The organism is Psychrobacter sp. M9-54-1 (assembly GCF_016613355.1).
GTDB classification, from domain to species: Bacteria; Pseudomonadota; Gammaproteobacteria; order Pseudomonadales; family Moraxellaceae; genus Psychrobacter; species Psychrobacter faecalis.
Window position 1 is genome coordinate 1 of the sequence record NZ_JADGFW010000025.1, and the last position, 45,539, is coordinate 45,539.

Genomic DNA, 45,539 nt, shown 5'->3' on the forward strand with positions numbered 1-45,539 from the left:
TTTTCAATCACTTTCGAAGTTGAGAGTGGGGTTTGATAACTATGGTTCTAGTATCTTCTCTGACTTTATATTAAACATAAAAAAGCGCCTAATGAATAGGCGCTTTTCTTGTTAATTATTTGCTCAATTGTGAAGCAATCTTAGTCTAGGAAAGCAAAGTTATCGATTGCCATTGCCGTCATGCTCTCGCTTGGAGCAACCATACTTTCAGCATGGCCTGAGGTACGCGGTAAGATTTTATCAAAGTAAAATTCAGCAGTTTGAATCTTAGCTTTGTAGAATTCTGGTGACTCAGTGCCGCCTTTTTCAAGCTTGTCATAAGCGACCGCCGCCATGCGCGCCCAGTGATAACCCATCATCACATAGCCTGAGTACATCAAAAAGTCATCTGATGCCGCAGAGATGATTTCACGGTCTTTACGCGCCATCAGCATCAAGCGTACGGTCAAGGTGTTCCACTCAGCACATAGTTTGGTCAGTGCCCAAACGAATTTACGCATGTCTTTATCAAGCGCATACTCGCCGCACCATTTCATAATGCTTGAGGTATAATCACGGATAATTTTACCTTTAGACTGCAAGATGACTTTACGACCGAGTAAGTCAAGCGCCTGTACGCCAGTGGTACCTTCGTACATCGTCGCAATACGGGCATCACGAGCGATAAGCTCCATGCCCCATTCTTTGATATAGCCGTGACCACCGTAGATTTGCTGACCGTGTTTGGCCGCTTCAATACCAAGCTCCGTTAAAAAGCCTTTTAGGATAGGCGTATAAAAGCCCAATTTGTCATCCCATTTTTCAAACTCAGCGTCATCACCATTGGCAACGCCTTGAGACATTTTGTCGGCATAGCGCGCTGAGTGATAAATCATTGAGCGACCGCCTTCAGCAAAGGCTTTTTGGGTCAATAGCATACGGCGTACGTCGGCATGATGAATAATCGCATCAGCCACTTTTTCAGGGTCTTTCGTGCCTGATAGCGTACGCATAGAGCGACGGTCTTTAGCGTATGGCAGGGCGTTTTGGAAAGACAATTCAGTGTGCGCCAAACCTTGAATACCAGTACCGATACGAGCAGTGTTCATAAAGGTGAACATCGCTTTCAAGCCTTTATTTGGCTCACCAATTAAGTAACCAACTGCGTCATCGAAGTTTAAAACACAAGTTGACGATGAGCTGATACCCATTTTGTGCTCGATAGAGCCACAAACCACGCCATTACGCTCGCCAGATTCACCTTCAGCATTTGGCAAGAATTTTGGTACGATGAACAATGAGATACCGCGTGTGCCTTCTGGCGCATTTGGTAGACGAGCTAAAACGATATGGACGATATTGTCGGTTAAGTCATGCTCGCCACTTGAGATAAAAATCTTGGTACCGCTGATTTTATAAGTACCGTCATCTTGCGGGATGGCTTTTGATTTAACCTGACCTAAGTCAGTACCACACTGCGGCTCAGTCAAACACATGGTGCCCGACCACGTACCTTCAACCAATTTAGGTAAATAAATCGCTTTTTGCTCGTCGGTACCGTACTGTAGTAAGGTGTTGATACAACCAGTTGATAGGCCAGGATACATCGCCCAAGGCCAGTTAGCCGTACCCATCATTTCAGACTTAATAAGGTTGATTGACATCGGTAAGTTCATACCGCCGTACTCTTCAGGGTACGAAATACCTTGCCAGCCGCCTTCGACGAACTGGTCATAAGCTTCTTTAAAACCTTTAGGCGTAGTGACCACACCATTTTCAAAATGACAGCCTTCTTCATCCGCTGGCTGGTACAAAGGCGCTAAGACATTTTCAGCAAAGTCAGCAAAGCCTTGCAAAATCATATCGACGGTTTCAGGATCGGCGTTTTCGCCATTGTCTAGGCTTTTATAATGCGTTTGATAGTCAAAAACATCATTTATCAAAAACTTGATATCACGCAAAGGTGCTTTGTAAGTTAACATAGTCGCTCTCTTTGATTATTTCATTAGCATAGTTCGTTAGCATAGACTGTCGGCTCATTAATTGAGCTATGGTTCATGTAAACGGGAGTTTAATTATCTGGGATAAAGGCAGACAGTATCACAGGTCGTCATCTAAGTTTATTAAGAACAGCTTGTCCATTTTGATAACCGTTAAGGCATCCTTGATAAAAAACAGCTGTCGTAGCATTGAGGTCAGTATAAATCTTCTATAGCCACAAATATACAATAGATAACTAATATTCATAATATATTAAAAAACATAAAAATTTAAGTTATAAATATAAATGGTTATTTATTTATAAATAGGCATCAATAAGTCCAACTTTATAAAGAACCATAGTTTTAATATAGGTTGTAGCATAAGTTTCAGTATAGACAGCGGGATAGACGCAAAACAACCGTTAAGTGTATGAGTTGCGTGCCCAAACAGAATAAAGGAACACAATTTATGAGCGCACCAAAGCGCAATTTAGCATACCAAACAGAGCAGAAAAAGACGCCAGTATTTTGGCTAATGGCAGTAGTTGGGCGGTTAAAAAAACTCATCGATGGTGAGCTTAACCATTTATTAACCGTCAACCGTAGCAAACGACCGTGGCACATGCCGATTATCGCTGCAATTACCATTAGTTTTCCGGTATTTGTCGGGGCGTACTTTGATGCTCTGCCGTCTGGTATTAAAGCGTCACTAGGGGCGATGGTTATTTTAAATACCCCGTTAGCAGGTAAGCTGCCGTTTCGTTTGGTGACGGTGATGGCATGGGGGTTTGCGATGTCGCTGTGTTTTGCGCTGGGCCTGATAGCGCAGCAAATTCCGCCATTAAAATTGCCGATATTTACCTTGATGGCGTTTGGTATTGTAATTTTTGGGCGCTACTATCGTCAACCGCCGCCCGCAGGTTTGTTTGTGATGATGGCGGGGGCGATTGCGCTATTTATCCCCCTGCCTTTAGAAGATGTCATGCCGGCCACAGGCTTGGTGATACTCGGTAGTGGTTTTGCTTTGGTGATGGCGCTGCTATATTCGCTGTTTCTATTAGCGACGCGCCCAGCGACACCGACGCCGACCTATAGCTATGAGCCCGATACCATTACGGAGAGTGTGATTGTCGCCGGTTTTGTCAGTCTATCTTTAGTCATCGCGCTGAGCTTAAATTTATCAAATCCCTATTGGGCAGCAGTCAGCTGTTTTTTGATTATCCAAGGTATTCATTTGCGTACCATGTGGATTAAGCAAATCCATCGTTTGCTTGGCACCATGGTTGGCGTTGGGCTGGCGGGATGGATGCTGGCGTGGGGTTTGCCGATATGGGGTGTGGCACTGGCGATATTAAGCTTAATGCTGTGTATCGAAACCTTGGTCGACCGCCATTATGGCTTGGCAGTGATATTTATCACACCGCTGACGATATTCATCGCCGAATACGGTAGTGGGTTGCCGTTTACTGAGCAAGCTTATCAAGAGGTCATTTTAGCGCGTTTGTTTGATACCATGATTGGCTGCGTGGTGGGGCTAAGCGGCGGGGTGGTGATGCATTCGACCGATTTACGCGTGCCGCTGCGCCGGATGGAGAATTGGCTGCTAGCGCGTTTTAGCTAAATTTTTTAGCAGATAAAAAGCTGTATGATTTCTATTCATATGGCTTTTTTAGTCGCGGTTTAAGCTGTTCATTCAATGTACTTATAAACTGTCGATGACTTGCGCAACATCGACTTTATGTTCTGTCCAACGCTCAAAACTTAACGCTGCCTGCCCGATAAGCATGCCATAACCGTCTGACGTTTGTGCGCCGCGCTTGGTAAAATGCTGCAAAAACGGCAGCTCACGTCCATACATCATATCGTAAGCATAATGGCCGTCTAGCTGGTCGCTAAGCGGCAGTGTATCGCCCGATAACCCAATCGAGGTAGCATTGATAATGATATCAAACTCACCGCTTAGCGTTTCAGTGCTACAGGTTTTAATCTGCTGCCTTGCAATTGTCTCACTTGCAGCGTTTAGATCAGTAACTAAATTTGTCGCTTTATTTAATGTACGATTGGCAAGGGTAAGCTCGCTGATACCCGCTTCAATCAATGGCAATATCACCCCGCGCGCCGCGCCGCCTGCGCCGATTATTGCCACACGCGCGCCCTTTAGCGGCCAATCTAAACTTGTCATGTGATTGACCAACCCTTGGCCATCGGTATTATCGCCATATATCGCCTCGGCTATCGGTGTGCCATTTTTTAACAACGTTTTATTGATCAACAAAGTATTAACAGCGCCTGCAACCTTAGCGTGTTCAGACAAGCCGCCACGCGCCGCGCAGCACTGATAAGCTACTTGCTTAAAGGGCACAGTCACGTTAGCACCAACGCCGCCGCCCTGAAAAAATGCCTCAATCACCGCAGTAAAGCTGGCTACATCATCAGGGCAATACTGGCGCTGATAGCTAATCTCTAAGCCTGTCTGCACAGCGAACTGCGTATGGATTTCAGGGGATTTGCTGTGGGCAATCGGATTGCCTATAACGATAAAATGCTGGGTCATAAAGGGTCCGCTGCTTGTAAAGGGTGAAATATAGGCAAAATCAACAGGTGAGAAGTTATCAATAAAAAAGTGGCCGTTTAATTATCTTATGCAATGTCATTTAATAAATCCTACTTATCATAGGGGATAACGTTAACTTTCACAAACCTATACTAAACCAACTAAGCTAAGCCAATTATGCTAAGTCAATAAAAGGGCTAAAAACGGAGCTGCTCATTAGCCAAATAAATCATGCCTTTATCTCGTGAGGTCTTTAACAAATCTGTACTCTGCCGGAGCGGTAAGTGTAAGGTAAAAGCTAGTCAAGTGTTAAGCAGTTGGGTAAACTAGGGAGCATGAAGATTTCAGTCGGCCTTGTGTTACGATGATTAAAAGGCAATATTTAACAATTTGACTGCTACCAAAGCCTATAACCAATAAGTTATATAACTATAAAAGTTTAACAGACATTTTTCGTTATCAGCGGCAGCAAACCCCGCTCGTTAATACCGTTTTTGGATCCCTTTAAAAGTGTGAGTACATTGCCCATGTGGAATAAAAGCCTACAGACCTTGATGGTCAGTACGATAATGGCAGTTGGCGTGTCTTTGAGCGCCTGTAATAGCAATACAGAGAGTGATACTGCCGCCAAAGAAGCAGGCGCTGATAATAGCGAGCAGACCGCCGCTGAGACCTCCAAGGCAGAAAACCCCAATGCCAACGCTGATCTTGATGGCGCAACAGCTGCGCAAGGGACGCCAGTAAAATACGATATCGCCTCGTGGGGCACTGCCAAAGTAACCTCCTTAAGTATCGATGAGCTTAAAAAGATACAATCAGCCTTTGGTAAGGTGGTCAGCACCGACGAAAATAGCTTGGACTATGCCAGTAATCCGGCGTCCAAATATCGCTTTATGCAGGATGATGCGCCGTATTTGGACCTGATTGATTCTGAAAAATACCTCGAGCTTGGCTGGTATTTTGCCAATCCAACCGACTCTGATAAAGAAAAAGAAATCAGTCAAAACCATGCCAAAAAAGCTTATCAGCTGGCGCGTCAATTAATGGGCGATGAAGGCGGCAAGCTGGTCGCTGATATGCTCGGCGGTCAAATCGCCAAAAATAAAACCATCGGCGGTCAAAAAGTAGAGCTGGCAAAATGCGAGTTTTATAGCTGTATGCTAGTGATTAATAAATCTGCTGCTCAAACTGCTGATAAATAAGCGGGGCTGGCCTGAATGTCGCCCAATAGCTGGATATGTTTGCATCCGTCAAATGCTACACAGACCACGGTATCGTTAGACAATCGCGGGTTGGCATACGGTGATGGTTTTTTTACCACTATGGGCGTCATCGATGGGCAGATACTGTGGTTGGACTATCATCAGCAGCGCCTTGTCTCGCATGCGGTAGCCTTGCAACTTCAGCTGGACAGTTTTTCATTATTAACGGTGTTAAAAACACATGCCAAGCAATTACAGCAAGGTATGCTAAAACTTATAATCACGCGCGCCGAGCAAGAAGTCCGTGGCTATGGCTATACACCAAATACTGGTGGCGGCAGTGCGTGCGAGATTTGGCTTAAATCCTCACCAATGGCCATTACTACCGCACGATCGCTGCCACTCGCTAATAATCAATCTATCCCGCTACAACCTACCGCGAGCGCCATTTGCTTATCCTCTCAAATTGCTTGTTTGCCGCCAACGCTTGCTGGACTAAAAAGCTTAAATCGTCTGGATAATGTGCTGGCAAGTGGCGAGCTGAACGCTATCAAAGCTCAGGCATCGCAGGCATTGAAAGAGAATATAAAGCCAAGCATCGCCGAAGGTCTACTACGCGATATAAGCGGGCATTGGGTTGAGGGCACGATGAGTAATGTGTTTTATCAATTAGTAGAAGAGCCAGTCGCAAAATCGTCCAATCGTCCACACTCTCAAAACAACAGCAACAGCAACTATTTAACCCAAGGTCAATGGTATACGCCGTCGATGGCGCAATCGGGCGTTGCTGGCGTGGTGCGGCAAGTGATTATCGATACATTATCGACTAGCAATAACCCCGTTATCATCAGGTCGTTACAAGATGAGGATTTGCTCCATTTAAGCCAGCTATTCTTTTGTAATGCGCTGCGCGGTATTATGCCCATGAGTAGTCTGAGGTTATTGTCGGGTGAAGTGGTGAGTTTTGAAGCGATTTAACTGTATTTAAAGAATATTAAATTTGGTATCAATACAATCATCTGCGTACAAAATAACTTCCTCTTTTTTATACATATCTTGCGCTTTTAATAGTGCTTCTTGCTCGTTCTCTGCGCTAATCTCTATGATGTTACTTAACGTCTCGACAATCTCTATCTGAAAGATTTTCTCTACTGTCTTATCACTTTTTATTATCACTACTCTCAATACTTGCTTGTCAAAATTTCTTTAGGATTTATATCCGCTAGGTTAGCAAAAGTGACTAAAAGAAGTGATCGTCTTTTGTTAAATGTGTAAAAGCTAAAAGATAATAAAAGCGCTTAATATAATTTGTGATAATGCCCACGACCGATAAATTCAATAATGCCTTTATCGCGTAACACTTGTAATTGCTGACGGATTTTATCTTTAATGTGGTTGTTTTCAGGATGTTTGAGTTTTAATAAGTCAGAAAATGCATAAACTTGATTGAGAGAGAAGCTATCTTCTAGGCTATCGATACACTGCCAAACATCTAACGTCCAACCACGTGTCTGCTGTGATTGCTGACGCAAAAATAAGGTTTTTTGAAATTGCTCGGTGACAGTATCGCGTGGTATGACTTGCTGGTCTTTGACCAAAAACACCTTCCCTGATTCAGGTACTTTACGCAAATCAATATTGCAGCCGACCCAGCCAGCGCGTTTGGCAGTGATGGATAACGGCTTGCGTTTAATAATCATGTCCGGTTTAAAAAACTGTTTGGGGATGATTAAAAAGTTATTCACCCTATATTCTGGCGAGTAGGTCAAAAAGAAAAAGCTGGGATTATCCTCGCTATTGATACGCTCAATCATGGTGGCATAAGCACCGTCATTAATCAGGTGGCTCAGTTTTGCCTTTTTACTTTTTAGCTCATATTCCTCGCTACAATGTGCGCAATAAAAATCAGCAACAGGCTTGCCGTTCGTAAATTCAGCCAATGGTTCGGCATTACAATTAGGGCAATAACTTTGCTTAGCGACCCAATCTTCACTGAGCACACGAATTTTTTGCGATTCAGATGTATAGTTTTTGGCAAGACTTTGATTGAAATTAAGGTTCATAGCCGATTTTCTTATTAAAGGAAAAATTCAAAGTGATAAATAAGCAATATGAGTATTACGCCATATAATTTACTCTAACCACCAAGTTAATCGATAAGCTAAGCAAATACCATTGAAAATCGCCCAGTTCAGTGCTAAATTCTAGCAAACTTCTGCCTCGCGAGTTGCCATGAGCAAGCCAACACCTGAAATACCACCTGAACTTCCACATGAGTCGCCAAAAAATGACCATGACGACGCGCTGGAGCAGCCTGTCGAGACGACAGCGCCAGACAAAAAACCTATCATTGACGACGTTAGCGCAGAGGAAGTACCGGCGACAGATATCTCACTCATTAGCGGTGGCACTAAACCGCGCCACTATAAAGCTGATAATCCCTCGTTTTTTATGCAGCGTGGTTATCAGGTGTTATTGGTGCTTGGGCTGATTGCAGCGTTCTTTTTGGTGATGGTGTATCAGACGCTGTTTGGCCGTATTGAGCAGCCGCAGCAGATGGTGACGATTGAGTCGGGTCAGACGTATTATGGGCTATTACCGCAGTGGCAGCAGCAAATACCGCTGTTTTCTGCCACGATTGCCAAGCTTTATATGAAAACGCAAATCGATGGCCCATTGCACGCTGGTATTTATCAATTACCAGAAAACCCTACCTTTGCTGAAGCCTTAGAAGTATTGGGGCAAGGGGTAAAAGCGGCGATGGTCAAGGTACAGATTATCGAAGGCAAAACCTCAAAAGATTTATATCAGGCGCTACGAGATAATAAAGGCATCAAAAAAGAAGTACTGACGGCGGATAGCACGAATGCCAGCATCGCGCAGGCGTTGGACTTGGTTGGCATTTTGCCAGATTCGGTGGTCAATAGTAATGACCCTATCGTCAATCACAATCTTGAAGGCTGGTTTGCGCCTGATACGTATTATTATGGCGAAGGCAGCACCGATAAGCAGGTATTGACCGATTTGTATAAGCGTCAGCAGCAAGCATTGACCAAAGCGTGGGAAAATCGCGACCCTGATCTGCCTTATGACAGTCCGTATGAAGCGCTGGTAATGGCATCGATTATCGAAAAAGAAACCAGCGTGGCAGAAGAGCGTCCTTTGGTCTCGGCGGTATTTAGCAATCGTTTGAATAAAAATATGCGTTTGCAAACCGATCCCACCATTATTTATGGGATGGGTAGCCGTTATCAAGGCAATATTCGCCGTCAAGACATCGATGAAAAGACCGCTTATAACACCTACCAAATCGATGGTTTGCCACCAACGCCAATCGCGCTGCCATCTGCGGCCTCGATTGAAGCGACTTTGCATCCTGCCGATAGCGAAGCGTTATATTTTGTGGCGACCGGTAACGGCGGGCACAAATTTACCAATAGCTTAAATGAGCATAACCAAGCGGTCAAGGAATATCTCAGCGTCATGCGTCAGAAAAAAGCACAAACATCGCCGCCGTAATTTAATCCTTTATCTTTTCTAAAAACCTATCGTGTACTGAGCGTTATGGCGTCATATAGCTATCTATATAACGCCATAACGCTCATCAATGACATAAGGTCATATCATGTCAGCATCCCTACCAGATAAATCAGCGCAAGAAAAATCAGCGCAAATAAACTCGCCTAAACATTATATAAATACAGCGTCCAATCAAGGGCGCTTTATCAGCTTTGAAGGGACCGAAGGCGTTGGCAAGACCACCGCTATCGAGCAGCTTTGCAATCAGCTACAAGCAAAAGGCATCGATTATCTGCGTACCCGGGAGCCGGGTGGCAGTCCGTTTGCCGAGCAGTTGCGTGCTATTTTATTAGACCCTGATACCGAAATTAACGATGATACCGAGCTGCTACTGATGTTTGCGGCGCGCTGTGACCATTTGCAGCAAGTGATTTTACCTGCTCTACAACGTGGAACGTGGGTGATATGTGACCGCTTTACTGATTCGACCGTTGCCTACCAAGGTTTTGGGCGAGCGCATGGCGATAGTACGGTACGCGCTAAAATTGCTATGCTGATTGAGCAATTTGTTGAACAGTTACCAGAGCTGACCTTGTGGCTAGATTTGCCAGTATTAGAAGGCATGGCGCGCGCTAATAAACGCAGCGCTGCTGACCGTTTTGAGCAGCAAGCGACGGAGTTTTTTACTCGAGTTCATCAAGGTTTTAGCGTCCTTGCCAGCGAGCAGCCTGAGCGTATCCAGCGTATTGATGCTCAAGGTAGCGCTGAAGAAGTTAGCGAGCGTATTTGGCAAGCGGTGCAGGAAAAATTTGCGCTAAGCTAAGGTTTTTTAACGTTGTCATTTCTACTTTATATTATCCAAAAAAAGCCCTAACTCAGCAGTTGGGGCTTTTACCGTTTATGGAAAATATTAAAAGATAACTCTAGTCTTTATCTATATCCATGCTGTCAACGTTATCAAGGCTACCACCGCTAGAATCTGGTAAACGATTGGGGTCAAGCGTGCCTTTTTTGGTTTTCGGTGCGCTGCCATTACCGTTGGTATTACTAGAGGTTTTGGTTTTCGAAGTTGCGGTCGAATTATCCGACATGACACCTTTATTTATAGCATTGGTAGAACCATTAGGAGCAGTAGCATCAGACTCTGTTGTTTGCACGTTATCTTTCTTAACCGTCGTGCTTGATACCTGAATTTTATTAGGCGTAACAGTAACGCTATCGGCCTGTTTGTCTTGTACCTTTTCTGACTCGGAGACTTCTGCTACATTGACTTCTTTAGCAGTGGTTAATGCAGTCTCTGACGTAGTGGTATCATTACTATCATCGGTAAGCTCTATTTCTTTACGCTTTTCAGGCGCTTTCGAGCTGGATTCAAAGCTGGCATCTGCCGCCGCGCGTGCCTGCTCTTGTTTTGCCGTTACATCGACCGCTTTTGGTTGCACTTCATCATCGACGACCAATGAAATCAGCTTACGATCACGTGGTACGGTGCCATCGAAATTATCGGTCATCACGTGCAGCTTACCTTCTTTATCGACGGTATAAAGCGGCACAAATTGCTTATTATCGGCTTTGTATTGCTCAAAGCTATAGCTGTCGGTGATGTTAGTGATTTTGATACGCGCTTTTTTCGACAGCATACTGGCAAGCTTGGCATAAGTCACATCTTTACCAAACAACCACTGCGAATGGAAGTTGCCTTGCTTATCATCGCGCTCGCTTTTGACTTTTTCATCACTGAATTTAAGGCGATAGATTTTACGCTCGCCAAACTCATGACGGTAATGAATTTCAGACAAGGTATTCATTTCTCTATCGGTACTCATGGCAAACAGACGCCCAATACCGATAAGGTCTAAGTGATGGTCGGCATGGTCAGAGATAGGATTACCAAAGTAAGTACGCAGACCACTCATACGAGCTTTAGCGATATTGGTATAGTTATTGTGCGCGACGATGACATCAAAACCTTGGTCTTTTAAAGACGTCGCTACCAATAAAGCGATAGGGTTGGAGCCAACGACTAAGATACCGTTGGTTTCAGGCTCACGGACGCCCAAGAAATTACCAACCATTTTGGCGCCCAAACCTTGAATCATTACTGTGCCGATAATGACGAGGAAAACCAAAGGTACGAGCAGCTCAACGCCTTGAATATCATACTCTTGCAAGCGAATGGCAAAAAGCGATGAGATTGCAGCGGCAACGATACCGCGCGGCCCAATCCAGCTAATCATTAGCTTTTCATTGGTTTTTAGATTGGAGCCGATAGACGATGCCCAAACAGACAAAGGACGCGCGACAAACATCACAATCGCGAGCAACACCAAGCCTGCAAAACCAACGCTAAGCAAGCTTGCAAGCTCAACGCGAGCCGCAAGAATGATAAATAATACCGATACCAATAAAATGGTCAGCGATTCATTAAACTCTAAAATCGTCTCCCGCGGGAATTTTGGCCAGTTAGCCAGCGCCACGCCAAGGACGGTGACCGTTAATAAGCCGGACTCGTGCTCTAAATGGTTGGAGATAGAAAACAGGAGCAGTACAAAAGCTAAGGTAAAGACATTACGTAAAAACTCAGGAATCATATGGCGGCGCATTAAAAACGCCAATAACCACGCGCCCGCTAAGCCCATGGCCACTGCCAATACTACAATTTTGGCAAACAGTAAGATACTACTGGCTTCGCCGCCTGAAATGATATATTCATAGACCAAAACCACTGCAATCGCGCCGATAGGGTCAATGATGATACCTTCCCATTTCAAAATATTAGAAATAGTTTTATTCGGACGTACGCTACGCAGTAACGGCATAATGACGGTAGGACCAGTCACACAAACCAGCGCGCCAAATAGCAAAGCAATCAAAGGGTCGACATCAAACAACAGGTAAGTCGATAGCGCCACAATGACAATGGTAATAAGGACACCGACCGACACCAGCATCTGTACCACAGAGCCGTGCTGCTTAATCTCATCAAACTCTAAAGTCAGCGAGCCTTCAAATAAAATAATCGCCACGCCCAATGAGATAAAGGGGAACATCAGCTCGCCGAGCACCAAGTCTGGGTCAAAAGCGCCCAATATCGGGCCAACAATAATACCAATTAGTAATAAAAACAAAATGGATGGTTGCTTTAAATACCAAGCCAACCATTGGGCGGCAATACCAAGCCCAACCACGCCGGATAACAATAAGGCGGTATCCATAAATTAATCCTTTTATAATCTTGTCATATTTTATATCTATTCAGGCGCACTACCAGCGCTGCTAGCGTAAGCCGCAGCAAACGTCGTCTAAATATAGTGTTGCAATATCTGACACCGCTGAGCGCTAAATCTAGCGCTTGTTAATAAAAGCATCAACCACACTATAATCAAAGCACAAGTAATCAAAGCACAAGTAATCAAAGCACAAGTGAGGTTGGCTATCAGTACGATATCGCTGTAAAGACAAAAGCTTTTTAGATCCCTAAGCAGAATCTAAAAAGCAAAAGATGAAAAAATAAGCTGATGATCGCCAATTTGCTAAAATAACGACCTACAAAAATTAACTTTTGTTTGCCATATAGATTATTTGGCTTGTTATCATAACATGGTTTTATTTGACGTATTCTAGAGCAATCTTTGCGCCATTTGATTCTTGGTTGAAAAAGCTTATTAAAGGTAGTATGTCTAGCATGTTAGCAATAAGGCTATCTTTATGATAGAAAAGATAAAGTTTTATACCATAAGTCGAAAATGGACGGTAAACTAACAAGCATTATTCTTTGCAAGTTTGCATTTCCCAAAGTTTAAGATAAACGCAGATAACAAAAGCAAGCGGTAAAATCTCTCAGCCAGCAATGCAAAGACCAATATAAAAATCAATTTTTAAATGTTAGCTTTAGAGGTTAGCGAATGAGTAAACTGAGCTATTATCAGCATAATATATAAATAAAACGCCTAAATTATTATTCATAACGGTCCTATTCAAACCGTTTATAACAATTATAAAGACCCATTATATGGAGGGTAACATGCCTAACAATATGTCTAAAACGTCGAATACAGCCAATTTGAGCCGTTGGTTACAGCAGAGCGCGTTGGCCATAGCGGTAGCCACTACTATGGCGGCAGGTATCAACATCGCGACCGTGCCAACTGCACAAGCGGCCGTTACCACCGCAGATTTTTCGGGCTTGGTACAGCAAGTCACGCCAGCGGTCGCGCGAGTAAACGTCACCAAAACTGTCAGCGAGGCAGAGCTTGCTAAAGCCCAAACGGCTGAGCTATTGCGGAAGTTCTTTGGTGATCGCTTACATATTCCTGACCAAGCAGCGACGCCTGCGATTGAACATGCATATGGCACTGCATTTTTTGTCACCCGTGATGGTTATATGCTGACCAATCATCATGTGGTGGCAGGCGCGGACAAAATTACTGTGACGCTCAATGACAGAAGCGAGCTTGATGCCAAATTGGTTGGCAGTGATGAGCGCTCAGACGTGGCGGTGCTCAAGGTCACGGGGCGCCAATTCCCTGCCTTGCCAATCGGTGATTCTAATGCGCTAAAAGTAGGGGAGCCGGTATTAGCAATTGGCTCGCCCTTTGGTTTCGATTATTCAGCATCGGCAGGTATTGTAAGTGCCAAATCGCGCAATTTTTCCCGTGAAACCAGCGTACCCTTTATCCAAACTGATGTGGCATTAAACCCGGGTAACTCTGGCGGCCCATTATTTAATCAGCGCGGTGAAGTAATTGGTATTAACTCGCGTATTTTTAGTGGCACGGGCGGCTATATGGGTCTGTCATTCTCTATCCCGATTGATGCGGCGATGGATATTTATGAGCAGTTAAAAGATAACGGTGAAGTTGCGCGCGCCTATCTGGGTATTTTTCCGCAAGATATCGACCGGAATTTAGCCGAAGCTTATAATTTAGCGCGTCCGCAAGGGGCATTATTGACGCGCGTTTCACCAGACTCACCGGCGCAAAAAGCGGGGCTAAAGCCAGGCGATATTATTTTAAAATACAATGATGTCTTAATTATGGAAGCCTCCGATTTATTAAACCTGATCAATCGGGCGCGGCCTGACGATATCTTTCGCGTTCAGATTCAGCGTGACGGTAAACAAGCTATCATAACCGGCAAGCTTAGTAATGCTTCCAATGCTATGCAATCGCAAACCGGCGCACAGCAGGCCAACGGCATCAGCTTGGGACTGGCGCTGCGCAATTTAACGCCAGAGGAGCAAATAGAGCTGGCTGCTGATAATAAGACCGGCGTGCTGGTCACCGCTATTGAGCCGACGGGACTCGCGGCGCGCTCGGGTATACTGGCAGGCGACGTTATCACCAATTTGCACCAAAAACCGATTAAAACGGTCAATGATTTTTCTAGCGCCGTGGCATCATTGCCCGAAAAAGGCGTGGTGACGATTGAGATAGTGCGTCAGGGCATCCCAGGTATCATTGGTTTGCGCATTGAATAGCAAAGGATAGCGTGCGTGATTAGCAGCGTTATGAATCGGCTGTCTTTATTGACAGTAATACATATCGTCCGACCATTGCTATGTTGACGATTCGTTAAAATACCTAAAAAGGTTTTATCGCTGCTAACTAGTTACGCTACACTAAGCAATTGCACTACACTAACTATTTAGTTTTCAGGCTTATTTTTTAGGCTAAATAGAGTCGCGCTTAGCATTATGATAGATTGCTAATTTTTCGCTTTATAGAAGTGTTAAGCATGAATTGTTTGATAGCGATGAAGGCAAAATATGCTACACTAGCAGGCGTTTTTATGGCTCTCAGCCAATCAAGTGGCAGCAGCTAAATAGCGTTAATCACGTTAGTAAAATGAATACACAGTATGAACATCACGCAAGGTCTTGCCCTGACGTTATTTTACCAAACCAAACGTTCAGCTCCATAGGGCAGATAGGCACACTTGCAAACGACTTATCATGTGATAGCTTTAATAAAAGCTAGGATATACAGGCACGGTTATGAGCACAGCATACGACGATATTAAAACCCGACTACAAGGCTCAATGGTAGCCTTGGTAACGCCCATGCATCCTGACGGCACGGTCGATTATAAACGTCTGGCAGACCTCATAGATTGGCAGATTGAGCAAGGTACGCATTGCTTGGTCGCTGTCGGTACCACTGGCGAGTCAGCGACTTTGTCCATGCAAGAGCACAGCGATGTGATTCGCTACTTTGTTCAGCATGTCAAAGGTCGCGTACCTGTGATTGCAGGCACTGGCGCCAACAATACGATGGAAGCCATTAAGCTAACCCAAGATGCCGCCGAAGCAGGTGCTGATTGTGCGTTATTGGTCGCCCCTTATTATAATAAACCGCCACAAGAAGGCTTGTTTCAGCATTATAAGGCCATCGCTGAAGCGGTAAAAATCCCGCAAATGCTTTATAACGTACCGGGACGTACCGTTGTAGATATCGCCCAAGAGACCGTTGAACGCCTCGCTGATATTGACAATATCGTTGCTATTAAAGACGCCACAGGTTCGGCTGTTCGCGGTGAGCAACTGATCAGATCCGTTGGCGACAGAATGGTGGTGTTATCTGGTGACGATAGTACAGCTCTTGAGCTGATGCAGTTTGGCGGTAAAGGCAATATTTCGGTGACGGCTAACGTGGCACCAAAAGCTATGAGTGAGACTTTTAGCGCTGGCCTGCGTGGAGATTTTGATGCCGCTCATAAAGTTCATGACGTGGTCAAGCACTTACACCGTGACTTATTTATCGAATCAAGCCCTATTCCTGTTAAATATGCGCTGCATAAAATGGGCATGATAGATACCGGTATTCGTTTGCCGTTGGTATGGTTGGCTGAAAAGCACCATGCGACCATTGATGAAGCTCTAATCCGTGCAAATTTACTTTAGGTTTTTATAAATTTAATAAACATACCGCTTATAGTGGCTCTATAGGTTTCGACTATTAAGTAAAAAAGTTAGACATAGTAAAACTATAAACGCTTTGCCTACATACGCACCAAATAAGCAATAACTGCTAACTCAGAGAGATAATATGATGACAGTATCATCAAACCTTGCAAAAATATTCCCGATGCTAATGACCGTGGTTTTGGGTAGTACGTTAGTGTTGAGCGGCTGCCAAGCGACAAAAGGTCTGTTTGGTAAGCGCGATAATGGTAGCCTTGAGTATCAGCAAAGCAAAAAACTGGCACCATTAGAATTGCCAGCGGCGCAAGAAACAGCGCCATTTGTGCCGTTATACCCAACGCCTAATGCCGGTGCTAATACCTTGAAACTAGAAAATGAGTCAGGTAAACAATATCAGCTGCCAAGACCTCAGCGTACGGTTGCCGTGACCCAAGCAGCAGAATAAACCCCTTTTTCATCCTTATCTATACCGCTGTCTTTTATTATGGTTAAGCATTTTATACCTTAATACAAAGCGCTTGGCGGTCACTGCGCGTTTTTACCACATAAGCTTGAACGAACAGGAACTCCCTCATGCAAAAGCAACAACTGCTCTATAAAGGCAAAGCCAAGTCTGTTTATGAAACAGAAGACCATGATCTGCTGATTTTACACTTCCGCGACGATACCTCCGCACTCGATGGCAAGCGTATCGAACAGCTTGCTCGCAAAGGCGTGGTGAATAACCGCTTTAACGCCTTTATCATGCAAAAGCTGGCTGACGCTGGTATCGAAACCCATTTTGAAAAGCAGTTGTCAGACGATGAAGTGTTGGTCAAGCGTTTAGACATGATTCCGGTTGAATGCGTGGTGCGTAATTTTGCCGCGGGCAGTTTGGTACGTCGCCTAGGTTTAGAGGAAGGTCAAGCTTTGACACCACCTACTTATGAGCTGTTTTATAAAGACGATGCGCTTGGCGATCCGATGGTCAATGAGTCCATCTCTATCTCGCTTGGTTGGGCATCTGAAGCTCAATTGGCGAAAATGAAAGAGCTCAGTCACCAAGTAAACGAAGTGCTAAAAGAGCTGTTTGATGCTGGCGATTTAATACTGGTAGATTTTAAACTTGAATTTGGCGTATTCCATGATCGTATCGTTCTAGGTGATGAGTTCTCGCCTGATGGCTGCCGTATCTGGGATAAAGCGACCAAGAAAAAGCTCGATAAAGACCGTTTCCGTCAATCATTGGGTGATGTGATTGAAGGCTATGAAGAAGTAGCAAAACGTATCGGTGTGCCGTTAAACTAGAAATATAAAATATTTGGTGGTGTGTCAAAAAGTATGCTGATTAAAACTTGAACAATTTTTGAAGCCTTGAAAGCCCTATAGAATCAGAGAACTTAGCATAGATTTCTTATTGACTTCTATCGCCAGCATACTTTTTAGAACACCACCAAATATTTAAAAAATAAAAAACTGAGCCATGCGCTCAGTTTTTTTATGGGGATAAGCATTTTAAAAACAGCTATGTTAAAGACCGCTATGTTAAAAATTGTTATGTTATTTGTCTTTACGCGCTTCTTTAATTTTTTTAGCAGCCATTTCCATCGCATCGGCAGCTTTGTCCGCTAATGTGCCAACCACTTCTTTAGCTTTAGTGGTAGCGGTGTCCTTTAAAGAAGATTCTTTATCTTCGCTAGATTTAGAGTCATCATCTTTACTATCTTTATCCTTCTTATCAGAATCGTCACCATTTTTACTGTCGTTTTTAGCGTCTGATTGATCGTCTTTTTTGGCACCGCTATTGTTTTTATCAGACGATTTATCATTATCGCTATCTTTACTATCGTTCTTGTCCGACGTTTTATCATCTTTTTTGTCATTAGTATTGTCTTGATTAGATGACTTATCGTCTGTCTTAGACTGACTATCTTTTGAGGCGTTGTCCTTTGAATCGTTAGTAGCGTTGCCTTTAGAAGCATTATTACCATTATTAGTGTTGTTATCTTTCATCACTGCGTTTTTATTCGTATCTTTTTCGCTAGCATTTTTATTGCTATCGTTGTTGTGCTGCTTATCATTGTTAGTATTAGAGTTAGTCATTGTTATATCCTTTTGTTTGTATTTTTTAGTGTTGGATGTTTTTAGTTTTTTAACTTTAAAATTGATTGGCGAGTTTTAAGCTTACTATTAGAATGAGTTAACTGTCTGTATAGCAACAGTTGCAATAGGTAATAAGGTCTAACGCTTAGCCGCTTTGAGTGGTTTTTTATGCTAAATTTATATCGTCAATATAAACGCCGCTATAAAAAAGGTTATCTTTGATGTCATTGTACAAATTACCTTATATACAACCCTCCGTTTTAGAACCTAGCTGGTTTGTCCGCCCGACCTGCGTGGTAGCGGCAGATTTAATTGGCAAGATTTTATGCCGACAGCTAATCGATAGTGACGGCAAGCAAAAAACCCTACGGATGCGCATCTCAGAGACCGAAGCCTACATTGGTGAAGGTGATGCCGCTTGTCATGCGCATGCTGGCACGCGCACGCCGCGTACAGAGGTTATGTATAGCGAGGGCGGAGTATTTTATGTCTATCTGACCTATGGTATCCATCATATGCTCAATTTGGTGAGCGGAACGGCAGAGTCGCCAGAAGCGGTATTAATACGCGCAGGGTTTTTGACAGACGATAGCGCGCGCTTAATCGACGAGCAATTACTGAGCGCAGATAAACAGCTAACCGATCCCAAGCAATTTGCAGGTCCTGGCAAGCTAACCAAACAGCTGCAAATTGACCGCGAGTTATATGGTGCGCCTATCATGCCTGCGTCAGGGCTTTGGGTCGAAGACGACGGCTGTCAGCCGCCAGTATCGCTGCGCCCACGTATTGGCATTGATTATGCGGGCGCGGCAAAAGATTGGTTACTGCGCTATGTTTGGACCGACCATCCTTCACTGTCCAAAAAATAGCCAATCTAGAGTTGTTACTAATTTTTTAAAGAGCATGAAAGGGGTAAGCAATGTATAAATTGACAGTTTTTATTCCCAATGAAGCGCTAGAGCAAGTAAAGACTGCCTTATTTACGGCTGGTGCTGGAAAAATTGGTGATTATGAGCAGTGCTGTTGGCAAGTTAAAGGAACAGGGCAGTTTATGCCGTTAGCAGGCAGTCAGCCGCATATTGGCACGCAGGATACACTTGAAACGGTCGAAGAATGGTGCGTGGAGATGGTGGTAGCCGACGCGTATATTAAGCCAGTGATTGAAGCATTAAAGCAGGCGCATCCTTATGAAACGCCTGCCTATGATGTGATTGAAGTATTGGACTTTTAAGATCTTAAATTTATTATCAGAAATGTTCAGTCTTCTTTGATTTTAATCACCTTGTAGCTTGGATAATCAAGCTCAATTTTATAGTCTTTACTGCCGCGGCGAGCTTTTACTTTTATTTTACTGTCGCCTTTTTTATATCTGACGTCTTTGACCCGATAACCCATATTGCTAACCTGATTGGCCGCGCGCTGCTCGATAGCAGGCTGATAAAGCTCTTTATCAATAGACTTGATGGTTTTCTTGTGTTTCTTATAGATTTTAGTATCTTTGTAAATGTCTTCATAAAGGTCACCATAAGCATTGTAGCCGGGCGCGGTGACGCAGCCAGTCGTTATGGACAGTAACGCGGCAATCATACTGCTCGCCGCCGTGGCTTTTAATAACGTATATTTTTTCATAATATTCTCTCATGCTATGCTATTAAAGGTATTGGTAACTCGTCTATATAAGCAAGGTTCTATGCTAAAAACGACACAATAAAAAAATGGTCAACTAAACCAAGGGCTGGCTTATTTGACCAAGGGCATCAAGTCATCAACGATGCCAAAATCTTATCTGTACGTACAAGGCGTGTTCTTAATTGAATCGTACTCATCTAGAATAGCTAAATTTTGTCAAACGTCGTCAAATAACGAGAGCACAGACCCAAAAACCCAAACGCCTAGCCATTAGGCGCTATGCGCTATTTCTATAAATTGTTGAGAGGTTAAGTTACTTGTAGCGATAATGGTTATTATTATAGCGACCATTATTGTTGTAGCGGCTATTATCTTTTTTATGCTTACCGTTTTTATTTTTGTGATGACCGTTTTTATTCTTATGTTTGCCTTTTTTGCTATCGTGGTGAGCATGATTGACTTTATGGCCGCCATTATTATAACGACCATTATTGTTATACTTGCCGTTACCCTGATACGGACCGTTTGGGTAATAAACTCTTTGACCATCATGTCTTGGCGTGACGGTACAACCAAAGGTAGTGCCCAATAAAGCAAGCACAATACCAGCAGAAAAAGCGGTTTTTAAAGTTGAGAAGCTTAATATCTTCATAATAAATATTCCTATTATCTTATTAATTCCTATTACTTATCAGTAATGTGGCGATTACTGGTATTTAATTACTGATCTTAATGTTGCACTACCACAATAACGTTGCATAAGAAAAGCTAACGTATAAAAATGGACTGTTTAAAGATTAGTCTTTTTTAATCTTAATCACATTCAAGTTTGGATAGTCAAGAAAAATCTCATATTCTTGTGAGCCGCGTTTGGCTTCAATCTCGAACACACCGCGGCCGTTCTTTTCATCGAGTTCTACATCTTTAACGCTATAGCCCATTGACTTTACTTTATTGACAGCCCGCTGCTTAATCGCTGGGTAACGAGAATCTCGTTTGATACTGTTTTCGATATCATCGTCTTTATAGCGCTTATTGTTTTTATATTTGCCATGATTTTTATACTTGTCTTTTTTATAATCATCTTTGTCGTAACGGTCTTTATCGTTTCTATCATCTTGCCAAACATTAGAGGAACCTCTTTTGTTTGAGCTGATGAGTCTTAAGTCTGGATAGCTATATTTAAGCTCGTAGGTTTGATTGTTCTTTCTAGCGATGGCAGTAATAGCATGGTTGCCACGATAGTTATCAGAGCGGATGTCCATGACTTGATAGCCTTGACGGCGTAGATTATTGCTTAGAGTCTGGCTAACGCGTTTATAGTCAGCATTGCCGTAATCGCTGTTACCACCATATATTGGGTAATTTCCATAACCTGGATCAACAACGGCACAACCAGCCACCGTTCCTAACAAAGTCAGCGCTAAACCAGCAGATATTGCGGTCTTAAATGAGAAAGCGGATAGAGTTTTCACAATAAAATCTCCTTTGGAGTACTGATGATCTGAATAAGGAACGATTATTTAACAGGGATACTTTTAACAATAGGTGATTGGTAGCTTATAAGCCTGCAAAGCCAATATTTGTTTCTTAATATTGAAATATTTTCTTACATACACATAGTAAGACTTAAAAATCATCTTTCCATGTCTTTGATGTTAATAAGTTGTAAATTTTGCAAATAGTTGCGTAAGCATTCGACACTTTAGGTGACTAGGGCGTTTCTAAATTTGTTCAATATCGCTAACACTTTTAATGACTAATATAGGGAGTACGAAACAATTAAAGATATACGTAAATATTATTTCAAATTTATCAATAACTTAGATTGAGATATTGGCTATCTTAAAATCGACGTAAGCATATGCTTACATGCAATGACGCTTACGCGACTTAACACGTGATGCATAATTTGACACTATACACACACGGCATAAGGGAATGTGACTCAAGGATTGAGTTGACCGTATTAAGGATAATAGTTCAATCGCTAGCATCAGGATGATAAAGGCAATTGGAATAAGGACACATGACCCGTGCTGCAGGCATCTAATGCCAGTAGTAGTCAGAACAAATGGGCAGGATGCCCGGCTATCACAATATACTCAATATCTTGCAAGGATGCAGCGATTAGAGTGGTGATGGGTAACAAGGATGGTTAACAATAAAACCGCATAACAATAAGTTGCTATGCGGTTTTATCGTGTCTGGATGTTAAGAATCCTCCATTCAGATTTTCTCAGAACGTGTATTCCTTAGAAAACTTCTATCATGCCAGTTATCCCAAATGATAACGACCTCATATTTTTATTATTAAAATCCATAAGTCAATATGATGAGTAGTTACTTATAGACAATAAAAAAGCATAGACGATAAAAAAGGCCACATTAAATCAATGTGACCTTTCTCAACAAATAGCTTATAAAAATCTATAAGTAAGAAAATTCTTATAAGAAAAATTAATATTTATTTTCAACGCGCCATGCATCTACTTCGCGCTCAGCGTCATCTTTACTGTGACCATAACGCTCTTGGACTTTACCCACGAGCTTATCACGGCTACCTTCGATATGTAGTAAATCATCATCAGTTAGGTCAGCCCACTTCTGCTTGACCGTACCCTTCATCTGTTTCCAATCACCTTTTAACGTATGTTCGTTCATTATTATAATCCTTATTTTAGTTATCAAATCTTTACGGTAAATAGCTTAAAAATTCTAACGCTATAAACCGTAAAGTGCTTTAGGAGCAAGTTATTATTTATGATTGTTCTTGTTTATCTCGTACTGTTTTAAGTACTTTACAGCTAGCCCGTGGCCAACTTGTGATACTAATATATAAATGTTAGACCGCCATGTCTGTATGAGCAATGTTTGTAGTGTTGCTTAATTATGGTCATTGCTCTTGCTATGTTATGGAGGGCATAGTTGTGTAATAGACAGGGTACTTTGTCAGAGCGATACGTAAAGAAAACCAGCAGCCAAATCTCTACTTATATAGTGCGTTGTCCTTTTTTATGTCTTTATCAATCCTAATTCTAAAGCTATTAATGGAAAATAACGCCTTTTACGCATCTGATTGTAGACTTGTTATTTAATTAACTATAAGCTTATAGCTGAAATCATAAGCCTTAGACAATTAGGACAGAATAACAGTGAGTCCACTTAATACCGTAAACGCGACAAGATTAGATACGAAGCGTGAGCTGGCAAAAGCCAAAACCCGTCGTGCCTTATTAAAAAGTGCGCTGCAGCTTTATAGCTTGGAAGGCGCTTGCGGCATGAGTATGAACAAAATCGCTAAAGGGGCGGGAATCGCCCAGCCAAGTTTTTATAATCACTTTGACAGCGTAGAGGCGCTACAAAGTGAGTTGAGTAGGCAATTAAAAGACAATTATTTATCACCGATGCGTAAGGCGTGGGCAGATATGCTTGGAGATTATCCAACGCTGTCTAGAGCGGCGTTCAATCAGCGCTGTCAGCATTGCTTGACGCTAATTTTTACAGCCGCCTTTCAAAATATTAGGTTGTTCCAACGGTTACTCGAAGACAGTCTACGCTTTGATTTGCGAGTAGAAGATAAAGGTTTGGGAAGTTTGTTTACCGACATACGTGAAGAATGGACAAAAATATTTATCCAAGGATTGCAGTCAGCCAAGTGTTCTTTTGAGACGTTTGAAGTTTATCTCTGCGTTGATAGTGCGAGCGCGCAAGTTCATGAGTTGATATTAGGCTGTCATCAAGGACGTTACTCACAGCAGCAAGCAATTGCGATGTTGTGCAAAAACTTTGATGGGCTTTTTGGCGGATTTTTTATCAATAATGAGCAAGTAATAAATAGCTAGTGAGCAAATTAATGAATGCTGAGCTCGCAAAATTTTTAAAACTAACGAATCTATTCATATCATAAAACGGAATTTAGTTAGCGAAAGCGATAGTAACGATCACAGGGAGCGTGGCCATGAGCAGTAAACAAATCAAGACGAATGAGCAAACACATTTTAGAACCTGCAATCTGTGCGAGGCGATGTGCGGTATTGAAATAAAGCACGATGGAGCAAAGGTATTATCGATTAAAGGCGATAAAAATGACCCATTTTCTAAAGGTTATATTTGCCCAAAAGCAACTGCCTTACAAGATTTACATGAAGACCAAGATCGCTTGCGTCATCCCATCGAGAGGACGGCTAACGGTTGGAAAACAGTCAGCTGGGATGAGGCGCTTGATAAAGTAGCTGCGGGTATTCAGTCAGTACAAAAGAAACATGGCCAAAATGCTTTTGGTGTTTATTTAGGCAATCCCAACGTCCATAATATGGGCGGCATGCTGACCATTAAGCATCTATTAAGCAGTATCAAGACCCGCAGTCGTTTTTCTGCAACCTCGGTCGATCAATTACCGCACCATATCGTCAGCATGCACCTGTTTGGGCATATGCTGCGTATCCCCGTGCCTGACGTCAATCGCACCCGATATATGCTCATCATTGGTGGCAATCCGCTGGCATCTAACGGCAGTATTATGACCGCGCCAAATATGCGCCAAAAGCTAAAAGACATCAAAGCCCGCGATGGCAAAGTAGTAGTGATTGATCCAAGACGTACCGAAACTGCTGACATTGCAAGCGAGCATCATTTTATCCGTCCAGCAACCGATGTTTTATTTTTGCTTGCTATGCTCAATGAAATCTATGACCAAGGTTACGCGGACAAAGCACGGACTAATAATAGAGCGGCGGCGCTTGCGCCAGAGATTGCGCGCTTGGCAGATTTCGCTAAAGACTATAGCGCAGAGTTAGTTGCTGATATTACCGGTATTGCGGCAGATGAGATTAAACGACTGGTTAAAGAGTTTTGCGAAGCCGAAAGCGCCGTCTGCTATGGGCGCATGGGCGTATCGGTGCAGGAATTTGGCTTATTAAGCCAGTATTTGATTATGGTGATTAATATCGTCACCGGACGTTTGGATGAAGTAGGCGGCCTCATGTTCCCCAATCCTGCGCTTGATGTGGTCAATAACTCCGGCCCAGGTTATTTAGGCAAACGTCATAGCCGAGTGAGTAACTTGCCTGATTTTAATGGTGATTATCCTGTCGTAGCGATGGGTGACGAGATGCTGGTAGAAGGCGAGGGTCAATTAAAAGGCTTTATGACCGTTGCAGGCAACCCTGTCCTCAGTACGCCAAATGGTGAAAAGTTAGATAAAGCCTTTGCCAATTTGGACTTTATGGTCGCGATTGATTACTTTGTCACAGAAACCAGCCGGCATGCCAATATTATCTTGCCACCCGTCTCGCCGCTAGAGCGTGACCATTATGACGTTACCTTTAATAATTTTGCCGTACATAATGTCGCTAAATACTCTCCAGCATTGTTTGCTAAGAAAAAAAGTGCCAAACATGATTGGCAAATCTACTTAGAGCTGGCAAAACGCCTCGATAAAAAAGCGCCGCTTACGACCAAAATTGAGCGCCGATTGGTTAAGACTTTAGGACCAAAATTTTTGCTTGATCAAGGCTTGAGACGTGGACCTTATGCTGGCATGAATCTAAATAAACTCAAGAAAAAACCGCATGGACTGGATTTAGGCACGCTCAAAAGAATGCTACCGCAAGCAATAAAGCATAAAGATAAGCAAATTCATCTTAATATCGATTTTTATCAAGCCGATTTAGCGCGCGTGCAAACGATGATGCAGGATTATGATGACAAACAGATTTTACTTATCGGTCGTCGTCATGTACGCAGTAACAATTCATGGCTGCATAATAGCTATCGCTTGGTAAAAGGCAAGCCACGCTGTACGCTGATGCTGCATCCTGAAACAGCGAAAGAATATGGTATTAAGGATGGACAGGAAGTAAAAGTGACCTCGCGTGTTGGTAGTGTGACGATCGTAGCAGAAGTCACCGATGAGCTAATGCCTGGCGTAGTCAGTATTCCTCATGGTTGGGGTCATGGTCGTAAAGGCGTGCAGCAAAAGATTGCGCAAGCGCATGCCGGTGTCAGTGTTAATGACTTGACCGACGATACCTTAATCGATCAGCTAAGTGGTAATGCAGCAGTCAATGGCGTACCTGTACAATTAGAAGCAATCGAGCCAGAAGAGGTTGATTTGGAAACTGTTGATACTGAGGTTAATGCTGATATTAAATCAGGAAGCGCTGCATAAAATAGCTCTAAAATAAAAGTCTTTAATTTAAAAAGGCACTTAAAAAAGTGCCTTCTTTACGTTTTTAATTTTAAGTTCCTAAACCTATAAAATCAAAGTCTACTTGCGGTGTCTCGCCTTGTATCAATAAACTGATCGCCTTTGCCGAACCACAAGCATGCGTCCAGCCAAGCGTGCCATGACCGGTATTTAGCCATAAATTATCAAAGCTGGCGTTTGTATTGACACTACCATGACGGACTTGACCATGATGCGCGCGTCCTATTAATGGTACATTTGATGGCGTCATTGGGCGCAGTCCTGTCCAATATTGCATAGAATTGGCAATGATACCTTTGGGAAATAACTGCTGTACGCGACGGGTAATGGCTGCACAGCGCGTGCTATTTAAATCCATATTATAGCCGTTAAATTCCGCCGTACCTGCGACGCGTAATTTGTCACCAAGGCGCGAGGTGACTAATTTAAACTCATCATCAATAAGGCTGACGAAAGGTGCTAAATGTGGCGCACGCGGATTGACTTGATAAGTGGCTGAATACCCTTTGGCAGGGAAAATCGGCAGATGGATATTGAGCGGTTTCATGAGCAATACGCTATAGCTGCCAAGTGCTAGCACATAACTGTCGGCGCTAAAAGTCTGTGCGTTTTCGCCCTTGGGACGAATGGTCATACTATGCACGTGCGGGCGAGCAGAATGGGCGTCGGTGTTTAACGCCAAAATGTCGGTATCGTATAAAAATTTCACGCCAGCATCGATGCAGCGCTGCGCCAAACGCTGGGTAAATAAATGCGCATTACCCGATTCGTCACGGCTGGTGTAAGTGGCGCCTTTGAGCTTATGAGCAATAGGGTAAAGCGCAGGCTCAAGGCTAATAGCATTATTAATATCAATCACATAGCGCTCACAGCCGAGCTCTTGCATACGCTCGGTTGGCGCGATGGCAGCATCAAACTCAACTTGGTTGGTATAAAAATGCATGATACCGCGCGTTTGCTGCTCGTAATCAATACCAATATCAGCACGCAGCTGCTGCAATGCTTCGCGTGAGTACAAGCCCAAACGCACCATCTGTACCAAATTGGCATCGGCTCGTTCTGCGCGGCATTCTTGTAAAAACTGCATTGCCCATTTCAACTGCGCTTTATCAGCTCGCAAGCGGTAGAGCAGCGGTGCATCTTCACGAAACAACCATTTAAGCGCTTTCATTGGTGTGCTCGGATTTGCCCAAGGGGTTGCGTGCGAGACGGATATCTGCCCACCATTGGCAAATGAGGTTTGCATACCGGCAGCAGATTCGCGCTCAATGACGGTCACATCGTAGCCTGCTTGCCGAAGATACCAAGCGCTGGTCACGCCCACCACACCTGCTCCGAGTACCGCAATATGGGTCATAAATTGCTCTGCTGCATTTTAGTAAAAGTACTTTTTATAATACGAGTTGGACTGCGAAATAGACTATCAAACCTTTCCAGTTATTTTTGACGGGCGACATCTGCTTGTAGTGCTGGTGGTAAATCTAATATCGTAAGCTCACTATCGGCTAAATGCTCTGGGCGGGCAACAACCAATGCCTTAAAGCCATTAGCATTTATATCATCATCAGCAATGGCATTGACCACCTGAATTTTCTCTAGTTTATCACCTGCGGCTGGCACCTCGCCTGTGCCGCTGACATAATGTAAAAACGCTTTTGGCGCGGCTTTAAAGTAAATACGGGCAATGACTTCTTGACCGAGGTAGCAGCCTTTATCGTAGTCCATACCGCCGCGCTGATGTAGGCGCAGCTCTTGCGGCTGAAACTCGCCTCGTGTGTCCGCGACTATCCAATAATTACCCGCTGCAAGACTCGCCTGCATCCACGCTTGAGTGTCATCGATAGTATTATGTTCGTCTTTATGACTAAAGGTTGGCACTCCATCGAGTACGCAAGGATAAATGGGCGTTGGTGTACTGGTATCAAACTTTGAAAAGGCGCCAAACTTTTTAAGATGCGCTTGCAAAGCCTCAGCGCAATCGGCACTGATGACTACATCAAAATGCTTTTCGTCTTGTTTTTTAATCCAAAGGCCAAAATCGATACGACCTTTTAAATTGCTAAGCGCCGTTGCTTGATAGCTAAGCCCAAGCTTAGTGACATCAGAGGTCAGCTGCCCTTGTAAGAACTTTGCGGCATCTTCACCTTGAATGGTTAGTTGAACAAATTGTGGCAATGTTGATTGAGTCATTATTATTGTCCTATTTATGAGTCGCTATAGCCTCAGATATTAGGGTTAATACTGAGTGATTAAAGTCGTTATAAAACTTACTGTTAAAATAATGCGAAAAAGTCGTTATTTAAGTTTTTACCATCTTTTTAGTACCTAAAGACAAATGGTTATCAAATCAAATTTGGTTACAGCAGAGTACCACAAAAAACCACGTGATAAAAAACGTCCGCGTTAAGGGATAAGCGAATGTATCAATTAGTCACAGTTCTGTGTTTACAAGCGGAGCGATTGGTGAAAGCTGGCGAGTTACGGTACAATGTTAGCGTTAGAATACACCCAATTTATCACGGCTGACGAGGAAATTATGAGCTTACCCAATTGCCCAAAATGCGATGCTGAATATACGTACGAAGATGGTGCGTTACTGGTATGTCCGATGTGTGCTCATGAGTGGACCGCGGCTGAAACCGATGCGGCGCAGGCTGAAGCGCAAGATGCGGTCATTCGTGATGCGGTCGGTAACGAGCTGCAAGATGGCGATACCGTCACCGTGATTAAAGACTTAAAGGTCAAAGGATCATCAACCATTATCAAAGTCGGCACCAAAGCAAAAGGGATTCGTCTGTTGCCAGATGCCTCTGATGGTCATGATATCGACTGTAAACTCGATGGTTTTGGACCGATGAAGCTCAAATCGTCAGTGGTTAAAAAAGCTTAAGTTTTTGTTAATTAAGTGATTGTTAATTAAGCTATTGTTAATAAAATAACATCAAAAGAATAAGTAGAGACTAATTATGAGCACTAAAAATGAACAACTCTTTGCACAAGCCCGCAAACATATTCCTGGCGGCGTAAACTCACCGGTTCGCGCCTTTGCTGGCGTTGGTGGTACGCCTATTTTTATGCACCGTGCTAACGGCAGCAAAATTTATGACACCGAAGACAATGCTTATATCGATTATGTCGGCTCTTGGGGGCCGATGATTTTGGGTCATGCGCATCCAAAAGTCATTGATGCGGTTAAAAAAGCAGCTGATGATGGTTTGAGCTTTGGTACGCCAACGCCATTTGAAACCACCGTGGCTGATAAGATTTGCGACATTGTCCCAAGTGTCGAGATGATTCGCATGACAAGCTCAGGTACAGAAGCGACCATGAGCGCGATTCGTTTGGCGCGCGGCTTTACTGAGCGTGATAAAATCGTCAAATTTGAAGGCTGCTACCATGGTCATTCCGACAGCTTGTTGGTAAAAGCGGGCTCAGGGATGCTAGATATTGGCGAGCCGACCTCAAAAGGCGTGCCAGCGGACTTTGCCAAGCATACGATTACTATTCCTTATAATGACCCACAAGCGATTAAAGAATGCTTTGCAAAATGGGGTAGTGAGATTGCTTGCGTGATTGTCGAACCAATCGCCGGCAACATGAATATGGTCATTCCGACCCAAGAATTCCATGATACTTTGCGTGCAGAATGTACCGCCAATGGTGCGGTATTGATTTTTGATGAAGTGATGACCGGTTTTCGCGTTGGACTTGGCGGCGCGCAAGCGCATTTTGGCATTGACCCTGATTTGACCTGCTTTGGTAAAATTATCGGTGCTGGCTTACCCGTTGGTGCTTTCGGTGGTAAAAAAGAAGTGATGTCTTGTATCGCGCCACTTGGCGGCGTTTATCAAGCGGGTACGTTATCAGGTAACCCGCTGGCCATGCGCGCCGGTATCGCGATGTTTGAAGACTTAACCGTTGATGGTTTTTATGATCAATTATCTGCGAAAGTAGACCAGCTTATTGATGGTATCCAAGCGGCGGCGGACAAGCATGGTATCAATCTGCGCACCAATAAACTGGGCGGCATGTTTGGGATGTTCTTTGTTAAAGACAAGGCGACAAACGTACCGCAAAACTTCGATGACGTCACCGAGTGCGATATGGATGTGTTTAATACCTTTTTTCATGGCATGTTAGAGCGCGGTATCTACCTTGCGCCATCGGCCTATGAAGCAGGCTTTATGTCAATCAAGCATAGTGATACAGACATCGAAGCGTCTATTAACGCCGCTGATGAGATTTTTGCAGAAATGGCAAACGCTTAAATCATTTGGTTAAAATTACTTGTCTAAAATTTAAAGTTTAATGTTCTTTAGAATTTATATCTGCAACATAAAAACCAGCAGGATTATCGTGCTGGTTTTTTTGTGCCTGCGTATTAATAAAACGAATTTTTAATAAATGGTGGAAGTTTTTTAGGCTTGAAAATAATCTATAACCTAACAGTATCCTTGTTTTAGAACCTATAATACAACGACTAAGTTGTGCTATTCTGAGAGCACCAATTACGTTTTAGCAAGGATGCAATTTGATGGATAATAGCTTTGAAAATAATGCACTAAGTAGCCGTGTTCCGCCATTATGGCAGCGGGCTTACGAGCAATATGGCTTGGAAAATAATTTGGATGTGTTAAACGGTAAGGACAACCTGCTTGATTTATTACAACCAAAAATTGATCAGCACAGTAGCGCTATTGCTTTTAGCATGGGCGCTGCCACCTTAAATTTTGCTCAGTTAGATGTTGCAAGTCGCCGCTTTGCTGCTTTTTTACAAGCACAAAACATTCAAAAGGGCGACCGTGTTGCGGTGCAATTGCCAAATATATTGCAATATGCGGTGGTGCTGCTTGGTTGTCTGCGCGCAGGGGTAGTATTGGTAAATGTCAATCCGATGTATACCCAGTATGAGTTGGCCCATCAGCTGACAGACTCTCAAGCGTGTGGATTGGTGATTCTCGATGGTATGTCGGCAGCTTTCGATAAATTGGATGATGAGGTTAAAGCGCAACTGTCTTTAGTCGTACATTGTTCTATCAATCCGAGTGCTGAGCTTATCGATAATGATATTGCTATCCTTAACAGTATTCATTGTTCAACCGAAAATGACGGTGAAAATGAGCTTACAGTTGCAAAATCTCATCAAGAACGTTATGTGAGCTTTGCTCATATTATGCAAGCGTACCATGCAGATCAGTTTCAGCCACCGACCATCACGCGCGAAGACTTGGCGTTACTCCAGTATACGGGCGGCACAACGGGTAAGCCAAAAGGCGCGATGCTTACTCATTATAATTTGATGGCTAATATTTGCCAGTGTTATGCAATGTTTGGCAGCGTTGTCGAAGCAGGTCGCAGCGAGCAAATCAAGATACTTAACCCTTTACCGCTCTATCATATTTTCTCCTTCACGGTTTGTGGTTTACTGGGTATTTATGGCGGCTGGGAAGATATATTGATCACCAATCCGCGCGATATCGATGGCTTAGTAAATAGCATTGAACAGCATCAGCCGCATGTGATTCCTTCGGTCAATACGTTATTTAACGGCATGCTCCATCATCCAAAGTTTACCGAGCTTGATTTTAGTCGCTTGGCATTATCTATCGGTGGCGGCACCGCGATTATCAAAGCGGTATCTGACCGATGGCAGCGCGCTACAGGCATGATTATTAATGAAGGTTATGGCATGTCAGAAACGTCGCCGGTTATCTCTTTTAATCCACCAGGGATAGATAGCTTTAATGGTAGCGTCGGATTACCTTTAGCCATGATGGATATCAAAATCATTGATGAGCAAGGAGCCGCCTGCGCTGTTGGCGTGCCCGGCGAAGTGGGGATTAAAGGGCCACAAGTGATGCAGGGTTATTGGGGTTTGGATAATACAGAGACCTTTACCGATGATGGGTACTTTAAGTCCGGTGACATCGGCATGTTAGATGAAAATGGCTTTTTGACATTGATTGATCGTAAAAAGGATATGATTTTGGTTTCGGGTTTCAATGTATATCCAAATGAAGTGGAAGCGGCGCTGACGGAACATCCTAAAGTGCTCGAGGTGGCTGTCGTTGGCATTGAAGATGCGCACAGTGGCGAAGTGCCAAAAGCGTTTGTGGTTAAAAGAGATTCCAGCTTAACGGCTGAGGAATTGGCGGCGTTTGCCAAAGAGCGTTTGACCGGTTATAAGCGTCCGCAAGCTTACGATTTTATCGATGAGTTACCAAAAACCGCTGTAGGTAAAATACTTCGTAAGTCTTTACGCTAAATAGCTGCTAAATAATAGATTTTTGATAACAACATAAAAAACTGGGCTAGCGTCTTAAACTGGCCCAGTTTTTGTTTTTTCTGTTTATTATCAATAAATTTAACGCGCTTTATCGAACTTACGGTCTTTTAAGCTCAAATTACCGCGGAGCACGTCGGTGAACATACGAATATCACCAGCAAAACTTTGTAATGGGTATTTAAAAGTAGCAGGTTTGTTTTTCTCAAAGAAAAAATGCCCGACCCACGCGCAAGCATATCCCGCAGCGATGCCTTTAAGCAGCGGTTTGGCTGAGCGATTTTTGACAGACTTTGCTAAGCCTAATAAGCCAAAGCTACTACCCGCGAAATGCAAACGGCGGCAAGCCATATTTTGATGCTCATTTAGATAAAAGTCATAAAATTTATGTTTGGCGAGGTCTGCTACCTTGATAAGCTCGCCATTACTTTGTTTATTAATATGAGTATCGGCACTTTCAGTTTGGGCAGCTTTGTTTTGTAAGATTTGGGTAGTGGCTTGATTCATGACTTTGCTTCCTTGCAAATTATTTATTTTAAATAAAGACGAGTTATGAATGCTCAATCGCAAAATTGAGGGCTGCTTTAGGTAATGAGCTTATATAACCAATGTTTATAATATAAGTAAGTGCCTGTTATCTATTACAATATACCGGCTAATTATGAGATTCTAACGCATTTTCAATGTAGCAAACCGATGGTATTAAGACAAGCGTTAGAGACTGACTTTAAGGTTCTGATTTAATCATTGTTTAGCCAGTATTTAATTGAGTTTTCTTAGATATTTGGATGTTTTTGCAAGCTGTGTTTAGCGATGGTAGCCGCTGACTTGCCAGCGTTTGGCATAAATGCTTTAATGGCAAAACTTGCTCATATTTTTTATTTTAAAAGCTTGAAAGCTTTTAAATACCACTTTATCTAATACGGTAACAATCTCGCTTATGCCCAAAGACTACCTAAAAAATCCACCACTTGCTGAAGATGAAATGATGGCCGCTATTGATATCGGCTCCAACAGTTTTCATCTGGCGATTGCGCGTCTCGACCACGGTGAAGTGCGAAAAGTGGTGTCTATGTCTGAAAAGGTGCAGCTCGCTGCCGGACTCGATGAGAATAATATCTTGGGCGCGGCGGCTGAAAAGCGCGGTCTTGAATGCTTAAGCCGCTTTGTGGCGCGTTTGGATTCGGTGCCGCCCGAGCGTATTCGCGTGGTAGCGACCAACGCCCTACGCCAAGCAAAAAACGCCAATGACTTTATTACTCGGGCCAATAAAATTTTGCCCAAACCGATTGAGATTATCGCTGGACGTGAAGAGGCACGTTTGATTTATTTGGGCGTCTCGCATACCAATGCCAGTAGCGATAAGCGTCTGGTTATTGATATCGGCGGCGGTTCGACAGAGTTTATCATCGGTCAAGAGTTCGATCCGTTATTGACCGAAAGCTTACAAATGGGCTGCGTCGCCTTTACCCAAAAGTATTTTGCGGACGGCTTAATTACTAAAGAAGCCTTTAATAATGCCATCTCAGCGGCGCGCAAAGAAGTGCTGGCGATTAATGGCCGTTACCAAAAAACCGGCTGGAGTAGTGTGGTTGGCTCAAGTGGCACCATTAAAGCGGTACGCAACGTCCTTGTGTCAAAAGGCTGGGCAGATGAACAAGAACGCATCACCTATAAAGGTGTTAAAAAGTTAGAAAAATTATTGCTTAAAATTGGCAACGTCGATGACATTGAATTAGAAGGCGTCAAAGAACACCGTAAAGCGGTTTTCCCAGCGGGCGTTGCGGTATTGCGAGCGGTGATGAAAGTGCTCGGCATTGAGACCATGGTGTATTCAGATGGCGCGCTGCGTGAAGGCGTTATGTACGATATGCTTGGACGTTTTGCTAGCGAAGATGTGCGTGACCGCAGTGTGCTTGCACTGATTAAACGCTACTCTGGCGATAAAAAGCAAGCCAAACAAGTGGTCAAAACCAGCCGCAGTTTATTTGAGCAAGTCAAAGAAAAGCTCGGACTTAGTACAGAAGATGGCGATTTACTAAGACGAGCAGCGTCATTACATGAAATCGGTTTAGCAATTGCGCATAGCGGCTATCATAAACACAGTGCTTATTTGGTTGAATACTCTGATATTCCAGGTTTTTCGCAGGTCGATCAAAAACGCATGGCGCAGCTGATGCTCAATCATCGCCGTAAGCTCAAAGCGGATATGTTAGAGCAGGCTTGTATAATCGGTGGCGATTCGCTGGTTTATCTGTGTTTGCTGCTACGTTTAGCGGTGCTCGCGCATCATAGCCGTAGCGAGCATGAATTACCAAAACTGGGTTTAAAAGTGATTGACAATAACCGTTGGCAAATTACCGTTGGTGAAAGTAGTGAGCACTATACTTTCTTATTGTCAGACTTGCATACGGAGATTGAGCAGTTTGCTAAATGGGGCGTAAAGCTGAGTGTTGTTGATGGAAGTATGGTTGAGGCATAAGCGCTGATTGCTCATACTGTTTCTTAATGCCGACTCTTAGTACTGATTCTTAATACTGATTCTTAATGCGAAGCCGTTACTATTATAATAATGGTGCTACGGATTAACGTAACAAAGGCGGCGTTGTCAGTAATGCCATGCGATTTAAGATGTGCTACTATAGCTTCTATTTAGTTTACAACTGTACTTTCATTATTTGAGAGTCGATAACAGTATTACCTAACACAGCCATTATTAACCATCACCATATTATATAGAATTACGAAAGGGAAGCGTTTATGAGTACCGTCTGGGATAGCGTTCAGCTTGCACGGCATGCCAAACGTCCATTGTTTATGGACTATGTCAATCAGCTGTTTACCGAATTTGATGAGTTGCATGGCGACCGTGCTTATGCTGATGACAAGGCTATTCTTGGCGGTCTTGCGCGTCTAGATGGTCAGCCTGTGATGGTGGTTGGTCAGCATCGTGGTCGTAGCACGCGTGAGCGTATCGCTCATAATTTTGGCATGGCAAACCCTGAAGGCTATCGCAAAGTCATTCGTTTGGTCAAAATGGCTGAGCGTTTTAACATTCCGGTGATGACCTTTGTCGATACCCAAGGTGCCTACCCCGGCATTGGTGCTGAAGAGCGCGGGCAAGCGCAAGCCATCGCCGAAAGTATCGCTGTGTTCTCTAGCCTTAAAGTACCTGTTATCGTCACTATTATTGGTGAAGGCGGCTCAGGTGGCGCATTGGCAATTGGCGTTGGCGACAAAGTAAATATGCTGCAAAACAGTATTTACTCAGTCATTTCACCTGAAGGCTGTGCGTCTATTCTGTGGAAAACTGCGGAAAAAGCCCAAGATGCCAGTGAAGCATTAAAACTGAATGCCATTAATCTCTATCAAATGGGCCTAATTGACGCAGTTATCGATGAAGGCGAGGGTGCTCATCTTCAGCCGCAGCCAGTCATGACGGCGCTAAAAGCATTAATTGTTGAGCAATTAGATGAGCTTAAAGATATGGATGCGGATGAGCGCTGCGAGCTGCGTTATGAGAAATTGAAGTCCTTTAACTCAGAAGTGATGTTGCCTTGCTAAGCATTTATATGAAAGTATATTGCTAAGTTACTTAGACTTAGCTTTTAACGACATCGCTTTGCGCTTAATGTTAAAATAAAAACGTGTCATTTTATGGCGCGTTTTTTTTGTGCCGACTTGTTTATGTTTTAATTGATTGATACGTAAATAAAACCACCTAATAAATAAGAAAGATTATGACCAGTAGCGCCATCCTTCCACACGCCATTGAGCCAGTTGCAGAACTGCCTATCGATGCTGTTCTAGCAGAGGCATTGTTAAAAAGTCTAGCTGAATATGGCGAGCAACTACATGGTCGGCGAGTTTGGCTGGCGTGTAGCGGGGGGCGAGATTCGTTGGCATTAGCAGCGCTATGTGTGCAGCTTTATCGCCAAGGTAAACTGCCATTTTTGCCGCAATTACTGCATGTCAATCATGGTCTGCAAGCGGCTAGTGGCGCTTGGGCACAGCACGTTGCTAATTGGGCGAAGGCGCAAAATATACCTTGTCGGATTTTACAGGCGCAGCTCAATGGTCGAGATGAGCAAGCCGCACGGCAAGCGCGTTATGATGCGATGCGCGCGCAGCTTAATCAAGATGACGTTTTATTATTAGCTCATCATGCCGATGACCAAGCGGAAACGGTTTTAATGCGCCTGATTCAAGGCGCTGGGGTAAATGGTCTATCGGCTATGCAGCCGTGGCGCATTCAAAGGCAGGGCGCACATCGCATAGCATTATGGCGACCGTGGCTGACTATCAAACGCGCCACTATCAGCGCCTATGCTCAGCGTTTAAAGCTGCCATATATCGACGACCCAACCAATGATGCTGGCGATAATGTGCGTAGTGGCTTACGCCGAGACATTATGCCGATACTGGCGAGCTATAACTCCAACGTTATTGATAATATTGCTCGTAGCGCGCAGTTATTAAGTGATGCACAATTAATAATCAATGCCCAAGCAAGCGAGGATTTGCAACACACAGAGGTTGCCTCATTACAGCTGCCACCTGCCCAGCGCGTACTAGATATAGATAAATTGCAAAAACTACCGATTTATCGTCAGCGCCAATTATTGCACCATTGGCTTGGTCAAGATGAGCCATTACCGACAGCCAAACAGCTCGTTGATGATGTGTTAAGCCTAAGCCAACGTGATGATAATGACCATCAAACGGCGCTGTTTTGGCAAGGTCGCAAAGCGTCTTATACTATTCGCCGTTATCGCCAGCAGCTTTATCGTCTAAGTAGCGACTGGCTCAAGTGGTTAGAGTTGCCGCTTGCCAAGCAGACTCAAACCTTATCTAATTTTACTGAGTCTAATCTTATTAAGGCTGATGTTCAGGCAACTGGCAGACAACCTGTTGCAATTAATTTACGTAATGAGGATAAATTTGCTTGGCAATTAAAAGTTTTGCCAAATGAAGTAACGCAGCTATTAAAAAGCTATGAATATAAGGTGAAGGTAACCTTTGCACCATTAGACAGGCAACAGCGTATACAAACCGCACTGGCATCGCGCCCGCAATCTGGTAAAAAACTCTATCAAACCTTGGCTATTCCATCATGGCTGCGTGAGAGTTTGGTAGTAGTGAGCGTTACTTTTATGAATAAAGAAAGTAGTAAAAATGAGCCTTTAGAGAACGATTGCCCGATAGAACTGCCTATTTTATTATTATCACCTTTTGAAAGCTGGGCGTTGAATGCTGAGCAGGCGAATATTAGTGTAGATGTAAAACAGCTTGTCGCATTTATCAACAGCCATTTAACTCTGCATAAAACCTGTTAAATAATAAATATGGTGCGTTCTATAGTGATAATTACTTAAACAGCAACGCCATTACTGAGTCTTTCAATTTATCAAACGACGCCAGTAGCAGTATGGTAAACTGAGTGTCATTTTACCTATCATTATGTTAGTTTGAGTGCCTTTGCATTTTTTGAATAGGAGACACGTATGTCAGTATTAGATAATAAGAAAATCAGCTTTATCGGTGGCGGTAATATGGCGCAGGCTTTGATTAGTGGACTTATCAGCTGCGGCGTCAAACCGAGTCTGATTACCGTTGCTGATCCGAGCAGTGAAGCGCGCGAGCAATTGGCTGCTAAAGGATTGAATACGGTCGATCCAACGGCCGATGCAAAATCGGCGGTTATCGGTGCTGACATCGTGGTATTGGCAGTCAAGCCGCAAGTCATGAAAGTGGTGGTCAGTGGTTTTGCTGACGTTTTAGACACGCAGCTGGTGATTTCAGTGGCAGCAGGATTATCGACTGCGCTATTATCAAATATGCTCGGCGGCTATGGCAATATCGTTCGTGCGATGCCAAATACGCCAGCGATGATTCAAATGGGCGCAACCGGTCTTTACGGTACGGATGATATTTGTGCTGAGCAAAAACAATTGGCAACCGCAGTGATGGAAGCGTCAGGTCTGGTCATGTGGGTCGATAATGAAGAGCACATGCATGCGGTCACTGCCGTATCAGGCTCAGCGCCCGCTTATATTTTTTACTTTATCGAAGCAATGGTCGATGGCGGAGTCGCGTTAGGATTGGATAAAGAGCAAGCTTCAGCGCTAGCGATGCAAACCATGCTTGGCGCGGCAAAAATGGCGCTGGGTAGTGAAGATGCACCAAGCGAGCTACGCCGTAAAGTCACTTCACCAAATGGTACCACCCAAGCAGCTATCGAGTCCATGCAGGCCAATGACATCAGCCGTCAAATCGTTGAAGCCATGCAAGCTTGCGCCGATCGTAGCCAAGCGCTGAGTGAAGAGATGAGTAAATAGCCAGTCGCTACTTGTCATTAACCCTTTATAAATAGGGTGTATCATGATTTATGAGATACCCTATTTAAAATTATAAAAATTTAAAGTCATAAAAAACTTAAAGTCATAAAAATGCCTGATAATGACATTCGTCATCCTAAATCCCGTTAATAATGTCACATTGAGTAGCACTTCATGAACAACCTGTTATTGCAAATTTTTGATTTGGTCACTACCTTCGCCATGATGTTGGTGTTTATCCGTTTTATGCTGCAGTTTGCTGGAATGGATGCCAGCAATCCTATGGTTGCCCCTGCTTATAAAGCCACCCATATCGTCGATGTGTTCGGGCGTATTTTCCCAACCGTCGCCCAAGGTCGTATTAGTATTGCTGCCATTGTATTGATGTTCTTAATTCGTCTGATTGATATCTCTGGTAAGGCGGCATTGACCCATAAAGGTATCGCGCCTGTGCCGCTATTTTTTACTGGTACTATCAGCTTGATATTAGACTTTTTACGCATGTGCCGCTATCTGGTCATCGGTTCTATCATTGTCAGCTGGATTGTGGTGTTTACCCAGTCTCAGCATCCGATTATTGGTATTATTATTATGTTGGCTGAGCCAATTTTAGCGCCGTTTCGTCGTATTACGCCAAATTTGGGCATGATTGATTTATCGCCAATGATTGCTTTCTTTGCCTTTTATCTGCTGGAAATCTTTATCGGTGGCTTAGCATCAAGCTTTATGCCGATGTTGGGTTAGGCTGGCTTAATAAAATTTAAAAAACTAGCGATTCTATAAAAGATACAAAAGGCGCTCTATATTTTATAGAGCGCCTTTCTTTATTTACCATCTATAGGTTGTTCTAAAATTCTACAAAGCGATTGGGTATCAATTGAGCGTTGGCATTATTAGGGTGCGGCGCATCAGCGGCACGCAGCGTTTGGGTAATCCAACTATCTGCCGCTTTTACCGCATCGATAAGCGCGTCACCCATCGCCAAACGTCCAGCGATAAAGCTCGCTAATGAGCAACCAGAACCGTGAAATTCACCCTTTAGGCGCGGTAAAACGCTTTTATGCACCATCTCGCCTTTAATATAGAGATACTGCTTGATATCACCGCTGGTAAAGTCGTGTGAAGTTTTGACCAATACCGCATGACAGCCTTGGGCGCATAGTTTTTGCGCACCGATATGTAAATCTTGCTCGCCGCTTAAAGCCCGTAGCTCATGCGTATTTGGGGTGATTAACGTCGCATAGGGTAGTAGTTTTCTAAACGCCGTTACCAAGGTTTGCTCATCGCCCAAGCTGCCGCCGCTATTGGCAACCAATACCGGGTCGAGGACAAATGGCGTCTCAGCAGCGATAACCTGCTCGGCAAATAAACGCGTCAGCATGGCGATATTGTCAGTGGTACCAAGCATACCTGACTTAATCACGCGCACAGGCAAATCATCGAGCACGGTGGTCGCCTGCGCTGCTACCAAATCAGCAGCACAAGCCTCAAAACCAAATACCTGCTGTGAGTTTTGAATGGTGATTGCCGTACAAGTGATAGCGGCATGGGCACCTGCTTGACCGACTGCCTCGATATCCGCTTGTAATCCAGCACCACCTGACGGATCCAATCCTGAAAAACACAGTACTACCGGTCGCATAACCCTTCCTTTTATTTATTCTAAAATCAATCATAAATACTATAGCCATCCATTGACCAAAAAGCCATAGCTAGCAGATTTTAGTAAATACAATCAGTGAAAAGTAATATCAATATATCTGCTGATACCAATTTTTCTTGCTTGCTGTGCCTGCGCAGACAGAGGCCACGAAAAATTGATATCAGCAATCCCGTAGCGATTTTGGGATATTTTGACTATAAGTAATAAAACCTAAAAATTCTGAAACTCACCGCTAAATGAGATATTCCTTATGACTAGAGAATGATAAAACCATTTAAATTAACAATTATGACAAAAGCGGCATTAAATCTGTAGACAAGGCTTGCAATTCGTTTCGGCTTTGTTATAATACTCGCCCACGGCATAAGACGTATCATTAGCATCGATACTGTGTTTAGAGAAATAGTTTTTATAAAAATATTTTGATAAGCGTCTTAAATCGTCCGGTGAAGTGGGTGAGTGGCTGAAACCAGTTCCCTGCTAAGGAACCATACGTGTAAGCGTATCGAGGGTTCGAATCCCTCCTTCACCGCCATTTATTCAGTTGTTATAAAGAGTAATGACGCAAAAATAGCGTTAATGATATTTTAGATTAACATTCAAAAATAATTTGAATTTAATTCAAAAAATGAGTTGACACAAGCGAGATTATCTATATAATAACCAACCTAATTTACTGCAATTGTTTTTGAATAATTCAGTAGATAATGTGCAAAGTACGCGCTTGTAGCTCAGTTGGATAGAGCACTTGGCTACGAACTAAGGGGTCGGGAGTTCGAATCTCTCCAAGCGCACCATTTGCATACTAGCTTATTTGTTCATGTAACCATTAAGCTAAGCTAAACTAAATTAATCGCCTGTCTTATGATAATTTGGCGATTTTTTTATGTCTGTCATTTTTATAGCAGTATAATCTTACCTTGTTATTTTTTCCTAAATTCAAATCTCCTGTCTTTATAGCAAAAGTCTTGTCTTATCATAAGGTACGCTAAGCGCCTGAATTACGGTACAATGAGCGCTCTATTTTTCGCTTGTTATGGGCTGGTATCATGTCAAAATCGTCACCAAAAGCTGCTACTAAAGCAAAATCGCCACGCAACAACTCAGCGCATCAAGACTCCGTTGCCGAAGAGGCAGTGATTGCCAAGCCAGGCACGCGTATGGCGGCCATCCTTTATGATGGTATGTTGATTTTGGCACTACTGTTTTTGGTTGGTACGGTGCTGACAGTAATTGGTACGCTATTGACGATGGAGACGGGCACGCAGTCACAGCAAGCCAGATCGCTACCGACATGGTATCAAAACTTTATTATGACCCCTTCGTTTATCCTGACGCTGGTGGGCTTCTACGGGCTATTTTGGCGCCGCGGTGGGCAAACACTAGGCATGCAAACGTGGCGCTTAAAAACGGTCAATAATGATGGTCACCTGCTTACGTGGGGACAGTCGTTTAAACGTATTTTGGCGGCGAGCCTGATGCCGCTGATATTTGGACTCATCGGTAGTGTCATTGGTGGTTCACGTGCTATCTTATTGACCAGTGCTTTTTTGGGCTTTGTTTTCAACTATGCCTTTTGTCTGTTTAATCGTCGCGGTTTGGCAATACAAGACATGCTCTCGAATACCATCACTTTAAAAATGCCGAAAACAGAAAAGGAAGGGCTATGGCGGGTGATTAGAAACCGTAAGCAGGATAAATAAATAGCATAAAAAAAGCTGAATCTTAATTAGATTCAGCTTTTTTTATTGATCACTTAAACAGCAGTCATGGATAATTAAGCCACTTGTACCGGAATGATATTGGCAGTGTCTTTCACGGTATTGTCTTCGTTGCAATACACCAGTTTTGGCTGATAGGTAGCGGCTTCTACTTCATCAAAATGGGCATAAGCACAAATGATGACGATATCGCCCAGGTCTGCCATATGCGCGGCGGCACCGTTTAACGAGATAATGCCAGAGCCCGCTTCAGCGCGAATCGCATAGGTGCGAAAACGCTTGCCATTGGTGACATTGTAGATATCGATAGATTCGTTTTCACGCAGACCAGCGAGGTCTAGTAGGTCACCATCGATACCGCATGAGCCTTCGTAGTGCAGTTCAGCATGGGTAACACGGGCGCGATGTAATTTGCACTTGAGCATATTAAGTAGCATAGGTTGCTTCCTTAGGGTAACTGATATAAATGAACCAAATCAAAAGCTTAATGGGGACAGGGTAAGTAGAATAAAAGTTATTTGCCTAAAAGTCACGGCTAAATTTACGCTTTGGCGATTTAAATGACTTAAATGTTTACCATCAACGGCAGATTATTCTGGTAATTTAAAACCATTAATCTGCGAGCGCGCTTTTTCAATATCACCATCTAATAATAACGGTAAGGCGTCAAAAGCAGCACTTAACGCGCTATCGATAGCCATTTGCTCATCAGGCGCCGCTTTCGATAACACGTGACCGCTGACTTTAGACTTGTGACCCGGATGACCGATACCGATACGCAGGCGATGAAAGTCGTTGCTAATGTGCGGGGTGATATCACGCAGACCATTATGACCACCGTGTCCACCGTCGGTTTTAAGCTTGATAATGCCAGCGGGAATATCGAGCTCATCATGGGCAATCAGCAGCTCATTATTGTTAATACCATAAAAATTGACCATCGGCACCACCGATTGACCAGATTTATTCATAAAGGTCAGAGGCATAAGCAGGCGCACATCGTGACCATGAATTTGCCCACGTCCCGTCACCCCGTGGAATTTTTTGTCAGGGGCGAGGGCAATATTAAACTGCTGCGCCAAATGATGGACGAACCAAAACCCGGCATTATGACGCGTAAACATATACTGCTGACCAGGATTACCAAGACCGACAATAAGCTTTATGGCCATAAAAACACCCTGCTTAAATTTAATAAATAAGAGATAAGGTTTGAAAAGTAAGATGAACTGATCGTGCTTATCCTACTTTTTAAACCTTCTTTTCAAACCTCAGTTACAAAAACAGCAGGAGATATTCATCACCTGCTATTTTTTGACTAAACCAATCTTTTATAACCGAGCAACCATAAGGCTGCTATATAAGCGTTATAAAGATTATTATTCAGCGTCTTTGTCTTCAGGCTCAGCACCTTGCTCAGTAGCAGGTACGTCAGCTGCATCAACTTCGTCAGCGTCTTCGTCAACTTCTTCAACTGTTGGTGGCTGCATGTTCACAACGGTACGGTCGTGCGCATCTTCCATGTCAAGATCAAAGATAATTACGCCTTCAGGCAATTTGATGTCTGATAAACGGAATAGATCACCAATTTCCATGCCTGATACGTCGATTTCTAAGTACTCAGGTAATTGTGATGGTAGGCAAACGATTTCAACATCAGATACTAGCGTAGATAAGATACCGCCCGCTTTCGTACCTGGCGCTTCTTCACGACCAGCAAAATGTAGCGGTACGTGCATGTTGATTTTTTGACCTTTCACAATGCGCTGAAAATCTGCATGCATTGGGAAACCTTTAGCAGGATGGCGCTGCAAGTCTTTGATAACGACTTGTTGCTCATCACCTTTATCGGTAGTGATGGTCAAAATTTGTGAGAAAAACGCTTCATATTCAAGCGATTTTACGAGCTCGTTGATTTTGATTGAGATAGGAGTTGGTTCTTCACCGCCACCGTAAATGATAGCAGGAACTAGGTTCTGCTTACGTAGGCGGCGGCTCGCACCTTTACCTTGTTGTTCAGCAGAGCGGTCAACTGCGTTGATTGCAAAATGATCAATAGCCATGGATATAATCCTATAGAGAGTGTGTGAAGTATCTACCAGCAATAACAGACTTGCGACCAGTCTATCACCGGATAATCAATACTTTAGAAAGTATCAATCATGTCGCTAAGTATAAAATACCCAAAAATAATAGGGGTTAACGAATGATGAATACAGGCGCGCATTATACGTGATTCTTTAACAATAATAAAGACCTAGCTAAAATAGCGCACGCCAGTCTTACATAAAAAAACGCCAAGTCATTAAACTTAGCGTTTTTAGTAATATATTTTTTAGCGAAAGAAAATCTTAAGCATTAACTAGGCATCAAACATAGCGCTGATAGATTCTTCGTTATTGATACGGCGTAAGCTTTCAGCCAGCATCGGTGCGATACTTACTTGACGGATTTTGCTACAGGCTTTAGCCGCGTCAGACAATGGAATGGTATCAGTTACCACAATCTCATCCAATTCCGATTCGCTGATGTTCTTTAGCGCATTACCCGATAGGACAGGGTGAGTAATATAAGCAAGTACGCGGCGCGCGCCATTTTGCTTTAAGGCTTCAGCGGCTTTGCATAACGTACCTGCGGTATCAACCATGTCATCAACGATGACGCAATCACGGTCACGGACATCACCGATGATGTGCATCACTTGTGATTCATTGGCACGGGCACGGCGTTTATCAATAATCGCCATGTCGGTATCGCCCAATTGCTTCGCCATCGCGCGCGCACGTACCACACCGCCGACGTCAGGTGAAACCACCATGATATTGTCATAATCTTGTTTTTTAAGATCGTTCAATAAGACAGGCGTACCATAGATGTTATCAACTGGGATATCAAAGAAGCCCTGAATCTGATCTGAGTGCAAATCAACGGTCATAACGCGGTCAATACTAACGATGTTTAGCATGTCAGCGACGACTTTGGCCGAGATAGGTACACGTGCTGAACGCGGACGGCGGTCTTGACGGGCATAACCAAAGTACGGCATGACAGCGGTGATACGGCCCGCACTAGAACGACGCAAGGCATCAGCCATCATCATGATTTCCATCAAATTGTCGTTGGTCGGTGCACAAGTAGGCTGCATGATAAACACGTCTTTACCACGTACGTGCTCTTTGATTTCCACGGCAATTTCGCCATCAGAAAAACGCGTGATGTCAGCTTTACCAAGAGGTATATGGAGATGATCGGCTACGGTTTTTGCTAATTCAGGGTGGGCATTACCCGTAAAAATCGCCAAATAAGGCATGACAGAAGTCCTATTGATTAACTCAAGCAGCGACCGCTAAGCAGTATCAAACTGCTCAAATTTAGAAAAGAGTATGGAAAACTATTGATGACTACTATTACAGTAAAAAATGGCAGGGGTAGCTGGACTCGAACCAACGGATGT

Annotated in this window: 40 protein-coding genes and 3 tRNA genes (1 of these 43 running past the window's edge); 24 read left to right on the top strand and 19 right to left on the bottom strand. The window is 43.5% G+C overall.

Features of this window, described 5'->3' with window-relative positions; all coding sequences use genetic code 11:
* Window positions 1–140: 140 nt before the first annotated feature.
* A complete protein-coding gene (locus IQ457_RS10315; protein WP_191692273.1) occupies window positions 141–1,961 on the bottom strand; it encodes an acyl-CoA dehydrogenase C-terminal domain-containing protein in 1,821 nt (606 codons plus the stop codon).
* A 469-nt stretch (window positions 1,962–2,430) separates the two neighbouring features.
* Here IQ457_RS10315 and IQ457_RS10320 point away from each other — a divergent pair, with 469 nt between their 5' ends.
* Window positions 2,431–3,582, top strand: coding sequence for an FUSC family protein (locus IQ457_RS10320; RefSeq protein WP_200663098.1), 1,152 nt, complete (start codon window positions 2,431–2,433; stop codon window positions 3,580–3,582).
* A gap of 81 nt (window positions 3,583–3,663) precedes the next feature.
* On the opposite strand, the gene aroE is transcribed toward IQ457_RS10320, so the two are convergent.
* Window positions 3,664–4,515, bottom strand: a complete 852-nt coding sequence (gene aroE, locus IQ457_RS10325) for a shikimate dehydrogenase (RefSeq protein WP_200663099.1) — start codon at window positions 4,513–4,515, stop codon at window positions 3,664–3,666.
* Between the two features lie 512 nt (window positions 4,516–5,027).
* On the opposite strand from aroE, the gene IQ457_RS10330 reads away from it, so the two are divergent.
* The gene (locus tag IQ457_RS10330) at window positions 5,028–5,717 is read left to right on the top strand and encodes a hypothetical protein (RefSeq protein WP_323807200.1); all 690 of its coding nucleotides are present in this window, start codon (window positions 5,028–5,030) and stop codon (window positions 5,715–5,717) included.
* Between the two features lie 15 nt (window positions 5,718–5,732).
* Window positions 5,733–6,695 carry an aminotransferase class IV gene (locus tag IQ457_RS10335; RefSeq protein WP_200663100.1) on the top strand — a complete coding sequence of 321 codons (963 nt, stop codon included), beginning with the start codon at window positions 5,733–5,735 and terminating at the stop codon, window positions 6,693–6,695.
* A 6-nt stretch (window positions 6,696–6,701) separates the two neighbouring features.
* On the opposite strand, the gene IQ457_RS10340 is transcribed toward IQ457_RS10335, so the two are convergent.
* Both IQ457_RS10340 and IQ457_RS10345 read right to left on the bottom strand, forming a co-directional pair.
* The gene (locus IQ457_RS10340) at window positions 6,702–6,893 is read right to left on the bottom strand and encodes a DpnD/PcfM family protein (protein ID WP_342343313.1); all 192 of its coding nucleotides are present in this window, start codon (window positions 6,891–6,893) and stop codon (window positions 6,702–6,704) included.
* Between the two features lie 122 nt (window positions 6,894–7,015).
* Window positions 7,016–7,780, bottom strand: coding sequence for a DpnI domain-containing protein (locus IQ457_RS10345; protein WP_200663101.1), 765 nt, complete (start codon window positions 7,778–7,780; stop codon window positions 7,016–7,018).
* Window positions 7,781–7,949: 169 nt separating this feature from the next.
* Here IQ457_RS10345 and mltG point away from each other — a divergent pair, with 169 nt between their 5' ends.
* Together mltG and tmk are read left to right on the top strand one after the other, a co-directional pair.
* Entirely contained in the window at window positions 7,950–9,236 is a 1,287-nt protein-coding gene (gene mltG / locus IQ457_RS10350) for an endolytic transglycosylase MltG (protein WP_200663102.1), read from the top strand.
* Window positions 9,237–9,342: 106 nt separating this feature from the next.
* The gene (gene tmk / locus IQ457_RS10355) at window positions 9,343–10,059 is read left to right on the top strand and encodes a dTMP kinase (protein ID WP_200663103.1); all 717 of its coding nucleotides are present in this window, start codon (window positions 9,343–9,345) and stop codon (window positions 10,057–10,059) included.
* 100 nt (window positions 10,060–10,159) lie between these two features.
* On the opposite strand, the gene IQ457_RS10360 is transcribed toward tmk, so the two are convergent.
* Window positions 10,160–12,451, bottom strand: coding sequence for a cation:proton antiporter domain-containing protein (locus IQ457_RS10360; protein ID WP_068405845.1), 2,292 nt, complete (start codon window positions 12,449–12,451; stop codon window positions 10,160–10,162).
* A gap of 809 nt (window positions 12,452–13,260) precedes the next feature.
* On the opposite strand from IQ457_RS10360, the gene IQ457_RS10365 reads away from it, so the two are divergent.
* The 4 genes from IQ457_RS10365 (at window position 13,261) to purC (ending at window position 17,445) form a co-directional block, all read left to right on the top strand.
* The gene (locus IQ457_RS10365; protein WP_068405843.1) at window positions 13,261–14,715 is read left to right on the top strand and encodes a Do family serine endopeptidase; all 1,455 of its coding nucleotides are present in this window, start codon (window positions 13,261–13,263) and stop codon (window positions 14,713–14,715) included.
* A 516-nt stretch (window positions 14,716–15,231) separates the two neighbouring features.
* Window positions 15,232–16,137: a 4-hydroxy-tetrahydrodipicolinate synthase gene (dapA, locus tag IQ457_RS10370; RefSeq protein WP_068405840.1), complete on the top strand. Its 906-nt coding sequence runs from the start codon at window positions 15,232–15,234 to the stop codon at window positions 16,135–16,137.
* 145 nt (window positions 16,138–16,282) lie between these two features.
* The gene (locus IQ457_RS10375) at window positions 16,283–16,603 is read left to right on the top strand and encodes a hypothetical protein (RefSeq protein ID WP_242465414.1); all 321 of its coding nucleotides are present in this window, start codon (window positions 16,283–16,285) and stop codon (window positions 16,601–16,603) included.
* Between the two features lie 128 nt (window positions 16,604–16,731).
* The gene (gene purC, locus IQ457_RS10380) at window positions 16,732–17,445 is read left to right on the top strand and encodes a phosphoribosylaminoimidazolesuccinocarboxamide synthase (RefSeq protein ID WP_200663104.1); all 714 of its coding nucleotides are present in this window, start codon (window positions 16,732–16,734) and stop codon (window positions 17,443–17,445) included.
* A gap of 252 nt (window positions 17,446–17,697) precedes the next feature.
* Here purC and IQ457_RS10385 read toward each other — a convergent pair whose 3' ends face one another.
* A complete protein-coding gene (locus tag IQ457_RS10385) occupies window positions 17,698–18,240 on the bottom strand; it encodes a hypothetical protein (protein WP_200663105.1) in 543 nt (180 codons plus the stop codon).
* A gap of 221 nt (window positions 18,241–18,461) precedes the next feature.
* Here IQ457_RS10385 and IQ457_RS10390 point away from each other — a divergent pair, with 221 nt between their 5' ends.
* Both IQ457_RS10390 and IQ457_RS10395 read left to right on the top strand, forming a co-directional pair.
* Window positions 18,462–19,109: a DNA-3-methyladenine glycosylase gene (locus IQ457_RS10390; protein WP_200663106.1), complete on the top strand. Its 648-nt coding sequence runs from the start codon at window positions 18,462–18,464 to the stop codon at window positions 19,107–19,109.
* 50 nt (window positions 19,110–19,159) lie between these two features.
* Window positions 19,160–19,471 (top strand): NGG1p interacting factor NIF3, encoded by a 312-nt coding sequence (locus tag IQ457_RS10395; RefSeq protein WP_200663107.1) that lies wholly within the window; start codon window positions 19,160–19,162, stop codon window positions 19,469–19,471.
* A 26-nt stretch (window positions 19,472–19,497) separates the two neighbouring features.
* Here the strand turns inward: IQ457_RS10395 and IQ457_RS10400 are convergent, their stop codons facing one another.
* The 4 genes from IQ457_RS10400 to IQ457_RS10415 form a co-directional block, all read right to left on the bottom strand.
* On the bottom strand, window positions 19,498–19,869 hold the full coding sequence (locus IQ457_RS10400; protein WP_200663108.1) for a hypothetical protein: 372 nt from the start codon (window positions 19,867–19,869) through the stop codon (window positions 19,498–19,500).
* 313 nt (window positions 19,870–20,182) lie between these two features.
* Window positions 20,183–20,521: a hypothetical protein gene (locus tag IQ457_RS10405; RefSeq protein WP_191692287.1), complete on the bottom strand. Its 339-nt coding sequence runs from the start codon at window positions 20,519–20,521 to the stop codon at window positions 20,183–20,185.
* A gap of 145 nt (window positions 20,522–20,666) precedes the next feature.
* Window positions 20,667–21,344 carry a PepSY domain-containing protein gene (locus IQ457_RS10410; RefSeq protein WP_200663109.1) on the bottom strand — a complete coding sequence of 226 codons (678 nt, stop codon included), beginning with the start codon at window positions 21,342–21,344 and terminating at the stop codon, window positions 20,667–20,669.
* Between the two features lie 985 nt (window positions 21,345–22,329).
* The gene (locus IQ457_RS10415) at window positions 22,330–22,533 is read right to left on the bottom strand and encodes a CsbD family protein (protein ID WP_068405819.1); all 204 of its coding nucleotides are present in this window, start codon (window positions 22,531–22,533) and stop codon (window positions 22,330–22,332) included.
* Between the two features lie 491 nt (window positions 22,534–23,024).
* On the opposite strand from IQ457_RS10415, the gene IQ457_RS10420 reads away from it, so the two are divergent.
* Window positions 23,025–23,714, top strand: coding sequence for a TetR family transcriptional regulator (locus tag IQ457_RS10420; RefSeq protein WP_200663110.1), 690 nt, complete (start codon window positions 23,025–23,027; stop codon window positions 23,712–23,714).
* 116 nt (window positions 23,715–23,830) lie between these two features.
* On the top strand, window positions 23,831–26,041 hold the full coding sequence (locus tag IQ457_RS10425; RefSeq protein WP_200663111.1) for a molybdopterin oxidoreductase family protein: 2,211 nt from the start codon (window positions 23,831–23,833) through the stop codon (window positions 26,039–26,041).
* A gap of 70 nt (window positions 26,042–26,111) precedes the next feature.
* Here IQ457_RS10425 and IQ457_RS10430 read toward each other — a convergent pair whose 3' ends face one another.
* Both IQ457_RS10430 and ygfZ read right to left on the bottom strand, forming a co-directional pair.
* On the bottom strand, window positions 26,112–27,437 hold the full coding sequence (locus IQ457_RS10430; RefSeq protein ID WP_200663112.1) for a D-amino acid dehydrogenase: 1,326 nt from the start codon (window positions 27,435–27,437) through the stop codon (window positions 26,112–26,114).
* An 80-nt stretch (window positions 27,438–27,517) separates the two neighbouring features.
* Window positions 27,518–28,270: a CAF17-like 4Fe-4S cluster assembly/insertion protein YgfZ gene (gene ygfZ, locus IQ457_RS10435; protein ID WP_087814739.1), complete on the bottom strand. Its 753-nt coding sequence runs from the start codon at window positions 28,268–28,270 to the stop codon at window positions 27,518–27,520.
* 346 nt (window positions 28,271–28,616) lie between these two features.
* On the opposite strand from ygfZ, the gene IQ457_RS10440 reads away from it, so the two are divergent.
* From IQ457_RS10440 to IQ457_RS10450, 3 genes are all read left to right on the top strand, one after another.
* Window positions 28,617–28,970 carry a zinc ribbon domain-containing protein YjdM gene (locus tag IQ457_RS10440; protein WP_068405853.1) on the top strand — a complete coding sequence of 118 codons (354 nt, stop codon included), beginning with the start codon at window positions 28,617–28,619 and terminating at the stop codon, window positions 28,968–28,970.
* Between the two features lie 76 nt (window positions 28,971–29,046).
* Entirely contained in the window at window positions 29,047–30,348 is a 1,302-nt protein-coding gene (gene hemL / locus IQ457_RS10445; protein WP_200663113.1) for a glutamate-1-semialdehyde 2,1-aminomutase, read from the top strand.
* Window positions 30,349–30,614: 266 nt separating this feature from the next.
* Window positions 30,615–32,345, top strand: coding sequence for an AMP-binding protein (locus tag IQ457_RS10450; RefSeq protein WP_200663114.1), 1,731 nt, complete (start codon window positions 30,615–30,617; stop codon window positions 32,343–32,345).
* A 99-nt stretch (window positions 32,346–32,444) separates the two neighbouring features.
* On the opposite strand, the gene IQ457_RS10455 is transcribed toward IQ457_RS10450, so the two are convergent.
* Window positions 32,445–32,870 (bottom strand): DUF962 domain-containing protein, encoded by a 426-nt coding sequence (locus tag IQ457_RS10455; RefSeq protein WP_200663115.1) that lies wholly within the window; start codon window positions 32,868–32,870, stop codon window positions 32,445–32,447.
* A gap of 433 nt (window positions 32,871–33,303) precedes the next feature.
* Between IQ457_RS10455 and ppx the strand changes: the two genes are divergently transcribed.
* From ppx to IQ457_RS10480, 5 genes are all read left to right on the top strand, one after another.
* Window positions 33,304–34,845, top strand: coding sequence for an exopolyphosphatase (ppx, locus tag IQ457_RS10460; protein ID WP_144296774.1), 1,542 nt, complete (start codon window positions 33,304–33,306; stop codon window positions 34,843–34,845).
* 278 nt (window positions 34,846–35,123) lie between these two features.
* On the top strand, window positions 35,124–35,927 hold the full coding sequence (locus tag IQ457_RS10465) for an acetyl-CoA carboxylase carboxyltransferase subunit alpha (protein WP_200663116.1): 804 nt from the start codon (window positions 35,124–35,126) through the stop codon (window positions 35,925–35,927).
* Between the two features lie 176 nt (window positions 35,928–36,103).
* The gene (gene tilS, locus IQ457_RS10470) at window positions 36,104–37,699 is read left to right on the top strand and encodes a tRNA lysidine(34) synthetase TilS (protein ID WP_200663117.1); all 1,596 of its coding nucleotides are present in this window, start codon (window positions 36,104–36,106) and stop codon (window positions 37,697–37,699) included.
* Window positions 37,700–37,867: 168 nt separating this feature from the next.
* On the top strand, window positions 37,868–38,701 hold the full coding sequence (proC, locus tag IQ457_RS10475) for a pyrroline-5-carboxylate reductase (protein WP_200663118.1): 834 nt from the start codon (window positions 37,868–37,870) through the stop codon (window positions 38,699–38,701).
* A 174-nt stretch (window positions 38,702–38,875) separates the two neighbouring features.
* Window positions 38,876–39,445, top strand: a complete 570-nt coding sequence (locus IQ457_RS10480; protein ID WP_200663119.1) for a YggT family protein — start codon at window positions 38,876–38,878, stop codon at window positions 39,443–39,445.
* Window positions 39,446–39,548: 103 nt separating this feature from the next.
* Here the strand turns inward: IQ457_RS10480 and IQ457_RS10485 are convergent, their stop codons facing one another.
* Window positions 39,549–40,343: a hydroxymethylpyrimidine/phosphomethylpyrimidine kinase gene (locus tag IQ457_RS10485; protein WP_200663120.1), complete on the bottom strand. Its 795-nt coding sequence runs from the start codon at window positions 40,341–40,343 to the stop codon at window positions 39,549–39,551.
* A gap of 466 nt (window positions 40,344–40,809) precedes the next feature.
* On the opposite strand from IQ457_RS10485, the gene IQ457_RS10490 reads away from it, so the two are divergent.
* The 3 genes from IQ457_RS10490 to IQ457_RS10500 all read left to right on the top strand — a co-directional run bounded on the left by IQ457_RS10490 (window position 40,810) and on the right by IQ457_RS10500 (window position 42,067).
* Window positions 40,810–40,899 (top strand) — tRNA-Ser (locus tag IQ457_RS10490).
* Between the two features lie 185 nt (window positions 40,900–41,084).
* A tRNA-Arg gene (locus IQ457_RS10495) sits at window positions 41,085–41,161 on the top strand.
* Window positions 41,162–41,413: 252 nt separating this feature from the next.
* Window positions 41,414–42,067, top strand: a complete 654-nt coding sequence (locus IQ457_RS10500) for an RDD family protein (RefSeq protein WP_200663121.1) — start codon at window positions 41,414–41,416, stop codon at window positions 42,065–42,067.
* Window positions 42,068–42,141: 74 nt separating this feature from the next.
* Here the strand turns inward: IQ457_RS10500 and panD are convergent, their stop codons facing one another.
* From panD to IQ457_RS10525, 5 genes are all read right to left on the bottom strand, one after another.
* On the bottom strand, window positions 42,142–42,522 hold the full coding sequence (gene panD / locus IQ457_RS10505; RefSeq protein WP_045443274.1) for an aspartate 1-decarboxylase: 381 nt from the start codon (window positions 42,520–42,522) through the stop codon (window positions 42,142–42,144).
* Between the two features lie 153 nt (window positions 42,523–42,675).
* Window positions 42,676–43,257 (bottom strand): aminoacyl-tRNA hydrolase, encoded by a 582-nt coding sequence (pth, locus tag IQ457_RS10510; RefSeq protein WP_200663122.1) that lies wholly within the window; start codon window positions 43,255–43,257, stop codon window positions 42,676–42,678.
* Window positions 43,258–43,464: 207 nt separating this feature from the next.
* Entirely contained in the window at window positions 43,465–44,148 is a 684-nt protein-coding gene (locus tag IQ457_RS10515) for a 50S ribosomal protein L25/general stress protein Ctc (protein WP_200663123.1), read from the bottom strand.
* 299 nt (window positions 44,149–44,447) lie between these two features.
* The gene (locus IQ457_RS10520; RefSeq protein WP_068404706.1) at window positions 44,448–45,395 is read right to left on the bottom strand and encodes a ribose-phosphate pyrophosphokinase; all 948 of its coding nucleotides are present in this window, start codon (window positions 45,393–45,395) and stop codon (window positions 44,448–44,450) included.
* A 110-nt stretch (window positions 45,396–45,505) separates the two neighbouring features.
* Window positions 45,506–45,539: transfer RNA gene (locus IQ457_RS10525), tRNA-Gln, on the bottom strand (it continues 62 nt past the right edge of the window).

Coding starts and splice junctions, on each gene's coding strand:
- IQ457_RS10315 (WP_191692273.1), bottom strand. CDS start 1,961: ATGTTAACTTACAAAGCACCTTTGCGTGATATCAAGTTTTTGATAAAT.
- IQ457_RS10320 (WP_200663098.1), top strand. CDS start 2,431: ATGAGCGCACCAAAGCGCAATTTAGCATACCAAACAGAGCAGAAAAAG.
- aroE (WP_200663099.1), bottom strand. CDS start 4,515: ATGACCCAGCATTTTATCGTTATAGGCAATCCGATTGCCCACAGCAAA.
- IQ457_RS10335 (WP_200663100.1), top strand. CDS start 5,733: ATGTCGCCCAATAGCTGGATATGTTTGCATCCGTCAAATGCTACACAG.
- IQ457_RS10345 (WP_200663101.1), bottom strand. CDS start 7,780: ATGAACCTTAATTTCAATCAAAGTCTTGCCAAAAACTATACATCTGAA.
- mltG (WP_200663102.1), top strand. CDS start 7,950: ATGAGCAAGCCAACACCTGAAATACCACCTGAACTTCCACATGAGTCG.
- tmk (WP_200663103.1), top strand. CDS start 9,343: ATGTCAGCATCCCTACCAGATAAATCAGCGCAAGAAAAATCAGCGCAA.
- IQ457_RS10360 (WP_068405845.1), bottom strand. CDS start 12,451: ATGGATACCGCCTTATTGTTATCCGGCGTGGTTGGGCTTGGTATTGCC.
- IQ457_RS10365 (WP_068405843.1), top strand. CDS start 13,261: ATGCCTAACAATATGTCTAAAACGTCGAATACAGCCAATTTGAGCCGT.
- dapA (WP_068405840.1), top strand. CDS start 15,232: ATGAGCACAGCATACGACGATATTAAAACCCGACTACAAGGCTCAATG.
- IQ457_RS10375 (WP_242465414.1), top strand. CDS start 16,283: ATGATGACAGTATCATCAAACCTTGCAAAAATATTCCCGATGCTAATG.
- purC (WP_200663104.1), top strand. CDS start 16,732: ATGCAAAAGCAACAACTGCTCTATAAAGGCAAAGCCAAGTCTGTTTAT.
- IQ457_RS10385 (WP_200663105.1), bottom strand. CDS start 18,240: ATGACTAACTCTAATACTAACAATGATAAGCAGCACAACAACGATAGC.
- IQ457_RS10390 (WP_200663106.1), top strand. CDS start 18,462: ATGTCATTGTACAAATTACCTTATATACAACCCTCCGTTTTAGAACCT.
- IQ457_RS10395 (WP_200663107.1), top strand. CDS start 19,160: ATGTATAAATTGACAGTTTTTATTCCCAATGAAGCGCTAGAGCAAGTA.
- IQ457_RS10400 (WP_200663108.1), bottom strand. CDS start 19,869: ATGAAAAAATATACGTTATTAAAAGCCACGGCGGCGAGCAGTATGATT.
- IQ457_RS10405 (WP_191692287.1), bottom strand. CDS start 20,521: ATGAAGATATTAAGCTTCTCAACTTTAAAAACCGCTTTTTCTGCTGGT.
- IQ457_RS10415 (WP_068405819.1), bottom strand. CDS start 22,533: ATGAACGAACATACGTTAAAAGGTGATTGGAAACAGATGAAGGGTACG.
- IQ457_RS10425 (WP_200663111.1), top strand. CDS start 23,831: ATGAGCAGTAAACAAATCAAGACGAATGAGCAAACACATTTTAGAACC.
- IQ457_RS10430 (WP_200663112.1), bottom strand. CDS start 27,437: ATGACCCATATTGCGGTACTCGGAGCAGGTGTGGTGGGCGTGACCAGC.
- ygfZ (WP_087814739.1), bottom strand. CDS start 28,270: ATGACTCAATCAACATTGCCACAATTTGTTCAACTAACCATTCAAGGT.
- IQ457_RS10440 (WP_068405853.1), top strand. CDS start 28,617: ATGAGCTTACCCAATTGCCCAAAATGCGATGCTGAATATACGTACGAA.
- hemL (WP_200663113.1), top strand. CDS start 29,047: ATGAGCACTAAAAATGAACAACTCTTTGCACAAGCCCGCAAACATATT.
- IQ457_RS10450 (WP_200663114.1), top strand. CDS start 30,615: ATGGATAATAGCTTTGAAAATAATGCACTAAGTAGCCGTGTTCCGCCA.
- IQ457_RS10455 (WP_200663115.1), bottom strand. CDS start 32,870: ATGAATCAAGCCACTACCCAAATCTTACAAAACAAAGCTGCCCAAACT.
- ppx (WP_144296774.1), top strand. CDS start 33,304: ATGCCCAAAGACTACCTAAAAAATCCACCACTTGCTGAAGATGAAATG.
- IQ457_RS10465 (WP_200663116.1), top strand. CDS start 35,124: ATGAGTACCGTCTGGGATAGCGTTCAGCTTGCACGGCATGCCAAACGT.
- tilS (WP_200663117.1), top strand. CDS start 36,104: ATGACCAGTAGCGCCATCCTTCCACACGCCATTGAGCCAGTTGCAGAA.
- proC (WP_200663118.1), top strand. CDS start 37,868: ATGTCAGTATTAGATAATAAGAAAATCAGCTTTATCGGTGGCGGTAAT.
- IQ457_RS10480 (WP_200663119.1), top strand. CDS start 38,876: ATGAACAACCTGTTATTGCAAATTTTTGATTTGGTCACTACCTTCGCC.
- IQ457_RS10485 (WP_200663120.1), bottom strand. CDS start 40,343: ATGCGACCGGTAGTACTGTGTTTTTCAGGATTGGATCCGTCAGGTGGT.
- IQ457_RS10500 (WP_200663121.1), top strand. CDS start 41,414: ATGTCAAAATCGTCACCAAAAGCTGCTACTAAAGCAAAATCGCCACGC.
- panD (WP_045443274.1), bottom strand. CDS start 42,522: ATGCTACTTAATATGCTCAAGTGCAAATTACATCGCGCCCGTGTTACC.
- pth (WP_200663122.1), bottom strand. CDS start 43,257: ATGGCCATAAAGCTTATTGTCGGTCTTGGTAATCCTGGTCAGCAGTAT.
- IQ457_RS10515 (WP_200663123.1), bottom strand. CDS start 44,148: ATGGCTATTGATCATTTTGCAATCAACGCAGTTGACCGCTCTGCTGAA.
- IQ457_RS10520 (WP_068404706.1), bottom strand. CDS start 45,395: ATGCCTTATTTGGCGATTTTTACGGGTAATGCCCACCCTGAATTAGCA.